General features: G+C 41.2%; 60 protein-coding genes and 2 pseudogenes (1 of these 62 only partly in view). 55 read left to right on the top strand and 7 right to left on the bottom strand.

Annotated elements, in window-relative coordinates; all coding sequences use genetic code 11:
- The 12 genes and pseudogenes from H7T99_RS03735 to H7T99_RS03685 form a co-directional block, all read left to right on the top strand.
- On the top strand, nt 1–490 hold the 3' portion of the coding sequence (locus tag H7T99_RS03735; RefSeq protein WP_002891743.1) for a YutD family protein. It extends 239 nt beyond the left edge of the window; the window shows 490 of its 729 coding nt (coding positions 240–729); the start codon falls outside the window, past its left edge; its stop codon occupies nt 488–490.
- Nucleotides 491–553: 63 nt separating this feature from the next.
- Nucleotides 554–1,663 carry a 23S rRNA (adenine(2503)-C(2))-methyltransferase RlmN gene (gene rlmN / locus H7T99_RS03730; RefSeq protein WP_096832658.1) on the top strand — a complete coding sequence of 370 codons (1,110 nt, stop codon included), beginning with the start codon at nt 554–556 and terminating at the stop codon, nt 1,661–1,663.
- Nucleotide 1,664: 1 nt separating this feature from the next.
- Entirely contained in the window at nt 1,665–2,192 is a 528-nt protein-coding gene (locus H7T99_RS03725) for a VanZ family protein (RefSeq protein ID WP_037602520.1), read from the top strand.
- A 153-nt stretch (nt 2,193–2,345) separates the two neighbouring features.
- Nucleotides 2,346–2,741, top strand: coding sequence for a hypothetical protein (locus H7T99_RS03720; protein WP_051677071.1), 396 nt, complete (start codon nt 2,346–2,348; stop codon nt 2,739–2,741).
- Between the two features lie 63 nt (nt 2,742–2,804).
- Nucleotides 2,805–4,562 (top strand): ABC transporter ATP-binding protein, encoded by a 1,758-nt coding sequence (locus H7T99_RS03715; protein WP_037602514.1) that lies wholly within the window; start codon nt 2,805–2,807, stop codon nt 4,560–4,562.
- Nucleotides 4,555–6,300, top strand: a complete 1,746-nt coding sequence (locus H7T99_RS03710; RefSeq protein ID WP_022495886.1) for an ABC transporter ATP-binding protein — start codon at nt 4,555–4,557, stop codon at nt 6,298–6,300. The genes H7T99_RS03715 and H7T99_RS03710 overlap by 8 nt, the downstream gene beginning before the upstream one ends.
- 159 nt (nt 6,301–6,459) lie before the next feature.
- Nucleotides 6,460–6,639 carry a Blp family class II bacteriocin gene (locus H7T99_RS03705; protein ID WP_002891738.1) on the top strand — a complete coding sequence of 60 codons (180 nt, stop codon included), beginning with the start codon at nt 6,460–6,462 and terminating at the stop codon, nt 6,637–6,639.
- Between the two features lie 15 nt (nt 6,640–6,654).
- Nucleotides 6,655–6,822, top strand: a complete 168-nt coding sequence (locus tag H7T99_RS03700) for a hypothetical protein (protein ID WP_002891737.1) — start codon at nt 6,655–6,657, stop codon at nt 6,820–6,822.
- A 141-nt stretch (nt 6,823–6,963) separates the two neighbouring features.
- Nucleotides 6,964–7,053 (top strand): ComC/BlpC family leader-containing pheromone/bacteriocin, encoded by a 90-nt coding sequence (locus tag H7T99_RS03695; protein ID WP_022495887.1) that lies wholly within the window; start codon nt 6,964–6,966, stop codon nt 7,051–7,053.
- A gap of 187 nt (nt 7,054–7,240) precedes the next feature.
- On the top strand, nt 7,241–7,408 hold the full coding sequence (locus tag H7T99_RS03690; RefSeq protein ID WP_022495889.1) for a hypothetical protein: 168 nt from the start codon (nt 7,241–7,243) through the stop codon (nt 7,406–7,408).
- 329 nt (nt 7,409–7,737) lie between these two features.
- Nucleotides 7,738–8,138: pseudogene (locus H7T99_RS10655) on the top strand (hypothetical protein).
- Nucleotides 8,139–8,907: 769 nt separating this feature from the next.
- Complete coding sequence (locus tag H7T99_RS03685) at nt 8,908–9,204, top strand: bacteriocin immunity protein (protein ID WP_021152512.1); 297 nt, start codon at nt 8,908–8,910, stop codon at nt 9,202–9,204.
- Between the two features lie 196 nt (nt 9,205–9,400).
- Here H7T99_RS03685 and H7T99_RS03680 read toward each other — a convergent pair whose 3' ends face one another.
- On the bottom strand, nt 9,401–11,668 hold the full coding sequence (locus H7T99_RS03680; RefSeq protein WP_037602507.1) for a Xaa-Pro dipeptidyl-peptidase: 2,268 nt from the start codon (nt 11,666–11,668) through the stop codon (nt 9,401–9,403).
- Between the two features lie 120 nt (nt 11,669–11,788).
- Between H7T99_RS03680 and gla the strand changes: the two genes are divergently transcribed.
- On the top strand, nt 11,789–12,655 hold the full coding sequence (gene gla / locus H7T99_RS03675) for an aquaglyceroporin Gla (RefSeq protein WP_037602504.1): 867 nt from the start codon (nt 11,789–11,791) through the stop codon (nt 12,653–12,655).
- An 89-nt stretch (nt 12,656–12,744) separates the two neighbouring features.
- On the opposite strand, the gene H7T99_RS03670 is transcribed toward gla, so the two are convergent.
- Nucleotides 12,745–13,416: a CPBP family intramembrane glutamic endopeptidase gene (locus H7T99_RS03670; RefSeq protein WP_080702584.1), complete on the bottom strand. Its 672-nt coding sequence runs from the start codon at nt 13,414–13,416 to the stop codon at nt 12,745–12,747.
- Nucleotides 13,417–13,589: 173 nt separating this feature from the next.
- Between H7T99_RS03670 and H7T99_RS03665 the strand changes: the two genes are divergently transcribed.
- From H7T99_RS03665 to H7T99_RS03650, 4 genes are all read left to right on the top strand, one after another.
- On the top strand, nt 13,590–14,345 hold the full coding sequence (locus H7T99_RS03665; protein WP_022495893.1) for a CppA family protein: 756 nt from the start codon (nt 13,590–13,592) through the stop codon (nt 14,343–14,345).
- Complete coding sequence (locus H7T99_RS03660) at nt 14,345–15,289, top strand: serine hydrolase domain-containing protein (RefSeq protein ID WP_037602501.1); 945 nt, start codon at nt 14,345–14,347, stop codon at nt 15,287–15,289. Before H7T99_RS03665 ends, H7T99_RS03660 begins: the two co-directional genes overlap by 1 nt.
- 94 nt (nt 15,290–15,383) lie before the next feature.
- Nucleotides 15,384–15,896, top strand: coding sequence for a hypothetical protein (locus tag H7T99_RS03655; protein ID WP_126405088.1), 513 nt, complete (start codon nt 15,384–15,386; stop codon nt 15,894–15,896).
- Nucleotides 15,897–15,983: 87 nt separating this feature from the next.
- A complete protein-coding gene (locus tag H7T99_RS03650) occupies nt 15,984–16,646 on the top strand; it encodes a hypothetical protein (protein WP_037602500.1) in 663 nt (220 codons plus the stop codon).
- Between the two features lie 16 nt (nt 16,647–16,662).
- On the opposite strand, the gene H7T99_RS03645 is transcribed toward H7T99_RS03650, so the two are convergent.
- The 3 genes from H7T99_RS03645 to pflB form a co-directional block, all read right to left on the bottom strand.
- Nucleotides 16,663–17,115 (bottom strand): GNAT family N-acetyltransferase, encoded by a 453-nt coding sequence (locus H7T99_RS03645; RefSeq protein WP_037602498.1) that lies wholly within the window; start codon nt 17,113–17,115, stop codon nt 16,663–16,665.
- A gap of 85 nt (nt 17,116–17,200) precedes the next feature.
- Nucleotides 17,201–17,983, bottom strand: coding sequence for a carbonic anhydrase (locus H7T99_RS03640; protein ID WP_037602496.1), 783 nt, complete (start codon nt 17,981–17,983; stop codon nt 17,201–17,203).
- Nucleotides 17,984–18,245: 262 nt separating this feature from the next.
- A complete protein-coding gene (pflB, locus tag H7T99_RS03635) occupies nt 18,246–20,558 on the bottom strand; it encodes a formate C-acetyltransferase (RefSeq protein ID WP_002891716.1) in 2,313 nt (770 codons plus the stop codon).
- 267 nt (nt 20,559–20,825) lie between these two features.
- Between pflB and dinB the strand changes: the two genes are divergently transcribed.
- From dinB to H7T99_RS03565, 14 genes are all read left to right on the top strand, one after another.
- Nucleotides 20,826–21,935, top strand: a complete 1,110-nt coding sequence (dinB, locus tag H7T99_RS03630; RefSeq protein ID WP_014634976.1) for a DNA polymerase IV — start codon at nt 20,826–20,828, stop codon at nt 21,933–21,935.
- Between the two features lie 100 nt (nt 21,936–22,035).
- The gene (locus tag H7T99_RS03625) at nt 22,036–22,926 is read left to right on the top strand and encodes a hypothetical protein (protein WP_037602494.1); all 891 of its coding nucleotides are present in this window, start codon (nt 22,036–22,038) and stop codon (nt 22,924–22,926) included.
- A 215-nt stretch (nt 22,927–23,141) separates the two neighbouring features.
- Nucleotides 23,142–23,972 (top strand): transporter substrate-binding domain-containing protein, encoded by an 831-nt coding sequence (locus H7T99_RS03620; protein WP_022495901.1) that lies wholly within the window; start codon nt 23,142–23,144, stop codon nt 23,970–23,972.
- Between the two features lie 597 nt (nt 23,973–24,569).
- A complete protein-coding gene (locus H7T99_RS03615; protein WP_096832659.1) occupies nt 24,570–25,316 on the top strand; it encodes an amino acid ABC transporter permease in 747 nt (248 codons plus the stop codon).
- Nucleotides 25,316–26,059 (top strand): amino acid ABC transporter ATP-binding protein, encoded by a 744-nt coding sequence (locus tag H7T99_RS03610; RefSeq protein WP_037602492.1) that lies wholly within the window; start codon nt 25,316–25,318, stop codon nt 26,057–26,059. Before H7T99_RS03615 ends, H7T99_RS03610 begins: the two co-directional genes overlap by 1 nt.
- Nucleotides 26,060–26,271: 212 nt before the next feature.
- Complete coding sequence (locus H7T99_RS03605) at nt 26,272–26,496, top strand: DUF4059 family protein (RefSeq protein WP_002884393.1); 225 nt, start codon at nt 26,272–26,274, stop codon at nt 26,494–26,496.
- A gap of 32 nt (nt 26,497–26,528) precedes the next feature.
- Nucleotides 26,529–27,482, top strand: coding sequence for a thioredoxin-disulfide reductase (gene trxB / locus H7T99_RS03600; RefSeq protein ID WP_255296714.1), 954 nt, complete (start codon nt 26,529–26,531; stop codon nt 27,480–27,482).
- Between the two features lie 90 nt (nt 27,483–27,572).
- Nucleotides 27,573–28,172, top strand: coding sequence for a 16S rRNA (guanine(966)-N(2))-methyltransferase RsmD (gene rsmD / locus H7T99_RS03595; RefSeq protein ID WP_073686155.1), 600 nt, complete (start codon nt 27,573–27,575; stop codon nt 28,170–28,172).
- 32 nt (nt 28,173–28,204) lie between these two features.
- A complete protein-coding gene (coaD, locus tag H7T99_RS03590) occupies nt 28,205–28,702 on the top strand; it encodes a pantetheine-phosphate adenylyltransferase (RefSeq protein ID WP_037602487.1) in 498 nt (165 codons plus the stop codon).
- A 16-nt stretch (nt 28,703–28,718) separates the two neighbouring features.
- Nucleotides 28,719–29,756, top strand: a complete 1,038-nt coding sequence (locus tag H7T99_RS03585; protein WP_051677074.1) for a SepM family pheromone-processing serine protease — start codon at nt 28,719–28,721, stop codon at nt 29,754–29,756.
- 85 nt (nt 29,757–29,841) lie between these two features.
- A complete protein-coding gene (locus H7T99_RS03580) occupies nt 29,842–30,786 on the top strand; it encodes a TIGR01212 family radical SAM protein (RefSeq protein WP_037602483.1) in 945 nt (314 codons plus the stop codon).
- Nucleotides 30,783–31,331 carry a tRNA (mnm(5)s(2)U34)-methyltransferase gene (locus H7T99_RS03575; RefSeq protein WP_037602480.1) on the top strand — a complete coding sequence of 183 codons (549 nt, stop codon included), beginning with the start codon at nt 30,783–30,785 and terminating at the stop codon, nt 31,329–31,331. The genes H7T99_RS03580 and H7T99_RS03575 overlap by 4 nt, the downstream gene beginning before the upstream one ends.
- Complete coding sequence (locus tag H7T99_RS03570; protein WP_002891697.1) at nt 31,328–31,570, top strand: hypothetical protein; 243 nt, start codon at nt 31,328–31,330, stop codon at nt 31,568–31,570. Before H7T99_RS03575 ends, H7T99_RS03570 begins: the two co-directional genes overlap by 4 nt.
- An 8-nt stretch (nt 31,571–31,578) precedes the next feature.
- The gene (locus H7T99_RS03565; RefSeq protein WP_037602478.1) at nt 31,579–33,645 is read left to right on the top strand and encodes a cation:proton antiporter; all 2,067 of its coding nucleotides are present in this window, start codon (nt 31,579–31,581) and stop codon (nt 33,643–33,645) included.
- Nucleotides 33,646–33,828: 183 nt separating this feature from the next.
- Here H7T99_RS03565 and H7T99_RS03560 read toward each other — a convergent pair whose 3' ends face one another.
- Nucleotides 33,829–34,611 (bottom strand): ABC transporter ATP-binding protein, encoded by a 783-nt coding sequence (locus tag H7T99_RS03560; protein WP_014634965.1) that lies wholly within the window; start codon nt 34,609–34,611, stop codon nt 33,829–33,831.
- A 111-nt stretch (nt 34,612–34,722) separates the two neighbouring features.
- On the opposite strand from H7T99_RS03560, the gene H7T99_RS03555 reads away from it, so the two are divergent.
- The 4 genes from H7T99_RS03555 to H7T99_RS03540 all read left to right on the top strand — a co-directional run bounded on the left by H7T99_RS03555 (nt 34,723) and on the right by H7T99_RS03540 (nt 38,957).
- Complete coding sequence (locus H7T99_RS03555; protein ID WP_037602475.1) at nt 34,723–36,054, top strand: hemolysin family protein; 1,332 nt, start codon at nt 34,723–34,725, stop codon at nt 36,052–36,054.
- Nucleotides 36,055–36,407: 353 nt separating this feature from the next.
- On the top strand, nt 36,408–37,148 hold the full coding sequence (locus H7T99_RS03550) for an LPXTG cell wall anchor domain-containing protein (protein ID WP_037602472.1): 741 nt from the start codon (nt 36,408–36,410) through the stop codon (nt 37,146–37,148).
- Nucleotides 37,149–37,334: 186 nt separating this feature from the next.
- Nucleotides 37,335–38,135, top strand: coding sequence for a pyruvate formate-lyase-activating protein (gene pflA / locus H7T99_RS03545; protein WP_021143691.1), 801 nt, complete (start codon nt 37,335–37,337; stop codon nt 38,133–38,135).
- Nucleotides 38,136–38,204: 69 nt separating this feature from the next.
- On the top strand, nt 38,205–38,957 hold the full coding sequence (locus H7T99_RS03540; protein WP_014634961.1) for a hypothetical protein: 753 nt from the start codon (nt 38,205–38,207) through the stop codon (nt 38,955–38,957).
- A gap of 78 nt (nt 38,958–39,035) precedes the next feature.
- On the opposite strand, the gene H7T99_RS03535 is transcribed toward H7T99_RS03540, so the two are convergent.
- A complete protein-coding gene (locus tag H7T99_RS03535) occupies nt 39,036–39,488 on the bottom strand; it encodes a universal stress protein (protein ID WP_002884397.1) in 453 nt (150 codons plus the stop codon).
- 359 nt (nt 39,489–39,847) lie between these two features.
- On the opposite strand from H7T99_RS03535, the gene H7T99_RS03530 reads away from it, so the two are divergent.
- From H7T99_RS03530 to H7T99_RS03435, 20 genes and pseudogenes are all read left to right on the top strand, one after another.
- Complete coding sequence (locus tag H7T99_RS03530; RefSeq protein WP_002884715.1) at nt 39,848–41,062, top strand: pyridoxal phosphate-dependent aminotransferase; 1,215 nt, start codon at nt 39,848–39,850, stop codon at nt 41,060–41,062.
- A gap of 267 nt (nt 41,063–41,329) precedes the next feature.
- Nucleotides 41,330–42,115, top strand: coding sequence for a GTP-sensing pleiotropic transcriptional regulator CodY (codY, locus tag H7T99_RS03525; RefSeq protein ID WP_002884784.1), 786 nt, complete (start codon nt 41,330–41,332; stop codon nt 42,113–42,115).
- A gap of 66 nt (nt 42,116–42,181) precedes the next feature.
- The gene (locus tag H7T99_RS03520; RefSeq protein WP_004183314.1) at nt 42,182–42,733 is read left to right on the top strand and encodes a cysteine hydrolase family protein; all 552 of its coding nucleotides are present in this window, start codon (nt 42,182–42,184) and stop codon (nt 42,731–42,733) included.
- A gap of 155 nt (nt 42,734–42,888) precedes the next feature.
- Nucleotides 42,889–44,328 (top strand): 6-phospho-beta-glucosidase, encoded by a 1,440-nt coding sequence (locus H7T99_RS03515; protein ID WP_037602469.1) that lies wholly within the window; start codon nt 42,889–42,891, stop codon nt 44,326–44,328.
- 20 nt (nt 44,329–44,348) lie between these two features.
- Nucleotides 44,349–44,789, top strand: a pseudogene (locus H7T99_RS03510) (glycosyltransferase); the annotation flags it as partial.
- 139 nt (nt 44,790–44,928) lie between these two features.
- A complete protein-coding gene (gene gatC / locus H7T99_RS03505) occupies nt 44,929–45,231 on the top strand; it encodes an Asp-tRNA(Asn)/Glu-tRNA(Gln) amidotransferase subunit GatC (protein WP_002884769.1) in 303 nt (100 codons plus the stop codon).
- Nucleotides 45,231–46,697 (top strand): Asp-tRNA(Asn)/Glu-tRNA(Gln) amidotransferase subunit GatA, encoded by a 1,467-nt coding sequence (gene gatA / locus H7T99_RS03500; protein WP_201035950.1) that lies wholly within the window; start codon nt 45,231–45,233, stop codon nt 46,695–46,697. Before gatC ends, gatA begins: the two co-directional genes overlap by 1 nt.
- Entirely contained in the window at nt 46,697–48,139 is a 1,443-nt protein-coding gene (gatB, locus tag H7T99_RS03495; RefSeq protein ID WP_037602461.1) for an Asp-tRNA(Asn)/Glu-tRNA(Gln) amidotransferase subunit GatB, read from the top strand. The genes gatA and gatB overlap by 1 nt, the downstream gene beginning before the upstream one ends.
- 97 nt (nt 48,140–48,236) lie before the next feature.
- Nucleotides 48,237–48,620, top strand: coding sequence for a hypothetical protein (locus H7T99_RS03490; protein WP_037602459.1), 384 nt, complete (start codon nt 48,237–48,239; stop codon nt 48,618–48,620).
- 159 nt (nt 48,621–48,779) lie between these two features.
- On the top strand, nt 48,780–49,823 hold the full coding sequence (locus H7T99_RS03485) for a 2,3-butanediol dehydrogenase (RefSeq protein WP_037602457.1): 1,044 nt from the start codon (nt 48,780–48,782) through the stop codon (nt 49,821–49,823).
- 97 nt (nt 49,824–49,920) lie between these two features.
- Complete coding sequence (locus H7T99_RS03480; protein ID WP_037602455.1) at nt 49,921–50,838, top strand: DMT family transporter; 918 nt, start codon at nt 49,921–49,923, stop codon at nt 50,836–50,838.
- A 136-nt stretch (nt 50,839–50,974) separates the two neighbouring features.
- Nucleotides 50,975–51,502 carry a YqeG family HAD IIIA-type phosphatase gene (locus H7T99_RS03475; protein ID WP_037602453.1) on the top strand — a complete coding sequence of 176 codons (528 nt, stop codon included), beginning with the start codon at nt 50,975–50,977 and terminating at the stop codon, nt 51,500–51,502.
- Nucleotides 51,502–52,620 carry a ribosome biogenesis GTPase YqeH gene (gene yqeH, locus H7T99_RS03470; protein WP_037602450.1) on the top strand — a complete coding sequence of 373 codons (1,119 nt, stop codon included), beginning with the start codon at nt 51,502–51,504 and terminating at the stop codon, nt 52,618–52,620. Before H7T99_RS03475 ends, yqeH begins: the two co-directional genes overlap by 1 nt.
- A gap of 29 nt (nt 52,621–52,649) precedes the next feature.
- Nucleotides 52,650–52,967 carry a ribosome assembly RNA-binding protein YhbY gene (gene yhbY / locus H7T99_RS03465; RefSeq protein ID WP_002884193.1) on the top strand — a complete coding sequence of 106 codons (318 nt, stop codon included), beginning with the start codon at nt 52,650–52,652 and terminating at the stop codon, nt 52,965–52,967.
- Nucleotides 52,968–53,072: 105 nt separating this feature from the next.
- On the top strand, nt 53,073–53,705 hold the full coding sequence (locus tag H7T99_RS03460) for a nicotinate-nucleotide adenylyltransferase (protein WP_021143701.1): 633 nt from the start codon (nt 53,073–53,075) through the stop codon (nt 53,703–53,705).
- Nucleotides 53,702–54,295 carry a bis(5'-nucleosyl)-tetraphosphatase (symmetrical) YqeK gene (gene yqeK, locus H7T99_RS03455; protein ID WP_004183288.1) on the top strand — a complete coding sequence of 198 codons (594 nt, stop codon included), beginning with the start codon at nt 53,702–53,704 and terminating at the stop codon, nt 54,293–54,295. Before H7T99_RS03460 ends, yqeK begins: the two co-directional genes overlap by 4 nt.
- Nucleotides 54,296–54,298: 3 nt before the next feature.
- Nucleotides 54,299–54,799, top strand: coding sequence for a cysteine hydrolase family protein (locus H7T99_RS03450; protein ID WP_004183286.1), 501 nt, complete (start codon nt 54,299–54,301; stop codon nt 54,797–54,799).
- Nucleotides 54,800–54,813: 14 nt separating this feature from the next.
- On the top strand, nt 54,814–55,164 hold the full coding sequence (rsfS, locus tag H7T99_RS03445) for a ribosome silencing factor (protein ID WP_002891669.1): 351 nt from the start codon (nt 54,814–54,816) through the stop codon (nt 55,162–55,164).
- A gap of 400 nt (nt 55,165–55,564) precedes the next feature.
- Nucleotides 55,565–56,305: a class I SAM-dependent DNA methyltransferase gene (locus H7T99_RS03440; protein ID WP_004183284.1), complete on the top strand. Its 741-nt coding sequence runs from the start codon at nt 55,565–55,567 to the stop codon at nt 56,303–56,305.
- 6 nt (nt 56,306–56,311) lie between these two features.
- A complete protein-coding gene (locus H7T99_RS03435; RefSeq protein WP_037602447.1) occupies nt 56,312–57,403 on the top strand; it encodes a nucleotidyltransferase in 1,092 nt (363 codons plus the stop codon).
- The last annotated feature ends 125 nt before the right edge of the window (nt 57,404–57,528 follow it).

The following is a 57,528-nucleotide window of genomic DNA, read 5'->3' as shown; positions in this document are numbered from 1 at the left end:
CGAGCGCCCTAATACGCGTAAGACAGACCGCATTAGCCGATTGTCAGAGTATTTACGTGAATACTGTGCCTTTGGTTGTGCCTACTTTATTTTGAAAAATGAAGAGCCACAGTTAATCGTCTTTGAAGAGGAGACTGAGCCTCGTCGCAAGCGCCGTCGTTCTAATAATCGTCGTCATTCTTCTCAGGAATCTAGAGATAGAGAGCACAATGCTTCTCAAAAGAATAAGGGGCAAAAAGCTTCTGCTAAGCAAAAGCCAGACAAGTCCAAACGAAGAGATAGGGATCAAGAGGGCCCAAACTTTGAGAAAATCAAGCGTCGTCCTAAGTTTAAATCTAGATCCGAGGACGGTGGCCGTGAGCGTAAGTCTAACTTCAAGAAGAGTCAGAAGCAAGCTCCAAAATCTAAAGGTCAAAACACCCCATCGAAGAAACAAAGCCAGACCAAGTCAGATGGTCAGCATTTTACAATCAGAAAAAAAGGAAATTAAACTATGTCAGAAGTAACAACACAAGCAAAACCAGAACGCCGTAAACGTCAGAAGTTAGAGGATATGGAAGGCTACAAACCTTCTATTTATGGTCTTACTCGTGATGAGTTGATCGACTGGGCTATGGAACACGGTGAAAAGAAATTCCGTGCGACTCAAATTTGGGATTGGCTCTACAAGAAGCGTGTGCAGTCTTTCGAAGAAATGACCAACATTTCTAAAGATTTCATTGCCAAGTTGAATGAGAATTTCTGCGTAAATCCATTGAAACAACGTATCGTTCAAGAATCTAAAGATGGTACAGTTAAGTATCTTTTTGAATTGCCTGACGGTATGTTGATTGAGACTGTTTTGATGCGTCAACACTACGGTTTGTCTGTCTGTGTGACAACTCAGGTTGGATGTAACATCGGTTGTACTTTCTGTGCCAGTGGTTTGATTAAGAAACAACGTGACTTGACTGCTGGTGAGATTGTGGCACAAATCATGTTGGTACAAAAATATTTTGATGACCGTGGCGATGGTGAACGTGTCAGCCACGTGGTTGTTATGGGTATCGGTGAGCCATTTGATAACTATGACAATGTGCTTCGTTTCTTGCGTACTATTAACAATGACAATGGTCTTGCTATTGGAGCTCGTCACATTACAGTGTCAACATCTGGTTTGGCACCAAAAATTAAGGAATTTGCTAACGAAGGTGTTCAAGTTAACCTTGCCGTATCACTTCACGCGCCTAACAATGACCTTCGTTCAAGCATCATGCGTATTAACCGCTCATTCCCACTTGAAAAACTCTTTGAAGCGATCGAGTATTACATCCAGACAACCAACCGTCGTGTAACTTTTGAGTACATCATGCTTAATGAGGTCAATGACCACCCTGAAAACGCTCAAGAGTTGGCTGATTTGACTAAGAAAATCCGTAAGTTGTCATACATAAACTTGATTCCATATAACCCAGTATCAGAGCACGACCAATATAGTCGTTCAACCAAGGAACGTGTGGCGGCCTTCTACGATGTGCTTAAGAAAAATGGGGTTAACTGTGTGGTTCGTCAAGAGCACGGTACAGATATCGATGCTGCTTGTGGACAATTGCGTTCAAACACTATGAAACGCGACCGTCAAAAAGCAGTGGCAGAAGCTTCTGGTAAATCAGAAGGTAAGTAAGATGTTTCGGCTTAAGACTTGGGTAGATAAGGATGGAGAACTAACACCAAAAGGAAGAAAGCTAAGCCTAGTTTTGGTCTGTGCTTATCTCCTTTGTTTAGTGCTCCTATGTTGGACACCCCAGTACGGGCTAGTTGAAGGTGTTGAAACCCCTGGTATTCAACATTTTGGTCGTGTAGTGGTCCTATTAACCCCATTCAATAGTTTGACCAACTTTTATCAGCTGGATAGTCTTAAAGAGATTGTCTTTGTGCTTGGGCAAAATGTGACCAACATTTTCTTGCTGAGTCCGCTGATTTTAGGGCTTTTAGCCTTGTACCCCAGATTCAGGTCTTGGAAAAAGGTCCTTTTAGCGACCTTTGTCATGTCTTTGACGATTGAGGTTGGACAAGTCATTCTAGATCTTCTCATTGATGCTAATCGTGTCTTTGAGTTAGATGATTTATGGACCAACACTTTGGGAGGTTTGGTGGCACTAGTTGTCTACCGCCTTCTTGTAAAACTGATTCAAACGCATTCTAAAGAGTAAAAAACCTGGGAGCTTACGCGTCTCAGGTTTCACTTATTTTCTATAATACAAATACAACACATTCAAAAGAGGGAAAAATGAATAAACACGTTTGGAGAAACAATGAAACACTTAATGATGACAGTAGTCACCGTATTAACGTTAGGAGTAACAATGACGATGGTTAAGGCAGATGCTTATCAAAGTGGCCGTGATGCCGATATCATGCGAGAAAGAGGCCAGGTTTGGAATTACTCTGAAGCTAAGAAAGAGCCTCAACTTGCTAACTACAATACCGATGGTCGCTATCTCAGTGAGGCAACTAACTTTGAATTGTACAATTTTGTCAGAGAGTATAAGACATCTGATGAAATCAGACGCATTTGGAACCCTAAGAAAGATGAATCCGTTATCCATGATAAGGATAGCTACTCTATGGATGATGGGCACAAGGTCTATAATTTTGATTCCTTTGCTTATCAATTGCCAGAGTCTACTGATTTTGGGAAGTTATCTTATATTGGTCACTTTCAGTTAGAAGATGGCACAATCTATCGCTATTGGAAGTAACCTTATCATACGAGACTTATACGAGGTCTATTATTAACCATTTGTAAGGATAGGAGGAGTAACTTGTCTTTTAAAGAATCAATCATTGCAAAACTTTGGTGGTTTTTCAAGTTAGAAAAACGCCGGTATATTGTTGGGATTTTGGCACTGAGTCTGGTTTCGGTTCTCAATCTGATTCCTCCTATGGTTATGGGGCGGGTCATTGATGCTATCACATCGGGAAAATTGACCAATCAGATCTTGCTTTTGAATCTCGTTTATTTGCTTTTGGCAGCTTTGGGGATGTACTATTTGCGCTATGTTTGGCGCATGTATATCTTAGCGACCTCTTATCGCTTGGGTCAGATTATGAGGTCACGCCTTTTTGAGCATTTTACCAAGATGTCGCCTTCTTTTTATCAAAAGTACCGAACAGGGGACCTCATGGCTCATGCAACTAATGATATCAACTCCTTAACCCGCTTGGCTGGTGGGGGTGTCATGTCAGCCGTAGATGCGTCTATCACAGCCTTGGTAACCTTAATCACCATGTTCTTCAGCATTTCCTGGCAGATGACCCTGTTGGCTGTCTTACCCCTACCCTTCATGGCTTTTGCGACTAGTCGTTTGGGACGCAAGACCCATAAAGCTTTTGGTGAATCCCAGGCAGCCTTTTCAGAACTTAATAATAAGGTTCAGGAGTCGGTATCAGGGATCAAGGTAACCAAGTCTTTTGGCTATCAGGAGGCTGAGCTTCAGTCCTTCCAAGAGACCAATAAGATGACTTTTAAAAAGAATATGCATACCATGAAGTATGACAGCCTTTTTGATCCTTTGGTCTTGCTCTTTGTTGGCTCATCTTATGTTTTAACCCTTCTTGTCGGGGCCTTTATGATTCAGACTAATCAGATAACGGTCGGAAATTTAGTAACCTTCATTACCTATTTGGATATGTTGGTTTGGCCTTTGATGGCCATTGGCTTTCTCTTTAATATCACACAGAGGGGAAATGTATCCTACCAACGTATTGAAAATCTTCTGGAGCAGGAATCAGATGTTCAAGATCCTGCTCATCCTCTCCCAAGCATTGAAAATGGTCGTTTAGAATATGCGATTGACCGCTTTGCTTTTGAGGATGAGGATACTTTGAGAGATATTCATTTCACCTTGGACAAGGGCCAAACCCTTGGTTTGGTTGGGCAGACTGGTTCAGGAAAGACGGCTCTTGTCAAGTTGCTCTTGCGGGAGCACGATGTCAATCAAGGAGCCATCTATTTAAATGGACATGATATCCGAGACTATCGCCTATCAGACTTGCGTAGCTTGATGGGCTATGTTCCTCAAGACCAGTTTCTCTTTGCCAGTTCAATTTTAGACAATGTCCGCTTTGGTAATCCTGAACTCGCCTTTGAAAAGGTGGAAGAAGCGACTAAGTTGGCTCAAGTTTATGAGGATATCAAGGCTATGCCTGAAGGCTTTGAAACAATCATTGGTGAAAAGGGTGTCAGCCTATCAGGTGGTCAAAAACAACGTCTGGCCATGAGTCGTGCCATGATTTTGGATCCAGATATTTTGATTTTGGACGACTCCTTATCTGCGGTTGATGCCAAGACAGAACATGCCATTTTTGATAATCTCAAGCATACCCGCAAGGACAAGACGACGATCATTACCGCCCATCGTCTTAGTGCGGTAGTGCACGCTGACCTCATCTTAGTCATGCAAAATGGTCGTATCATTGAACGGGGCCGTCATGAGGACTTACTAGCTCAGGGTGGTTGGTATGCCAAGACCTATGAGTCTCAACAGTTAGAAATGGAAGGAGGAGAAGTTGATGCCTAATCAAAACCAATGGTCTGTGTTTAAGCGTCTCTTGACTTATCTCAAGCCTTACAAATTCTTGACCTTTCTAGCTTTGGCCTTCCTCTTGTCCACTACGGTTATCAAGAGTATCATTCCCCTTGTGGCCTCTTATTTTATCGACCACTATCTGCATGATATGAATCAGGCGGCAAGCTTGATTCTGATTGGTTACTATGGTCTTTATCTCTTACAGACGCTAGTCCAGTATTTGGGAAATCTCTTTTTTGCGCGTGTGTCCTACAGTATTGTCAGGGATATTCGCCGAGATGCCTTTGCCAATATGGAGAAACTAGGTATGTCTTACTTTGACAAAACTCCAGCAGGCTCTATCGTTTCCCGCTTGACCAATGATACAGAGACTATTAGCGAGATGTTCTCAGGGATTCTGTCTAGCTTTATTTCGGCTATCTTTATCTTTGTTACCACCCTTTACACCATGATGATCTTGGACATTCGTCTGACCGGGCTTATTGTGCTCTTTCTTCCTCTGATTGTTCTTTTGGTTAATCTCTACCGCAAAAAATCAGTGGTCATCATTGAAAAGACCAGAGCCTTGCTTTCAGATATAAATGCCAAACTGTCAGAGAGTATCGAAGGGATTCGCATCATTCAGGCCTTTAACCAAGAGAAACGTCTCAAAAAAGAGTTTGATGCCATTAATGAGGAACACCTGATTTACGCCAGCCGTTCCATGTCACTGGATTCTCTCTTTCTACGCCCAGCCATGAGCTTACTGAAGCTCCTGGGCTATGCTGTTCTCATGGCTTATTTTGGCTATCGTGGCATCTATCTGGGTATCACAGCAGGTACCATGTATGCCTTTATCCAGTACATTAACCGCCTCTTTGATCCTTTGATTGAAGTGACACAAAACTTCTCAACCTTGCAAACCTCGATGGTCTCAGCAGGTCGGGTCTTCGCTTTGATTGACGAGCGCACCTATGAGCCTGAGCAGAGAGACACAGATGCCAAGGTTACTGAGGGGAATATTCGCTTTGAAAATGTCTCTTTCTCCTATGATGGTAAACACCAGATTTTAGATAACATATCCTTCTCTGTCAATAAAGGTGAGACCATCGCCTTTGTCGGTTCTACAGGTTCCGGAAAATCCTCTATTATCAATGTATTCATGCGTTTTTATGAGTTCCAATCAGGACGAGTTCTTCTTGACGGTGTAGATATTCGCGATTATAGTCAGGCAGAGCTGCGTAAGAACATTGGTCTTGTCCTTCAGGAACCCTTTCTCTATCATGGTACAATCAAATCCAATATTGCAATGTATCAGGATTTAACTGATGAAGAGATCAAAGCCGCTGCTGAGTTTGTGGATGCCAACCACTTTATCGACAAACTTCCAGAAGGTTATGATGCTCCAGTTTCCGAACGAGGTTCAAGTTTTTCAACCGGTCAACGTCAGCTTCTAGCCTTTGCTAGGACCGTTGCTAGCCAGCCTAAAATCTTGATTTTGGATGAAGCGACAGCCAATATCGATTCGGAGACAGAGGCTATTGTTCAAAACTCTCTAGCAAAAATGCGTCAAGGACGTACAACCATTGCCATTGCCCACCGCCTATCGACTATCCAAGATGCCAACTGCATCTATGTCTTAGACAAGGGCCGCATCATCGAACACGGTAGCCACGAGGAACTCCTAGCCCTCGGTGGCACCTATCATAAGATGTACAGCCTACAAGCAGGCGCTATGGAAGGAGCGTAAGCTAATCTAGACCATAGATTCTATATTCGAAAAGATTTCTTAAAAATCAAAATCGAGTGGTGACATACATGTCACTACTTTTTTGTTGGCTTGCAACCTATAATAAAACCATAGCTTGAGAGAAAAAGCTAAAAAATAATATTTTAGGAGGTTGTTAGAATGACAACACAAACAATGAACAATTTTGAAACACTCGATCTCGAGGCACTTGCAAACGTTGAAGGTGGTGGATGGGTTAAGTGTTATGCCGGCACAATCGGATCTGCTCTAGTAGGATCAGCAGGAGGCCCAGTAGGTTACTGGGGAGGAGCTTTAGTTGGTTATGCCACATTCTGCTAATATTTAGGTGATTCTATGCTTAAAGATAAAAAAATGTATTTACTAGCCATTTTCCTTTTAGGATTTGGCATTGCTAACCTTTTCAGAAATTTAGATTTTGTTCATCATATCATTAATTTGGTAGGGTTGGCATTAATCACTTATAGTCTGATTTTTAGCAAATGGGAGCGACTCAAAAAATAGAAGTATTCGAAATGTAGAGTTCCTAAAAATCAAAAACGAGTAGTGACATTTATGTCACTACTTTTTTGTCGGCCTACAACCTATAATAAAATTCATAGCTTGAGAGAAAAAAGCTAAAAAATAGTTTAGGAGGTTGTTGCTATGACAAGGCAAACAAATAACAATTTTGAACTCCTTGACCTTGAGGCACTTGCAAACGTTGAAGGTGGTGATGGATTATGTTTGATTTGAAAAGTTATATTTTAGGGATGGTTTTCATGGCTGTGATGAGTTTTTTGGATAAGCCTATTATGTCATTGCTTGAAAAACACAAAGCTACCAATTCCGCTAAAAAGAAATCCTAATTGAGATACCTTGTCAATTGCTAGTCTGTGAATAGCTTTGCACAGAACGCTAAAAACACTTTAAGGAGAAAAGTATGTTTAAAAACTCAAAACCGTATTTACTGGCTACCATTCTCATCGGAATGGGCCTCGCTAATCTATTTAGAAGTTTGGATGCAGTCCACCATACCATTAACTTGTTGGGGCTAACCTTGCTTCTTTATAGTCTCCTTTTTAAAAAATGGTCACAGTTTAAAAAGTAACCTTTTGCCCCTTTGAACGTGAGGTGCTTGCAAATGCTTATTTTTGATGTTCCCGAAGTAAAATTATTCTTGCTAATGATAGCGGAGATTGTATTATATTTGATTGCATATTTTTGTAATAGAAAAAATAAAGATATGTATATTCGCTTATTTAAAATATCAGTGCTAATGACGCTATTGTATTACATCTCCAGTAGAATTTAATCGCTAAGGGATTACTTGAGATCTTACAGCAGTATAAAAAAATACAGAAAGGAATAGAGTTAAATGTAATAGCTTATTCGGTTTACAAGACTGACTGAGGTTATTCATAGCTTAAGTGTTTTATCATGAAGTTAAAGAGTATTAGTTCGAGAGTATTGCGATTTTTAGGACCATCACTGCTGTATTGGCAGTCTTTCTTATAAGTACCAGTATTTCTCTCTACAAAAGTAAGACTTCGCCAGAGATTTGGTTATCAGTCGGAGCACTAGCTTTAGTAGTCATTTTTGTAAATGGACTGCTCTACCGTTTGCTTAAGAAGCGTCCCGATTCAGTAAATCCGTTAACAATATGGCAGTCCTTCATTGTCTTTCTGGTCATCTCATTTCTAGTGCTTTGTGTAGAGTTTTACACATTACTAACATTCAGTGATACCACAGACCGCATAGTACTAGTCGTATTAATGCTTTTGTTAATTCTCTGTGATTTTCTAGCTTACTTGCAAGTCAAAAAATATTTTAAAAGATAGAAAATATAGTAACCATTTGTGACATTATTCAATTTACGTTGCATAAAGTGCATAAAAACGCTATAATAAGAAAGTGATTAATGAAAAATGTGAAAATTAGAGTAGGATTTCTATGGCTTGACGGATATTCTTCTATCGTATAGACAAAACTTGCAAGGTCTGGGTCTTCAAAATATGTCATGAAAGGAGGATTACTATTGGAACAATCTGTTTTTTCTAGAAAATACATAATATTTATCCTACAAGTTATCTTGGCTGTCTGTATTCAATGTGTGATAACATTTTTCTGGCATCAAGAAAGAACATTTTTATTTTATACCTTGTCACTTTATGTTTCTTTATCGTTCTCTGATGATCTTAGTCAGCTGATTTTTAGAAATGAGAAGTGATGTATTTGTTTTAAGCAGCATGGAAAGTGACAGATTCGTGTCTTTAGCCATGCTAGATTCAGAATAATAGCCAATCATTCTTTAGATAACGCCCTAGTAGTTTATGTAAATGACTCAAGTAGAAAAGGAATTACCATGGTGATATTACAAAAAATTAGTTCTGCTGTGTTACGTTCGTTACGTGTCGTATCAGCAATCCTAGGAGTAGTCATTGGGAATATAGATTTAAATGCTCTATCTATTCAGCATCCAATCTGGATTTGGCTACCATTTAGGACATATAGCCACTTTTTGGGACGCTAGCTCTGATAGAAAGACTTGAATGCTATACTAAAGATGTGATTGAAAAATTAGTTGAAAGAAATAAGGAGGTTTTCTTAATGACAGGACTTAAATGGTTTGCAGGAGGCAAAGAGAGACGAGAACAAGCAGTAGCTATCATCGATGAAGTAATTGAAACTATTGGAGATAAGCCAGATTATGCTGATTTGAAGCAGGTCCTGCACTCCTACCGAACGGAACTTGCAGACTCTCGTTCAGCCACTCCCTATATCTTAAGCAGGATGTCACTGGAAATATCCGAAGTGGTCAGAAAAGACCAGCTAACCTTGTCTCCCTTTATCGAGGAGCGAATGGCAGAGTTGCGAAAATTGCTAGCGATTCGTTATGGCTATTGATGTCATTAGGGAGGATTTCTCGGTTTTAAGGTTGAGTTGTCCATTGAGAATTTGTGTTATTCCACTGTCTTGGCTATATCATTTGTTTAAATGATATTAAAATAAATCGTAACAATTGAAGCCTAAATCTTGCTTATTTACACACAAAAAAAGTTCCCATAGGAGTCATCATCCTATGGGAATTTTGTGATAAAGACTAATAAGGCAATGTCATCTGACTTTGGCTTAGGTCCACAGTTAATTCGTAGTCACTATTGTCACGAATGGTGTGTTCAAAGTCTGTGGTATAGAGAACGAGTCGGAGTTTGTCGCCCTTGTTGAGTTTGTAGATGGTTGGTTGTAAGTCCAAACCGATAGTCATCCATTCATTTGGCGTAACATCTTCAATGGTAAGAAGGTCTTTACGATTTTGCAGGTTAAGGTGTCCTTTGGTAATGACACGGTATTTGGCCTGCTTGAATGGCAGTTCACGTAAGGCTTCTTCCTTGAAGAGACGTCCGTTATCTAAACTCATGCGTTTTAATTCAGGTATTGGAGCTAGGTATTTTTTATCTCCCATTTCCAGAACCTGGGCCGAGATAAGACTACGGTTTGTGCTAGACTTAACCTTGAGCTCTAGGTGGACACGGCCATTAATCTGGATGTCTTGGTCCAGTTCAAAGTCCAAGGTAATGGCGTTGGCTTTGTCTGCAAAGAGGTCATCCTTGAAGCTTTGGTAAGCTTTACCGTATTTGGCAAAGGTTTCCTCTTCATAATGGTTAGCGATACTAGCTTCAGTCTCACCAAGCTGAATGTTTTTACCATTGTCGTGTCCAAAGTTATCGAGAACTTCCCAGGTCTGTTCAGACTGGTTGTTTTGCCAGATAACAGTAGGTAGTGTGTAGCCATTCTCCAAACCAAGGAGTTTCTGACAAATCAAGGCGTTCATGCTTTCTCGGAAGTCAATAGACTGCCAAGCATTCATGTAAACGTGTGCACCATTGTGGAAGAAGAGGTGTTTTTCAAGAGAGTCTGGAAGAGCATTGAACATTTGATAGACGTTAATCGGTTTGACATTCCAATCCTGGCTACCGTGTGTAAAGACTACAGTAGCTTTGACACGGTCTGCGAATTGCACATAGTTGCGGTCATGCCAGAACTGGCTATAGTCTCCGTGCGTACGATCAATGGCTTTGCTTAGCTCTTTGAGGTAGGTCTCATAGTCCTTTTGGTGGCGTAGGTATTCTCCAGCTAATAGGGCACGAGAATAGGTAAATTCAGTCAAGGTATCGAGATCTTCACCAGGGTAGCCTCCAGGACTAACGAGGAGTCCATTTTCACGATAGTAGTCGTACCAAGAAGAAATACCTGCTTCAGCGATTACCATCTCCAAACCGTCGACGCCAGTTGTGGCTAGGGCGTTGGACATGGTACCCAAGTATGATAGTCCAGTAGTAGTCACCTTACCAGAAGCCCAATCAGCAGTGATTGTATGCTGTCTGCTACGGCTAGTAAAGGCGCGTGCACGACCATTGAGCCAGTCGATGACAGCTTTATAGGCCAGAACCTGTTGATAGTCTCCAGAGGTCATGAAACCTTCTGAGTTGAAGGTACCAACACCGGATACATAGATAGAGGCCACACCACGAGCTAACATGTAATCGTTAAGTGTGTAGGTATCTGTGTGAGCAAAACGCTCCTGAGCCTTTGTGACAGGATTGATAGGCGTAAGGTCTGCCTCTGGTACCTTGATTTCAGGTTGTCTAAGAGAGATTTCACCTGCTGGTTTGACGAGCAAGTCTCCCTCCATCTTGTGGGTGAGCTTATCTGAAGCAGGCTCATTAGTCCCTTGTTGATAAGGACTTGCGGTCATCATGGCTGGAACTGGGAAGTCCACATTAGGACGTAAGATAGTCACCTTGACCAAGTCTAACTGCCCGTCTTTATCAGTATCTACAGGTGTTTCGACATAAACCACTTCACGGTGAAGCTGATTAGTGTCAAATGTCGCTAAGCTCTTACCATTAAAGAAGACGTAGTCATTACTTACAGGGATTAAATCCTGAGCTACTAACTGATCAATTAAGGTATTGCCAGACTGTGTGCGTGTCGCCAACAATCGATGAAGGTTGTTAAGACTGCCATCAAAAGTGATTGGAAAGGCCATTTTCTCTAGGAAAGCAGCACTGTCTGTAAAGTCCACATTAGGGACAAATCCTAGCAGTTGAAGGGCTACCAAACCAAAGACTTCAGCAGTCAAAGGACGGTCTGATTGGAAAAAGGTCAGGAGGTCAGTCTCTGTATCGGCAATCCAATTTTTCAAAGCTAAGTCGGTGTCTTCAAAGAAGAGGAAGGACTTGCGAACAAAGGCCTCAAAATTGGCTTTGGCACTAGCATCTAGAGAGACTTCAAATCCTAAAGAACGAAGTTCCTGACAAGCTATTTCAGGACTAACTGGGATGTAACTAAACTGATTAAATTTCATATTCAAAAACCTCAAAAATAATACGTAAACATTTCAGAAATATCTTTACATCAGACATTATACTTGATAAAATGATAGATGTCTAAATTATTGTAAAATCGAAAGGAAATAAAGAGACAAATGAATGATTTTCTAAAAGAAGCGTTCACCAGTGAATGGGTTTTGAAATACCTCACTGAGTTTATCGCGACTGCTTTTCTTGTAGCACTTGGTAATGGTGCTGTTGCCAACGTTGAGCTTAAGGGAACAAAAGGTAACAAATCTGGTTGGATTGTAATCGCCTTTGGTTATGGTTTTGGTGTTATGATGCCAGCCCTTATGTTTGGTGATGTTTCTGGTAACCACATCAACCCTGCCTTCACACTTGGACTTGCTGCATCTGGCTTGTTCTCATGGGTAGGTGTTCCTGGATACCTTATTGCACAACTTCTTGGTGCCTTTGTAGGTCAAGCTATCGTGGTTTGGGTTCACCAACCTTACTATGTACAAACTGAGAACCCTAACAATATTCTTGGTACCTTCTCAACGATCTCAGCAGTTGACGATCATGATGATACTCCAGAAAATCGTAATCGTGCATGGGCTAACGGTTTTGCCAATGAGTTTGCGGGTTCATTCCTTCTCTTCTTTGGTGCCCTTGCCTTGACTAACAACTACTTTGGTCACAAATTGGTCTCACAAGCAGTCCAATATGGGTATGATAAAGAAGCTGTAACAGGCCAAATGGCGAATGGATCTCTTGCTGTAGCTCACATCGGTGTTGGTTTCTTGGTTTGTGCCTTGGTTCTATCATTTGGTGGACCTACAGGACCAGCCCTTAACCCAGCCCGTGATTTGATGCCACGTCTTCTTCACCACATCTTGCCAACATCAGTTCTTGGTGAGCACAAAGGTGATTCTAAATGGTGGTATGCTTGGGTTCCAGTTGTAGCTCCAATCCTTGCAGGAATTTTGGCTGTATACTTGTTCAAAGCCCTCTACCTTTAATCAATACAAAAAATCTGAGGTTCAAGCTTCAGATTTTTTTTACGCTAAAAATTTTGAAAGTAGCAAAAAAACTGAGAAAGTTTTCTCAGTTACACAGGAGTAGTTATGACTAGGATTGTAGCACCTAAGGTGAAAAGATTCCATAGGACATGAAGTGAGATAGCCGCTGATAGATTTTCTCTTTTTTGGTAAATCATAGAGAGAGCCAAGCCCATTCCAATATAAAGGAGGAGGTGGGCAAGGTTGGTAGGCATATGGAATAGGCAAAAGAGACCGGTACTCACTAAAACAGCAACTGTCGAATAAGGAGCCAGCCAAGAGAAAATCCACTTGCGAAAGAGTAGCTCTTGTAAGAAGGCTGTGGTCATCATGCCAATGGCTACTGGTAGGATAGGCGTTGTCGTAAGAGTTCTTTGAAGTTCTACATGGTAGTTGGTGTGAGTCAGTAGCATAAGATTGCTCCCAATAACCCCCATCAGAAAAATAAGCACAAAGCCCCAGATAATAGCTTTAGTATCCTTTCGGTCTAGTCTAAAGTGAGTAAGCAAACCTTCATTTTTAGCCCAAAGATAGGTAATATAAAAAATAATGAGATTGACAGCGATAATTCCCCAGCTTTCAAGGCTAGTGAAGGTCAACCCAGTCTGATTGTTATAGGACGTTGTCATACCTAAAGCCAGGTTTGGGATAGCTATCATCAGCAGTAAAAAGAATCCCTGATAGGTATGTCTAAACGCCAAATGATTGACGAGAGTTTTCATAGTCTCTATTATACTCTAAAATGAGGAAATAGCTAGTCCTAAGGTAAATATAATATAATGATTTTCATAATTTATGTGAAAGAATGTGAAAAAATTACAATCCTGTTTTTTCTTAGGAAAATCCTTGTCACACAGGCTCTTTTCGGATAAAATAGAAAAGAATGGAGGTTGTCATGACGCAATCAGGGAATTTTAAGTTTCACACACCAATCTTTCGTGTGAATAACAGACAAGAAAATATTGATTTTTACCAAAATACATTAGGATTTAAGCTTTTGACTGAGGAAAATGCCCTTGCGGTCTTCACAGATTGGACAGACCGTAACTCACTTTTTGTGATTGAGGAGTCACCAGCTTACCGTTGTCGTGCAGTTGAAGGTCCTAAGAAAATTAATAAAGTGGTTATCAAGGTTTCAGATCCACTTGAGATTGAGTACCTTTTGGCGCGTGATGATCACCAAGCCAAGGCTATTTTCCAAGGGGAAAAAGGGTATGCTTTTGAAACAATCTCACCTGAGAATGGTCTTATTTTGATGCATGCCGAAGATGACTTGTCTACTCTTAAGACAGTTGAATACGCAGATGTTGAAGAAAAAGAAGATTTCAAAGGAGTGTCAGACTTTACGGTCGAGTCTTTGACCTTGAACGTTGTTGATACAGCTCAAGCAGCTTTCTTTTACGACAATCTTTTTGGCGAAGAATTGCCTTTGTCTATCCACTTTGAGAAAGCAGAAGGTCCTGACCTCCAAGTGAGTCCAGACCAGACTTGGGATTTGGAAATTCTAGAATTTAAGGTAGCTGAAGACTACGACTTGGTTGCCTTGCATGAGAAACTTGAAAAGGAACAGTTCTCAAGTTATCTAGATACTAAAGAAAGCCTACTTGCACTGACTGATATGAGTAATATTGAGGTTTGGCTAACAAAATAATGACTAATTTTAAACAAACATTGTCAACAATTACAGACTACATCAAGGCTGACATCTTCCCGGGTGCCAGCCTTGCACTTTATGACGGACAAGATTGGCAGGAGCATTATCTAGGAACTCAGGATGGAAATATTCCGGTAGTTCCAGGAGTGACCTATGATCTAGCTAGTGTTTCCAAGGTGGTGGGAGTTGGGACTCTTTGTATCTTCTACTTACAGTCAGGAAAATTGGATTTGGATGAGAAGTTGTCCACCTATTACCCTGAAGTGGTAGACAAGACGCTAACCCTTCGTCAGCTTCTTTCTCACAGTAGCGGCATTGATCCTTTTATTCCAAACCGTGATGAGTTAGACCAAGCTGGCTTGATTGCTGCTATAAATGCCATCAAAGTTAAGTCTGATAAACATTTCTTGTATACCGATATTAACTTTATTCTCCTGGGATTGATGCTTGAGAAATTATCTGGACAAAGACTGGACAGGCTCTTTGACAGCGAAATTTTTCAACCTTTTGGTATGTCTGAAACACAGTTTGGTCCAGTTGAGGTTGCTGTTCCAACTATTGAGGGAATTCCGGGAGGAACTGTTCACGATCCCAAGGCTCGAGTGCTCAAAGAGCATACAGGTTCAGCAGGTCTCTTTTCAACCCTAAAGGACTTGGAAATCTTTATTGACCATTATTTGAGGAATGATTTTGCTAAAAATCTGACGCAGAATATCAGCCAATCCAATAAGGAACGTAGTGTCGCTTGGGACCTCCAAGGCGATTGGATTCTTCATACTGGTTATACAGGTACCTTTGTGCTTATCAATATCCCAGCTCAACGTGCAGCTATTTTCCTCAGTAATCGTACTTACTACAAGGATGAGAGAGCTCAATGGATTAAGGATAGAGACGCTTTGATTGAAATCATGAAGGAGGAGTTGGTACATTCTGACAAATAAAAATAGAAGAGGGGCATCTTTTAATCCTCTAGAAGGTGAGATTAGTGTCGGGGCGACACAATTGTTTATCTTTTTGAAGATATGTTTGATAGTCTTGTCTTATGTTACATTTGTATGGTTGGAGCATCTATTTGGTGTTGGTCAGGTCGGGCAAGAGGTGAATATTCCAAAAGTTATTGCTGTTGTACTTTTGGTTGTGACATTTTATAGGATGGGGAATGGTATCATATTTAAACTTTTTCATTTCTGTGGTTACCATGCCCGCCCCTTTGGAGAAGAGGATTACCGAGGTAGAATGTCATATATAGTATTTTTTGAAAAAACGACAAATGCCTACAAAATACTATATGATAAGCGCTCTCTTAGACATCAATTTCTTTATTTCCTAGCGACTCTTGGTAGACTCTATCTCTTAATCATCTTAGTTATTCTAATCGGTTATAGCTTCACCTTAGGAAAAGTTGGCTATATAATCTTCTTGCTCTTATGTGGTGTTTTGATTTTTTCTGTAAGATGGCTCATACATCTGAAAAGTCACTTTGTCCGTTATTTTAACTTAAAAGTTATCTCAGAGGAGTATTTTTACCCTATTTTTCTAAAGAAATAAAGACTAAAGTGATGCTTATGCGAAGGGCTCACCAAGTTAATCAAAAATTACCATGTTTTGATTGGAATCATGAAGAAGGAGTTCATAATGCAACGGTCGCTTAAGCCACCTAAACAAAGTAGATTTGTCCCTCGGTTTCTGAGTCTGCTCTTTTGCATGCTTAACGGGAGTAGTCTCTTTGTCTGTGGTATGTGTTTTACAGTGGTGATCATTTTTTTGACGACGGATAGAGATGTAGTCTCTTTTGTAGTTTTGGTATTTATTAGCTTGTTATCTAACCTTATTATTTCTTTTTATATTTTGATAAGAGAGCTACTATACAAACTGATTCATTGCCTTGGGTATCGTGCCCAACCCGATTTAAGAGTCCTTCGTATGAGAAGAGGGTTTGACATTCATTTTCCTGTCTTTGAAAAGTATGGTCAAGACTATAAGTTGCTCTACAAGAGGCGTTCCAAGAAGCTTCAAATAGAGTATTTGCTTATATGTTTAGGGTACTTTTGTGGACTCACTCATATTGTGATTGGTTACGCCTTTATACTCAGGAAAATTCTGGAGTCCTTAAAATTGACATTTACCGACTTTGCTAGATATCCTGCTTTTTTAGTTTATATGGTAACGATAATCGTTATCATTATGGGAAATCGTAGCTGGAAAAAAATCACAGAGAGATTAAAAGCTAGAAAAAATGTGACAGTTCTAGCTGTCGAGCATGGTTATCCTATATTTGCGACAAAAGAAGAAGCTTAAGCAGTAGGTCAACTGCTTAAGCTTTTTTGCTTATTAAGGATTTTTCAACAGTAATGTGTTGGATACCAGCTTCTTCAAAGATGTTACCGACTTCTTGATAGCCATTATTGAGGTAGAACTTAAGTGCACCGAGTTGAGCATGGAGAGAAATAGTCTGGAAGCCTTGTTCTTGTGCAAAATCTTCAACTTCTTTTAGGAGAATGCTCCCCAGACCTTGACCTTGGTAGTCAACAAGCACCGCCATACGTTGAAGGGTAACCTGAGTCAAGTCTTTATTCGGTAGTAGGCGTACGGTTGCTGCAGCCTTGCCTTTGTCATCATATAGAACAAAGTGGATGCAGTAGGCTTCATTCGCACCAATCTCGATGGAGCGAGGAACGCCTTGACCCTTTACAAAAACAGTGTTTCGGATGGCTACGGCATCGAGGTAAGTTTCTGAGAGTGTGTCTCTTGTATGTTTGATAATCATAGGGCAAGTGTAACAAAGTCTATAGTTAGTTGTCAATGAAAAAAAGCTCGATGCGAGGAGGTATCATCAAGCTTTTGATCTTGTTTTATTCTTTAATTTTTCGACCGTTTGTATCTTGGATAGGGCGGTTATTTTCAAATCCAAGGGTTTGGGTGAATTTTTCCACTTGTTCTTTGCTAACGGTTTCTTGATTCTTGAAGACAATCCAGTTAACACCCTCAGTACATGGAGGTGTTGTCAAGGAACCTTCGAAGTTGTAGTAGTCCTTGTCTTCAGGATAGAAATCGTCTAGTGATATAGCCTGAGGAAGCTCGGTTTCTGTATTGGCCGCCTGAGGCATTTTATCCCAGATTTGTTTTAAGGCTTGATTTTCATCGCCATAATTATAGAGAACTGAGATAACTGTGATTTTTCCATTATCTGTCTTATAGACGAAGTGCCCCTCTAGAGGATAAGTCTGACCATCAATTTCATTCTCACTAGGTGCGTGAAAATGAAACTGCTGTAATTTATAGATATCATCACCAATCGTTAGGGTATTCTTTGGATTTTTAAAGCTGACTTCAATCGTATGCCCGTTATTTTCAACTTGAGCTTCTGATTCTTGATTATTAAGGTTTAGTTCTGGAAGATCAACGTCCTCAGCTCCGGTGATATTGATCGGAGATTGTTCTTTACCATTTTTGCTGAGTTCATAATCTTTAGAAAGGTCATCCCAATGGTCTGGACCAGTAGCACCAGTATAACCCCATTGAACGTCCTTGGACTTTGAGGATTCGTTTTTTGTATCAGACTGGCAGGCTACGAGTAGGACAGTGCTTGCTACGAGAGAGACTAATCCAATTATCTTAAAACTTTTCTTATTCATTTGTCCTCCTTATACTCTTTAATCTTATAACAATGATAGTCTACGTGTTATTAGAAACCATCCGTTTAACAGTCATTGAGTATCGTTTCTCTAAGGTGCTTCTGAGAAGGAAGCGTTTGGAGATACCAAACGGAAACGCTCTAATTTTATAGCTAATCTGATGAAAAGTCAAATGTAAATGATAGCAGATTTAGAAAAATATAATGAAAACTAGTTTTTGGCAAAAATAAAAGAACCCGCTATTGCGAGCTCTTTAGTTATTTTATCCCAAAGCGTCGTCCATTGAAAGAACTTCGTGGAAGACACGTTGTGTCAATTCAGTTTTTTGTTCTGGAGTGAGGTATTTAGTGTTTACACAGTATCCAGAGATACGTACGATAACATCTTCACCGCTCATAATCTTTTCGTAAACGTCTGACAAGTCCATAACGTTCAAGTTAACGTGTTGTCCACCGTTTTCGAAGTATCCGTCAAGGATAGTTACGAGGTTGTCAACTTGTTCGTCGTGAGTCTTACCAAGGGCACGAGGCGATACTTGAGTAGTAAGTGAGATACCGTCAGCTGCATAACCGAAGTCAAGGCTTGCAAGTGAGTTCAAGTTTTGCAACCATCCACCTTTAGCTTTGTTAGATGGGTTAGCACCTGGTGAGAAGAATTCCAATTTAGACAAGTTCACTGAACCATCTTCGTTGAGGTATACCCCTTTGTGAACTGGAGAGTTACCAGTTTGTTTAGAGTAAGCAACGTTAGAAGTGATTGTAAGAAGTGAAACTGTAGCTTCTGCATCTTTGTAGAGTTTGTGGCTACGAAGACGAGTAGTGTAAGCTTCAATCAACCATTCTGCCAATTCGTTTGAACGTGGGTCATCTTCACCCCAACGTGGGTATTCACCGATTGTTTCGTAGTCGTAGATGTAGCCATCTTCGTCACGGATTGGTTTAACTGTAGCGTATTTGATTGCTGACAATGTATCAACAGTATTTGCGAAACCACAGATACCGAATCCCATGTTAGCACGTTGTTTAGTTGGCAAGAAGGCCATTTGAACAGCTTCATAGTTGTACTTATCAGTCATGTAGTGGATGATGTTAAGGGCATCTACGTAAGTGTCAGTCAACCAGTCAAGAGATTTTTCGAAGTTAGCTTTAACAGTGTCAAAGTCAAGAACTTCATCACGGATTGGATCGATATCAAATACTTTGTAGTCTTTATGAACATCGTCGTAACCACCGTTCAAACCAGTAAGAAGGGCTTTAAGTACGTTAACACGAGCACCGAAGTATTGGATGTTGTGACGTTGTTCTTCGTTTTCTGGGTCAAGTGGTGATACACAACATGAGATACAGCTCATTTCACCGTATCCGTCTTTAGCCATAGTAGTTACACCTTCGTATTGGATAGAAGAGTGTTTGTGGCTCATGTGCATACAGTAGCGACGGAATGAGTAAGGCAATTTGTCAGTCCAAAGAACTGTCAAGTTTGGTTCTGGAGAGTTACCGATGTTATCAAGAGTGTTCAAGAAACGGTAGTCCATCTTAGTAACACGGTGACGTCCGTCAGCACCCATACCAGCCATAGAAGTTGTGATGAATGTTGGGTCACCTGAGTACAATTGGTCGTAAGCTTTTGTACGAGCAAACTTAACTGTACGAAGTTTCATAACGAAATCATCAACGAATTCTTGGATTTCTGATTCAGTGTAAGTACCACGAGCAAGGTCACGTTCTGCGTATACGTCAAGGACGATTGGCACACGACCAAGTGAAGTAGCGGCACCGTTGATTACACGACATACTGCCATGAAAGCAATGTTTGTCCATTGGATAGCTTCTTTAGTATCGAAGGCTGGACGACGAACATCTACACCATAAAGGTCACCAAGGCGAACAACGTCTTGAAGTGCTTGGTATTGAAGGTTAACTTCTTCACGAAGACGGATAGTTTCTTCGTCGATTTCTTTGATAGCATTCCAGTCGTTAACTTTTTCTTGCATCAAGTAGTCAGCACCGTAGAGGGCAAGACGAGCGTAAACCCCGATGATACGTCCACGTGAGTAAGCATCTGGAAGACCAGTAACTGTGTGAGCGTGACGTGCACGACGGATGTTTGAAGTGTAAGCACGGAAGATACCATCGTTAACTGTAGTCACGTATTTTGTGAAAATTTCGTGTACAGCTGGGTCTGGTTCATAACCGTGTTCTTTCAAAGCAGTTTCCGCCATACGGATACCACCTTTAGGCATGAAGTTCAATTTAAAGAGCTCATCATTTTGGATACCATAGATAAGTTCATCTTCTTTTGAAATGTATCCTGCGTCAATGTCAGCGATTGAAGTTGGACGAGTATCCATTGGGAAGCGTCCTTCAGCTTCATAGCCTGCTTTAGTTTCATCTACGATTTTTTTAATTTTTAGAGAGCGTTCAGTTGGTCCTGCAAGGAAGCTTTCGTCACCATCATAAGGTGTGTAGTTTGCTTGAACGAAACGTGAAACGCTAGCTTTTTCTTTCCAGTCAGTTCCTTTAAAGCCTTCCCACGCTTTTTCAAAAACATCTGTGTTGGTTTTAACCGTTGCCATAGTTTGAATCTCCTATAATTCTAGTAACAAAATTATCTGTTACATTCTCTAGAAGTATTCTATCACACAGTAACCGCTTACACAACTTTAAAACTGTGTTTTTAGAGACATTCTTTTATAATACAGTTTTGAAAACGACAAATCTGTATTATAAATTTCTGTTTTTTGGTAGATTTTGGTATCATAAGGGGAGAATGCTTTGTAGTCCCAAAGTTTTATGTGAAAAGCTTTACAATGAGATAAATCTGAGAAAGGAGGCAGGGAGCCATGTTAGAGTTTCCTCTAATAAATGATACCAGTCGGAAAATCATCCATATTGACATGGACGCCTTTTTTGCTCAGGTCGAGATGAGGGATGACCCCAGTCTTAAGGACAAACCGGTTATTATCGGTCACGACCCTAGAAAAACAGGGGGACGTGGTGTGGTATCAACCTGTAATTACGAGGCTAGAAAATATGGTGTCCATTCAGCCATGTCTTCTAAGGAAGCCTATGAACGTTGTCCTAATGCTGTCTTTATCTCAGGAAATTATAGTCATTACCGAGAGGTAGGGATGCAGATTCGTGAGATTTTTAAACGCTATACCGACTTGGTAGAGCCTATGTCTATCGACGAAGCCTATCTTGATGTGACGATAAATAAACTTGGTATCAAATCGGCGGTTAAGGTAGCTAAACTTATCCAGTATGATATCTGGCAGGAACTTCATCTGACTTGTTCAGCAGGCGTTTCCTACAATAAATTTATCGCCAAACTAGCTTCTGATTTTCAAAAGCCTGCTGGTTTGACGGTGGTGCTTCCAGAGGAGGCTCAGGAATTTTTGGAAAAGCTCCCTATTGAAAAGTTTCATGGGGTAGGTAAAAAGTCAGTTGAACGTCTTCATGATATGGAAATATACACCGGTGCCGATCTTCTGAAGATTCCTGAGATGACGCTGATTGATCGTTTTGGACGTTTTGGATTTGATCTCTTTCGAAAGGCCAGAGGGATTTCCAATAGTCCTGTCAGGCCCAATCGCGTCCGTAAATCTATCGGAAGTGAGCGAACCTACGGCAAGCTTCTTTATAATGAAGATGACATCAAGGCTGAGTTGACTAAGAATGCTAGGCGGGTAGCTGAAAGTGCTCAGAAAAATAAAAAAGTTGGTCGAATTATTGTCATCAAGGTCCGTTATTCGGATTTCTCGACCTTAACCAAGCGTATGACCTTGGACAAATCGACTCAGGATTTCGACACCATCGAAAGAATTGCCCATACCATTTTTGATCAATTGGAGGAAAATAGCAGCGGTGTTCGCCTGCTCGGTGTGACGCTGACGGGTCTGGAAGATCAAGAAGGCAGGCAATTGGACCTAGATGATTTAGAGTCATTATAATAGTAGAGTTTTGATTTTTTCTTTTGGAAAGTGACCTTGAAGAATCATCAGACCTATGCTATCTTAAATAGTAACTAAAAGAAATGAGGGAATAATCTTAATGAAAAAAGTTCTTACCTATTTAGGACTGATTCTGGCAGCTTGCTTGGTTCTCGTAGCTTGTGCTTCCAATAAGCCAGCTGAGAAGAAAAAAGCGACACCAACTCCGACAGAACGTGCCAAGGCTGATGCGACAGTTTTAATTGATACTATGCTTGGAAAATCTAGTAACGGTTTTTCAAAACTCTACGGTGAAAATTACGAAGCCTGGACTGAAACGAAAGTCTTTGAAAAACAAGTTGCAGATACTATCGAAGAAAAGGGGTATACACCGGAAGACAAGTATACGTTTAAATACATTGAAGGTTATGATGCTAAGACACCAACCCAAGTGCTTTCTAAGTTCCTCAAGGTCCGTCGTAATATGATTGGTAAGATTCAGGACTATAAGCTGAAAGATGTCAAAGTTAAAGGAAATGAAGCGACAGTTACCTTTACTTCACGCTCTGTTAGTGCCTATGGTGCTGCAGCTGCTGTTCGTACTCTCCTTATGAGTCTCTATGATAACGACATTGACAAGTTGAAACAGTGGAATCAAGCTGATAACAACGATGTAGAAAAAGGTAAAGCCAAAGATCTCACAACGAAATTCCTTTATGGTGAAAACTTTAACGGCGATTTGACACAATTTAAGGATATTGATAAAGAAATGGCCTATACACCTTTGACAGGTGCTGATGATCTAGAAAAGACCTTCAAGCTAACCAAAGATGATGGGGGTAACTGGACTATTTCTGTAGAAGATTATAAAGAGCTTGCCGAAGCCTTGGTTGACCATGATGAATCAGGAAGCAGAGCTGTTTACGCTGAACGCATCCATAAGAATTTATCAGATTATCAACCTGAAGACAGTAGCGATTCAAGCAGTAAGTCATCAAGTAAGGATAAGTAGAGTTTTATTGCATTTGATGTTAAACATGTACGGAAAGCTTTTTTGGACGAGAAGAGTTGTCACACCAGTGGCAGCTCTTTTCTTATTGTTCGTTGTATCCATTCCCCCTATAACCATTTTCTATCACCACTTAGGTTTTTATTATTAGACGAGTTTGGAGGAAGATGGTAAACTGTTATCACTAACTATTAATGAAAGTATCGAGGATTATAGATATGAAAAAATGGCTTGCAGGTTTAGGGATTCTTGGCTTGTCGGTTTTGACTTTGGCTGCTTGTGGGAACAAGAGTGACAGTAAGGCATCTGGTGAAAAGCAGACGATTACTGTTGCGACAGACTCTGATACGGCGCCTTTCACTTTCAAAAAAGGCGACGACTTCAAGGGTTATGATATTGATTTGGTCAAGGCTATTTTCAAGGATTCGGACAAGTATGAGGTCAAGTTTGTGACGACACCTTTTGATTCCATCTTGACAGGGGTGGATTCTGGACGTTATCAGATTGCGGCTAACGACTTCAACTACAATGAAGAACGTGCGCAGAAATATGGTTTCTCAGATCCGATTTCACGTTCTAACTATGCCATCACTAGTGCTGAGGGTACCAAGTATACTAGCCTAGATGATTTGTCTGGTAAGACGACAGAGGTGCTTCCTGGCTCTAACTATGCTCAGTTGCTTGAAAATTGGAACCATGCCAATGCGGACAAGACACCAATTACTATCAACTATGCTTCTAGCTCAACGGGTCTTTCAACACGTATTCAACATATTCAAGAAGGAAAAATTGATTTTATCCTTTACGATGCCATTTCGTCTGAGTACATTGTCAAAGATCAAGGCTATAAGCTAGCTGTAAACAAGATTAAAGACGATATTGGTATGAAGACTGATGGTCTTGAATATCTTCTATTCTCAAATGATAAGCAAGGTAAGGAACTCAAGGCCTTTGTTAATAAGCGTATCAAAGAGCTTAAGAAGGATGGAACCCTTGCCAAACTCAGCAAGGAATACTTCGGTGGCGATTACGTCAGTGATTTGAAATAAGACTGTTAAAAGTTGAGACTGCTGTCTCAGCTTTGAATTGAACACAAAGCTTTCTTTTGAGGCTTTCCTGAGGTGATGACGGACGTCAGCGACCTTCGTCGAAGCTCCATGACTAAGTTTTGAGCCTAAGGTCTCAAAACTTCCGAACACCTGAAACTTTAAAGTTTCAGGTGTTTTTCTCACGTCGGAAAGCCTCGGTTTATGCTCACTTTGTTCGTGAAATAAGGAATTAGTTCAAATCTTCTTAGTCTTAATAAGGTATTGCTATCAGTGATACGATTTTCTTATCACTATGATAAGAAAAGACTATTTCACAGACTTTCTGAGTCGTGCTAAAATGAATACTATAGAATTTATGATAAGATAATTGGACGGTTAGCACTAGGCTAACCTACTTTTTTAGAAAGAAAGGGCGACATTGTGAAAAAGAGTATAGAAGCATTTAATCGGTCACCTTGGTATCTCCAAGTTATCATGGGTTTGGTTGGTTTGGCAGTAGCAGTTACTTTAGCCATTCCCTTGTCTTGGCTAGTAGAAATTCTTTGGGGTTATATTTTGCAACTGGTTACGATTGTCTTCAAGTGGATTTCATCTTGGATGCCAGCTGGTAAACTCTTCTCATGGAAGGCAGTCTTCGATGCTGTTCCTAAGATTGTGGAACGCTTGCCTTTAACTTTGGGCTTGACCATTGCAGGTGCTTTCTTCGGTTTGATTTTGGCCCTTGTCTTTGCGGTCGTTAAGATCAATCGAGTACGTATCCTTTATCCGATTCAAGCAGTTTTTGTAAGCTTCTTACGTGGGACACCAATCCTTGTACAACTCATGTTGACTTACTATGGTATTCCACTCTTCCTTCGTTACTTGAATGGTGAGTTTGGTTTAGATTGGAACATTAATGAGATTCCACCAGCTATCTTTGCCATTACAGCCTTTGCCTTTAACGAAGCAGCCTACATGAGTGAAACCATTCGTGCAGCAATTCAAGCTGTTGATGCGGGGGAAATCGAAGCAGCCCGTTCTCTTGGGATGACATCAGCACAGGTTTACCGTCGTGTCATTATCCCAAATGCGGCAGTTATTGCAACTCCAAGTTTGATTAACAGTTTGATTGGTTTGACTAAGGGAACATCACTTGCCTTTAGTGCTGGTATCGTCGAAATGTATGCACAGGCTCAAATCTTGGGTGGTGCCGACTACCGTTACTTTGAACGTTATATCTCAGTTGCCCTTGTATACTGGGTAATCTCAATCTTGATTGAGTACATTGGTCGTTCAGTTGAAAATCACATGGCCATTAAGGCGCCTGAAGTGACTGACATTTCTGGAATTGGAGGTGACCGCTAATGATTAGTATCAAAAATTTGACCAAGGAATTTTCAGGTCAAAAGGTTCTCGATGGTATTGATATCGACATTGAAAAGGGTGAAGTTGTAGCTCTTGTTGGTGCCTCTGGTGCAGGGAAATCAACAATTCTTCGCAGCTTAAACTATTTGGAACAACCTGATTCTGGTACCATTATCATTGATGATTTCAAGGTAGATTTTGAAACAATTACCAAAGAACAAATCCTTACTCTTCGTCGTAAGTTGGCCATGGTGTTCCAACAGTTCAACCTCTTTGAACGTCGTACAGCCTTGGATAATGTTAAGGAAGGTCTTAAGATTGTTAAGAAACTTTCTGACGAAGAAGCTACCAAGATTGCCAAAGAAGAGCTCGCTAAGGTTGGGCTTTCTAATCGTGAAAATCACTACCCACGTCACTTGTCGGGTGGTCAAAAACAACGTGTGGCCTTGGCCCGTGCCCTTGCAATGAAGCCTGATGTGCTCTTGCTTGACGAACCAACATCTGCTCTTGACCCTGAGTTGGTTGGTGAGGTTGAAAAATCAATCGCTGATGCGGCTAAGTCAGGTCAAACCATGATTTTGGTCAGTCACGACATGAACTTTGTTTATCAAGTGGCTGACAAGGTGCTCTTCCTTGAAAAAGGTCGTATCCTTGAACAGGGAACACCTGATGAAATCTTTAACCATCCAAAAGAAGAACGAACAAAAGAATTTTTCGCTTCTTATTCAAAACAATATCTTTAAGATGGGATTTTTGTTACAATAGAAAAGGTAGTGGGAGTGGACGATACTTTAGTCCATAGTCAAAGTCCCACAAGGATGATTAGGAACTTTTGAATGTTTCAAAGGCGACTAAGTGTCCAATCAGAGACTGCATCGTGCAGTTATTACTAGTCGAATTTAGAGGTTGGAGAATGTTATCTCAGCCTTTTCTATTTCTCACTTTAGGATGATTTATGTTATTAAATATTTTTAAATTTTACCTCTTAGGCCTTGTGATTGCTTTCTTTGTGTGCTTGGTGATTGGTGCCATTTGGCTTGGATGGCGTGCTTTACGTCGTGCGGACAAAACTGTGAAGGAGCGTCAAGGTGCCCTCTATGATGCTATTATGATGTCGATGGTTTCGATTCCCGTTTTGGCATTTGCTTTTATGGCGATTCTTATCGTGCTGAATGCATAATTCTAGCTTTGTTGGCACATTAGGTGTAAGATATCTCTACAAGAAAATCATATAAGGAGTTACTCATGTACGATACAATTGTTATTGGAGCTGGTCCTGCGGGGATGACTGCAGCACTCTATGCAGCACGTGCCAACCTTAAAGTGGCAACTTTGGAGCAAGGTGCTCCTGGTGGACAGATGAATAATACGTCTGATATTGAAAATTACCCTGGTTTTGAAAGTATTTCTGGTCCAGAATTGTCAATGAAGATGTTCGAACCTTTGGAAAAATTGGGCGTTGAAAATCTTTATGGTATCGTGTCTGGTATCGAAGACAAGGGTGACTATAAAGTTGTCAAAACTGGTGATGAAGAGTACCAAACCAAGACAGTTATCATTGCGACTGGTGCCAAACACCGCCACATTGGTGTTGCTGGCGAAGAAGAGTATAACAGCCGTGGGGTGTCTTACTGTGCGGTCTGTGATGGTGCCTTCTTCCGTAATCAAGACCTCTTGGTTGTTGGTGGTGGAGACTCTGCCGTTGAAGAAGGAATTTATTTGACACGCTTTGCTAATAGCGTGACCATTGTTCACCGTCGTGATGAATTGCGTGCCCAAAAGGTTCTTCAAGACCGCGCCTTCGCCAATGAAAAGGTTAAGTTTATCTGGGACTCAGTCGTTGAAGAAATCAAGGGTGATGACATCAAGGTTCGCAGTGTTGATATCAAGAATGTCAAAACTGGTGAGGTGACTAACCACGAATTTGGCGGTGTCTTCGTTTATGTGGGACTTGATCCTGTTTCAGATTACTTGACAGGTCTCGACATCACTGACCAGGACGGTTGGGTAATTACAGATGATAAGATGGCGACACGTATTCCTGGTATCTTTGCCATTGGGGATGTCCGTCAGAAAGACCTTCGCCAAATTACAACAGCCGTAGGTGATGGTGCCACAGCTGGTATCGAAGCTTATAACTACGTGACTGCACTTGGTGATAAGTAAAATGAATGAAAACTCGGGAGCTTCTCGAGTTTTTTGTGTTCTCTTGGGGGGATTTAGCTTGTCTAGTCCCCTTTGGACCAACATCTAAGTGTGATTTTTTGTTATAATAGAAAAGTCTTACTAAAAATCAGTAAAAACGAGGTGACCGACTTGCGTGTTGTAGCAGGTGAATTTGGCGGGCGTCCGCTTAAAACGTTAGAAGGCAAAACGACTCGTCCAACAACGGACAAGGTCAAGGGTGCCATTTTCAATATGATTGGTCCTTTCTTTGATGGAGGACGTGTTTTGGATTTGTTCTCGGGGAGCGGTAGTCTGGCCATTGAGGCAATTAGTCGTGGCATGTCTTTTGCTGTCCTCGTGGAAAAGGATCGTCGGGCACAGGCTGTTATCCAGGAAAATATTAAGATGACAAAGAGTGAGAAACAGTTCCAGCTTTTGAAGATGGATGCAGTACGTGCGCTGACACAATTGACAGGAAAGTTTGACTTGGTGCTTTTAGATCCACCTTATGCCAAAGAGCAGATTGTGGCCAATATTACTCAGTTAGAGGAGCAAGGACTCTTGGCTGAGGAAGTTATGTTGGTTTGTGAAACTGATAAGGCTGTGGACCTGCCTGAAGAAATTTCAAACTTTGGGATTTGGAAACAGAAAACCTATGGTATCAGTAAGGTGACCGTTTACGTGCGTTAGCCTTTTATAGGGAAGTTGTAGAAAGGAATGCTATGACAAAGATTGCTATGTTTACGGGGTCTTTTGATCCGATTACTAATGGGCATATGGATATTATTGCCAGAGCCAGCAAGCTCTTTGATGAGCTTTATATCGGTCTCTTTTATAATAAAAATAAGCAGGGCTTCTGGGATGTGGAGACTCGCAAGCGTATCCTGGAAGAGGTTGTGGCAGATTTTCCCAATGTCAAGGTTATAACGGCTCACGATAGTCTGGCTGTAGATGTCGCCAGAGATCTTGGGGTGACTTATCTGGTTAGAGGCCTTCGTAATGCGACAGATTTTGACTATGAGGCTAATATGGATTATTTCAATAAGGGGCTGGCGCCTGAGCTTGAAACGGTTTATTTGATTGCTAGTCATGAGGTGACACCAGTGTCCTCGAGTCGAGTGCGTGAGTTGATTTATTTTGAGGGGGACATTAGTTCTTATGTTCCTCAAGCAGTTGTTAAGGAAGTGGAGGCCAAGCGTGGCAAACAAGACAAAATCTAAATCGCTATTAGGGAAAATGTGGCGGATTAAGTGGTGGTTATTAAGTATTATTACGGTACTTTTCCTCCTCTTTTCCCTCTTTTTCCCGCTAAATAATTATTATGTTGAGCTTCCGGGTGGTGCTTTTGATACTAAGGAAGTCTTGACTGTAGATAAGAAAGCTGATGATTCAAAAGGATCCTACAATTTTGTGGCGGTGGCTCAAACCAAGGCAACTTTGGCCCTCATGCTCTATGCTCAGCTTAATGATTTTGCAAAGCTTCAAACGGCTGAAGAGGCAACTGGAAATTACTCTGATGAAGATTTCATGCGTATCAATCAATTCTACATGGAGACTTCCCAAAACCAGGCGATTTATCAGGGCTTGACTCAGGCTGGTAAGGAGGCTAGCTTGGAGTATATGGGTGTTTATGTGCTTCAGGTGGCTGATGATTCTAGTTTCAAGGGTGTCCTTAATATTGCGGATACGGTGACAGCTGTCAATGGCAAGACCTTTGATAATTCTACTGACTTGATTAAATACGTCCAAGGACTTAAGTTGGGTTCAAAAGTCAAGGTCACTTATACGACAGAGGACAAAGAAAAGACTGCCACTGGTAAGATCATTAAGATTGCTAATGGTAAAAATGGTATCGGTATTGGTTTGACGGATCATACTGAGGTCAAGAGTCCTGAAAACGTGAAGTTTAAACTTGATGGTGTTGGTGGACCAAGTGCGGGGCTTATGTTTACTTTGGCTATTTACGATCAGGTGTCTGGTCAAGACCTCAAGGCTGGCCGTAAAATTGCTGGAACAGGCACTATTGAAAAGGATGGGGCTGTCGGTGATATCGGCGGGGCCTACCTCAAGGTGAAATCAGCGGCTGATAGTGGCGCAGATATTTTCTTCGTGCCAAATAATCCAGTAACTAAGGAAATGAAAAAGGCTGATCCGGATGCTAAGACTAACTATCAAGAGGCCAAGGAAGCTGCCAAGAAACTGGGGACCAAGATGAAAATCGTCCCTGTTAAAACAGCTCAAGAAGCCATTGATTATTTGAAAAAGACTAAGTAAGAAGAGAGAGTAGGACAGGCAGAAATCCATGATTTTTGTCCTAGTCTTACTCTCTTTTTAAGGTCAAAGTGTTATAATAGTCTTTATGAAAAAACGTTACAGAACAGTCAATGATTACTATCGTGAAATTTTTGGCGAAAAGATTTTCAAACTTCCTATAGATGCGGGCTTTGATTGTCCCAACCGTGATGGCACAGTGGCCCACGGTGGCTGTACCTTTTGTACGGTATCGGGGTCTGGGGACGCCATTGTAGCTCCTGAGGCGCCGATTCGTGAGCAGTTTTACCATGAGATTGACTTTATGCACCGCAAGTGGTCAGAAGTTCAGAAATATCTGGTTTATTTTCAAAATTTTACTAATACCCACGCTCCGCTTGAGGTTATCAAGGAACGCTACGAACAGGCTATCAATGAGCCTGGTGTTGTTGGCATCAATATCGGTACTCGCCCAGACTGTTTGCCAGATGATGTGATTGATTATCTGGCAGAACTCACAGAACGTATGCATGTGACTGTTGAACTTGGTTTGCAGACGACTTATGAAGAAACGTCAGAACTCATTAACCGAGCACACAGCTATGAACTCTACGTAGAGACCGTGAAGCGTGTGCGTGAGCGTGCACCAAAGGCTGAAATTGTATCGCACCTGATTAATGGATTGCCAGGGGAAACCCACGAGATGATGGTGGAAAATGTTCGCCGTTGTGTGACGGACAATGACATTCAGGGCATCAAACTCCACCTCCTCCACCTGATGACCAATACGCGTATGCAAAGAGATTACCACGAGGGGCGTCTTAAATTGCTGAGTCAGGAAGAGTATGTGTCAATCATCTGTGACCAGTTGGAAATCATCCCTAAGGATATCGTCATTCATCGTATTACTGGTGATGCGCCGCGAGATATGTTGATTGGTCCTATGTGGAGTCTCAACAAGTGGGAAGTCCTTAATGCCATCGACAAAGAGATGGAACGTCGTGACTCATGGCAAGGGTGCAAAGTAGCTAGCGAGAAGGAGGAAAAAGCATGATTAAACGACCCATTCATTTATCTCATGACTTTCTAGCAGAAGTGCTGGATGATGAGAGTATAGCTATCGATGCGACCATGGGAAACGGCAATGATACAGCCTTTCTGGCTGGCCTTGCCAAGAAGGTCTATGCCTTTGACGTGCAGGAGCAGGCGCTTGAAAAGACCAGTCAACGCTTGTCAGACCTGGGAATTGAAAATGCGGAACTCATTTTAGATGGTCACGAAAATCTGGACCGTTATGTCACGGAACCTATTCGAGCAGCTATTTTCAATCTGGGCTACCTGCCATCTGCAGACAAAAGTGTCATCACTAAGCCCCATACGACTCTTGAGGCCGTTGAGAAAATTCTTGACCGTCTAGAGGTTGGTGGGCGCTTGGCTATTATGATTTACTACGGTCATGATGGTGGTGATATGGAGAAGGATGCTGTGCTTGAGTACGTTATCGGTTTGGACCAGCGTGTTTTCACAGCTATGCTTTACCAACCCCTTAATCAAATTAATACCCCACCATTTTTGGTGATGTTGGAGAAATTACAATGATTACAGATATTAAAGAAAAACTTGCAGATATGCAGGCCAAATATATTGATAAGCAGAGTGCCGAGGGTACTTTGAAAAAGGTTGATAATCGTAAAACGGCTAAGATCAAGAAAAAGTTAGCTAGTCTTGAGGTCGAACGTTGCCATAAACTTTTAGCCAAGGAAGATGTCACTGCCATTGATAAAAAAATTAGTAAGCAAAAAGAACTATTCTCAAACTGTTGTCATAAGGAAGGGTAGGAGGAGCTATGCATCTATCGTTAGCTTTGCTTGTTCTTCTTTTTAGCTTGATTTTATCGAACGTTATCAATCGTATCTTTCCACGTCTTCCCTTACCCTTGATTCAAATTATTTTTGGAGTGGGTATCGGTTTTCTTTTTAAGGGACGTGCTTTCGAGCTTGAAACGGAACTTTTTCTAGCTTTCATTATTGCTCCCTTGCTGTTTCGTGAGGGTGAAGAAAGTGATATTACCAGTATTTTACGTAACTGGAAGCTCATTCTATTTTTGATTTTTCCAGTCATCTTCGTGTCTACACTGGGAATCGGTTATCTTGCTAAGGCTGTCTTGCCTGCCTCAGTGCCTTTGTCTGCCTGCCTAGCTATTGGGGCGGCTCTTGGGCCAACGGATTTGGTGGCCTATTCAGCTATTTCTAAACGTTTCAGTTTTCCAAAGTGGATTAGCTACATTTTGCAGGGGGAAGGTCTTCTGAACGACGCCTCTGGCTTGGTCGCCTTTCAGGTGGCGGTGACTGCATTGACCACAGGTACCTTCTCTCTCCTTGGGGCGAGCTGGAATTTGGTTATTTCTGTGCTTGGTGGTTTTTTAGTTGGCTTGATTACAGCCTTATTTAATCGTCTCTTTTTAACCATTTTGGACAATATGGATGCTGCTGATGTCACAGGTGCTCTCTTACTAGAGTTGGTACTACCGATTTCCTCTTACTTTGTAGCCGAGGAAATTCATGCTTCTGGAATTATTGCTGTTGTCGTAGCAGGGATTTCGCTTGCCAGTCGTTTCAAAAAAATCACCGTTTTTGATGCTAAGTTGGATAGTGTTTCTCATACGATTTGGGGAACCATTACCTTCATGCTTAATGGCATGGTCTTTTTCCTCTTGGGAACAGAACTTCCAACCCTAGCAGCCCCAGTACTGCGTAGCAGTACTTACGATAATCTCTGGATGCTTCTTGCTATCATCCTTCTAACAGCGACCATGTTTGGTATTCGTTTTGTTATGATTAGTGCAGTATTTGCTCAAAGAGCTTGGAGGGCCAAACGATCACTAAAAAAAATCTGGAAGGGTGCTACTCTGTTAACCTTTTCAGGTGTTAAAGGAACGGTTTCCATTGCAACCATCCTTTTGCTTCCAGTTGCCAATATGACTGCTCTGGAACATAGTCTTTTGCTTTTTACGGTAGCGGGTGTGACCTTGCTGAGCTTCTTAACAGGGATTTTAGTCCTACCTAAGCTAGCGACTGGACCAGCGCACACGACCAACCATTATATGCAGATTGCCATTCTCAATGATGTGGTCGATGAGTTGGAAAAAGATCTAAAACAGTCTACCAATCAAGGGGCTGTCTATGCTACTATTGACAACTACAATCAACGCTTGGAAGATTTAATCTTGGAGCAGGAATCAAATGATGTCAAAGAAGAGTTGGCCAATATCCGAGTAATGATTATGGAAATTGAGAGTGAGGGTCTGGAATATGCCTACAAGAAGGGTAAGATTTCAGAACTCGAATACAATCTCTACCAACGTTATATCAAGGGCTTGGAACGTCGTATCAACCGTGGTTTTGTCTCTAGCCTTTCTTACGCCCTAGCTGTCTTTGTGCGTGGCCTTCGTAGATTGTTACACTTAGCTCTTACTTTCAAGTTTCATATTGATCAGGATGAAACGAGAAGAGGTCCTAGGTTGACGGAAGAAAACCGCGACCATATGACTGAGCTCTATTTGACAAATACTGAGCAGATTTTGGAAGCCCTGAGTAATCTGGAAGGTGTTTATCATTCAGATCTCTTGTCTTATCTGAAACGCAGTCGCCTTCAAGAGGCTGAGATTATTCAATCAGGTGCCTTTGTTGAGCGGGTTATCACCCATCTTCATCCAGACAATATTGATGAAATGTTGCGTGGCTACTATTTGGAACGTAAGGTTATCAACGAGTACGAGCAGGCTGAACTTATTTCTAGCCGTTATGCCAAGCAGCTTCGTAAGGAAGTCAATACTTTGGAGGATTACTCTCTCAAAGAAACTAGCAACACGTTAACCTATGATATGATTAATCTGGCTCGAGGTCGAGCTTAAGCAATGAATGTTATCACAAAAAGAAGCCAAGAAAAATTTTGGCTTCTTGTTCATATATTTTTATAGAACAGCTTGTCGTTCCAGCCTTAATTTTGTATGGCGTATCGAAAATAAAAGAGGAGTAGTGATAAAAGAACAAGTCCCCTAGACATTATCTGGGGGACTTGTTTCTTTGAGTGATTTTTATAGAAGAGGGTTAATGTAAAAACGATGGTCATCAATTGGAATAATTTGAACAGGATTTTGGTAGAAGTCAGCTAAAACTTCCGGTGTGATGATATCATTTTTTGGTCCTTGTGCCACGATTTTTCCTTGACGGAGTAGGAGGATGTGGTCCATTTTTTCAGTGATTTCTTCAGCATGGTGGGTGACGTAAAGGACCAGTGGTGCGTGAGGAAGCGAGGTGATACGGTCAATCTGACGTAAGAGCTTTTCGCGGGCAAACAGATCCAAGCCAACAGTTGCTTCGTCAAGGATGATGATGTCGGGATCTTCCATCAGACTACGAGCAATTAAACAGATTTGCTTTTCTCCCTGAGAGAGACCACGGTATTTACGACCAATCAAATCACCAGCACCAAGTGAAGTCAGCATATCCTTGGCTTCTTGTAGCTCTTTGTCTCCATAGGCTTTGTAGAGGATTGAGCTCTTGTATTTACCTGTAAGGACGATTTTTTCAGCTGTCATATGTTGAGGAAGACGCTCAGTGATGAAGGAGCTGACGATACCGATATGTTGACGAAGACCTGTGATGTCTCCATTCCCAAAGGTGTAGCCTAGTATCTCAGCCTTTCCCTCAGAAGGAAAGAATTCAGCTGTCAACAAACGTAGGAGGGTTGATTTTCCAGCACCGTTAAGTCCCAGAATAGCCCAAGTTTGACCTTTTTCAACTGTCCAGTTAAGGCCAGACAAAAGTGTTTTTCCTTGGCGGGCCAAACTGACATTTTCTAATCGTATAAGTGACATAAGTCTCTCCTTTGATGATAAATTACTCTAATTATAGCATAAAATAGACACCTTTATTGGGAAATTATGGTATAATGAAAGTCAGAATTTTTTTTTAGAGGAGAAGAAAAAATGGAAGACTCGAGTGGTCAGTCCTTATTATTTCAATCTATTTTACTACTAATTTTAACCTTGCTTACAGCCTTTTTCTCAGCATCTGAGATGGCTCTCGTATCACTTAACCGCTCACGTGTAGAGCAAAAGGCAGAAGAAGGTGATAAGAAATTTATTCGCCTACTCAAGGTTCTTGAAAATCCAAACAACTTCCTATCAACTATCCAAGTTGGTATTACCTTTATTAGCCTCTTACAGGGGGCCAGTCTCTCTGCGTCACTAGGTGCAGTGATAGCGACTTGGTTTGGTCATGTGGCTTGGGCTAAGACAGCGGGTAGCATGATTTCTTTGGTTGTCTTGACCTATATCTCTATCGTTTTTGGGGAACTTTATCCAAAACGTATCGCTATGAATCTCAAGGAAAATCTAGCCATCTACTCGGCACCTGTCATTATTGTTACAGGTAAGATTGTTAGTCCCTTTGTTTGGATTCTTTCGGCGTCAACCAATCTTTTGTCTCGTTTGACACCTGCGACCTTTGATGATGCAGATGAACAGATGACACGTGATGAGATTGAGTACATGTTGACAAAGAGTGAGGATACACTTGAGGCTGAAGAAATTGAAATGCTCCAAGGGGTATTCTCTCTTGATGAATTGATGGCGCGTGAGGTTATGGTTCCTCGTACAGATGCCTTCATGATTGATATTGAAGACAACACTCAAGAAAATATCCAAGCTATTCTCAAGGAAAGTTTCTCTCGTATTCCTGTTTACGAAGATGACAAGGATAAGATTATCGGTGTCATTCATACTAAAAACCTTCTAAAAGCAGGTTTTGAACTTGGTTTTGAAAATATCAAACTTCGTCGAATCATGAATGAACCACTCTTTGTTCCTGAGACTATCTTCGTAGATGATCTCTTGGCAGCCTTTCGTAACACCAATAATCAGATGGCTATCTTGCTTGATGAATACGGTGGCGTTGCTGGTCTTGTTACCTTCGAGGACCTTTTGGAAGAAATCGTTGGTGAGATTGACGACGAAACAGATAAATCTAGTGTGGAAGTTCGTGAAATTGGTGAGAATACCTATATTGTCGAGGGAGCTATGACTCTTAACGACTTCAATGAACATTTTGATACAGAACTTGAGAGTGATGACGTTGATACTATCGCAGGTTATTATTTGACTGGTGTGGGAGCCATTCCAACTCAAGAAGTCAAGGAACACTATGCAGTTATCAACAAGGACAAACACCTCGAATTTATCAATGATAAGGTTAAGGATGGTCGTGTAACCAAACTTAAGGTAATCATCACGGCAGCTCCAGAAGAGGCAGAAGAATAGTTTTCTACATGTTTTTATTAGAAAATATTGGAACTTAAAAGCGACTATTTACTAATTAGGCACTTTCTCTCATTATGAGTGAAAGTGCTTTTTCTTATCTATCTTGGAATATCAGCTTATCAAAATAATAAGATTAGAAAACGTCTATAAAACACGTCATAAAGCCTTTTTTACCTATCAAAACTGCCGGACTTTGTCAGGAAAACAACCATAATTTTGAAGATAATCTAACATTTTTCAGCGTATTGATAGATTTAGAATAAAAATAAATAAGATTTTAATTAAAACAGTCTTTTATTACTTTTTTATGGTAGAATATAAATTAACTGATAAATGAAAAAAGGAGAATCTTGATGGCTTCTAAAAAATCTATATATAGTAGCTTGCTTTTACTCACCCTTACCCTAGGAGCTTTTGTACCAGTAACTTCTTTTGCGGACGATGGTATTGCGACAAATGATGCTGTTCTTACACAACCAACGACAGATCGTGCAGTAACTGGTCCTTCAACAGCCCCAAGTGATGGAGACTTGGCTCGTAGCAATGATTCAAACACAGGTGCGGCAACGCCAACAACACCAACACCTACAGTTCCTGAAGTACCAGCTGAACCAACAACACCAGCAACTCCAGAAACACCTGCGACACCGGCTCCAACAGCTGATTCATCTACAAAACCAGCTGATAAACCAACTGAGAAACCAGCCGATAAGCCGGAAGACCCAGCTTCAGCAACTGATAAAGGGACAAGCGAAGCACCTCAAAACCCTGAAACTCCAGCAGTGAATGTTAATGGACAACCTGTTGTTACTGTAACACCGACAGCTCCAGTTATCACTGCAGCTGGCCAAACAATTGTGTCTACACAAAATAGCCAAATTGTTATCGCTAACACTGATGGTACAACAAGTGTTGTTGCTCCTGAAACAGTAGGATTCAAAGTGAACGCTGACGGTACATTGACTGGTAAAGATGCTAAAGGTAAGGAAGTTACACTTCCTAAGACTGGTGAAGCATCAACAGTAATCTTGACAATGGTAGGAACATTCTTCCTTGCTGCTGCAGCCTTTTTGGGGCTTAAGAAACGTGCCTAGTAATATAGATGATAAAAGACTGGATTTTTCCAGTTTTTTTGTTTTTCTTCTGGTATAGTATAGATATTCCTTAATTTCAGATGTATTATAGTATAACCTTTGCCTGAATTCAGGCAGATATGGAGCATGTTTCTGATAAAAGAGGTATAATAAAAACATGTAAAAAGCGTTTTCAAGGAGGCTGCCATGGCAGAAATTGATTACAGTCAGGTGACTGGACTTGTTCATTCAACCGAAAGTTTTGGATCCGTAGATGGTCCTGGTATCCGTTTTATTGTTTTCATGCAAGGCTGTAAGATGCGTTGCCAATATTGTCATAACCCAGATACTTGGGCTATGGAGTCAAATAAGGCTGTTGAACGTACAGTTGAAGATGTCTTAGATGAGGCTCTTCGTTTCCGTCATTTCTGGGGTGAGCATGGTGGTATCACTGTATCAGGTGGTGAGGCCATGCTTCAGATTGATTTTGTCACTGCCCTCTTTACAGAGGCTAAGAAGCTAGGGATTCATTGTACGCTTGATACTTGTGGGTTTGCTTACCGCAATACTCCTGAGTATCATGAAGTTGTTGACAAACTTTTGGCTGTTACTGACTTGGTCCTACTTGACATCAAAGAGATTGATCCTGAACAACACAAGTTTGTGACCCGTCAACCTAATAAAAATATTTTGGAATTTGCTCAATATCTGTCTGATAAACAAGTTCCAGTCTGGATTCGCCATGTTTTGGTACCTGGTTTGACAGACTTTGACGAACACTTGGTTAAGCTTGGTGAGTTTGTAAAAACCTTGAAAAATGTCGATAAATTTGAAATTCTTCCCTATCATACAATGGGTGAGTTCAAATGGCGTGAGCTCGGTATTCCATATCCTTTGGAAGGGGTCAAACCACCAACGGCAGATCGGGTTAAAAATGCCAAAGCTCTCATGCACACTGAAACGTATCAAGAGTATAAAAATCGTATCGGTGTTAAAACCTTGGATTGAAAAAGAAGCTCTTGACAAGAGCTTTTTAACTTTGCTATTATTTAGGGAGCAATAAAGAGTAGGTAAATTATGTTTCGTATTTTAAAATTTGATGATGACTTTGTTTATCTCAGTCATCCTGACGGGCGACTTAAGAAAATAGATCGCACGCTTTTTGATTTTGATATAAAATTAGGAGACCGTATAGATGTCTATCAGGATGGGGACTTGACAGTTGTTACTCCGGCAGAAGTCCAAACGGACTTGAGCCTAGAGGGAGACAAATCTGTTAAATCACACCTCTTGCAGGGGATTTTAGATCTTTTCCTTGAGACCCTTAATATTCACAATAATCATTTGGGTGACTTGAAGAAGATTTTCACACAGTTATTGATTACACTCTTCATGGCTTGGAGCTTGTTGGGAGTTATTCTGGTTGAGATTCTTCTCTTTGCAGAGTCAATTATTGTCTTCCTATGGAGACTCTTGGTTCGTCTTATTAAGTGGATGCATATTAAAGACAACACTAAGGTCTTGATTGATGAAACGCAAAAACGTCATGCTAAGCGTGAGCGTCAAAAAGCCCAAAGACGTGAGCAGGAAAGACGTCGTCAGGAAGAACTTGAAGAACGTGAATATCTTCGTGAAACAGAACGTCAAAAGGAACTCATGATTGTTGAAGCTAGCCTTAGTCAGGAAGCAGAACGTGAGAGCCTTTCAACTAGCCTTGCTTTGGAGCAAGCAGGTGCCTCAAGTCAATCTGCTAGTGAAGACTTGGCCGAAGAAAGCCAGTCAACTTCAGAGTCAGAAGTAATGTCTGAATCAGCAAAGTCAGAAAAATAGAACAGAAAAAAGAACTGAGATTAAGATCTCGGTTCTTTTTCATATGAGAAAAGCACCAGAGGTGCTTGTGAGAGGTGACTAAAGTGTTTTTTCAGAGTCACGAACAATGAGCAAGTCAACTTTTGCGTGACGGAGAATGTATTCAGAAGATGAACCAATAAGCAAGCGTTCAAAAGTATTGAGACCTGTGGCACCAACCATAATAAGGTCAACATTTTCCTTATCAGGGATATCAACAGCCAAGAGGCTCTTAGGATTACCGAACTCAATAACTTTGCGAATCTTGGTTAAACCAGCTTCTCTGGCTTGGCGTTCAAAGTCAGCCAAAACAGCTTTAGCTTCGTCTTCTAGTTTTTCATAGATGTAAGAGTCGAAAGTCGCAACGCTTTGAAGGGCGCGTGTATCGATAACGTGTACCAATAGTAACTGAGCATTATTACGTTTTGCAACGTGCACACCTTTAATAAAGGCCAGTTCTGATTCGTAAGAACCGTCGACAGCTACCATAATACGTTCATATTGTTGAGACATAAGCTCTACCTCCTATCTTTAGCTTTATTATACTCCTTTAATCTAAAAAATGAAAGCGTTGTTATAGATTTTCTGAAATCTTTTTTTGACTGCTTACTTTAGGACGCTCTTAGTAATGTGAAGATTTCAGTATTATCTAAAAATTGAAGATTGCTTGAAAAAGAGGTATAATACAATCTGTTATTAGCTTCGTAAGAAACATGATAATTAAAAAAGAGGAAGACAAGTCTTCAGAAATGATACCAAATGGCCAAGCCTAAAGTTGGTGTCAATAAAAGTGGAAATCCCCATCAGGTGTTGAATTTTCTTATTTTCTGCTAGATGTATCTACTTTTAGTATCTTTTGAAAGGATTAACTTATGAAAACATTTGATAAATCATCAAAGTTGGATCACGTTGCCTATGATATTCGTGGACCAGTTTTGGATGAAGCCAACCGTATGATTGCCAATGGTGAAAAGATTCTTCGTCTTAATACAGGAAATCCTGCGGAATTTGGCTTTACAGCACCGGATGAAGTCATTCGTGATTTAATTATGAATGTTCGTAACAGTGAAGGGTATTCGGATAGTAAGGGGATTTTCTCAGCTCGTAAGGCGATTATGCAGTACTGCCAGCTAAAGGGATTCCCAAATGTAGATATTGATGATATTTATATTGGTAATGGTGTTTCAGAAATGATTTCCATGTCTATGCAGGCCTTGCTTGATGATGGAGATGAGGTCTTGGTCCCAATGCCAGACTATCCTCTTTGGACAGCTTGTGTCAGTCTAGCTGGCGGTAATGCCGTACACTATGTCTGTGATGAAAAATCTAACTGGTATCCAGATATTGATGATATCAAATCAAAGATTACGTCAAATACTAAGGCAATTGTAGTCATCAATCCCAATAATCCTACAGGTTCGCTCTATCCTAAGGATGTTCTTGAACAGATTGTGGATATTGCTCGACAAAATGACTTGATTATCTTTGCGGATGAGATTTATGACCGCTTGGTTATGGATGGTAAAAAGCATACTGCGATTGCTAGTCTTGCACCAGATGTTTTCTGTGTGTCTATGAATGGTCTTTCTAAGTCTCACCGTATCTGTGGTTTCCGTGTAGGTTGGATGGTTCTCTCTGGACCTAAAAAGAATGTCAAAGGCTATATTGAAGGGCTTAATATGTTGGCCAACATGCGTCTTTGTGCTAATGTGCTCTCTCAGCACGTTATTCAAACTTCACTTGGTGGTTACCAATCTGTGGATGAGCTCTTGATTCCTGGCGGTCGTATCTATGAACAACGTGAGTTTATCACGAATACCGTAAACGCTATTCCAGGACTATCAGCTGTTAAGCCAGATGCAGGGCTTTACATCTTCCCTAAGATTGACCGTAACATGTATGATATTGAAGATGATGAAGAATTCTGTCTTCGTCTCTTGAAGAAAGAGAAGGTTCTCCTAGTTCCAGGTAAAGGCTTTAACTGGAATGAACCAGATCACTTCCGTATTGTCTACCTTCCTCGTGTGGAAGAGTTGGCTGATCTCGGTAACAAAATCGAACGAGTCTTGTCATATTACAAGCGCTAATTTCTTGAAAAACTGGACAAAAAGGCTTGTCCAGTTTTTATTGTCTCTAAAAAGGGGATGTATTTGAGCAAAATCCGAACATTTTTCCTAAAAATGCCATAATATACATAATATAATGAATAGTAAAATAATAAATAATTTTCAGACAATTGTTTGCAATTTCTGGGTGAAGTGTGCTATAATGATAGGGCTAGTAGGTCTTGACGCAGAAGATTAGTACAAGGCTTGATATTATTATGATTACAATAGAAAGTGAAGACAATAAATATGGCAAATTTGCTGGCTAAAACACGTAAAATTACATCTATCTTGCAACGCTCAGTAGACAGCTTGGAAGGAGATCTTCCATACAACAATATGGCTGCTCAATTGGCAGATATCATTGATTGTAACGCTGCTATCGTTAATGGTGGTGGTGCTCTCCTTGGTTTTGCCATGAAGTACAAAACCAACAATGATCGTGTAGAAGAGTTTTTTGAAGCCAAACAGCTTCCAGAAGAGTATACACGTGGTATCAGCCGTGTTTATGACACTCAAGAAAACATTGGTATTGACAGTGACTTGACCATTTTCCCTGTGGAATCAAAAGACGACTTCCCAGATGGTTTGACTACAATTGCCCCTATCTATGGTGGTGGTATGCGTCTTGGTTCTTTCATCATTTGGCGTAACGATCATGACTTTGTAGATGAAGATCTTATCTTGGTTGAGATTGCCTCTACAGTAGTTGGGTTGCAGTTGTTGAATCTTCAAACAGAGAACTTGGAAGAAACAATTCGTAAACAGACAGCTATTAACATGGCTATTAATACCTTGTCTTACTCGGAAATCAAGGCAGTTTCAGCTATCTTGAATGAGTTGGACGGTTTGGAAGGCCGCTTGACAGCGTCTGTTATCGCTGACCGTATTGGAATCACACGTTCAGTTATCGTTAATGCCCTTCGTAAGTTGGAATCAGCTGGTATTATTGAGAGCCGTTCACTCGGTATGAAAGGGACTTATCTTAAAGTCCTTAACGAAGGTATCTACGATAAATTGAAAGAATACGAATAAGAAGAATACTGAAGGAAAGTGAGGTAGGAGGAACCTGCCCCACTTTTTTTAAAAGGAGAAAGTAATATGACAAAGGCATTGATATCAATTGATTACTCTTATGATTTTGTGGCAGATGATGGGAAGTTGACGGCTGGAAAGCCTGCCCAAGCCATTGAAGACCGCATTGCCCAGGTAACTCAAGAGGCCTATGATAATGGGGATTATATCTTCGTTGCTATGGACCGACATGATGAAGGAGATACCTTCCATCCTGAAACTAAGCTCTTTCCACCGCACAATATTGCAGGGACATCTGGGCGAGAACTTTATGGAAAGTTAGCTGGTGTATATGATGCCATCAAGGATGATAATCGTGTCTTTTGGATGGACAAGCGACACTATTCAGCCTTTTCGGGAACGGATTTAGATATTCGTTTGCGTGAGCGTCGTGTGACGACAGTTGTTTTGACAGGAGTTTTAACGGATATTTGTGTCCTACATACAGCCATTGATGCCTATAATTTGGGCTATGATATCGAGGTTGTAGCGAGTGCAACAGCTTCCTTGACGCCTGAAGCTCATGACTTTGCTATCGGGCATTTTAAGAATGTTCTTGGAGCAACAATTGTGGAGTAATAAGAATTATAATCGAGAGTGGGAATCTGTCCTACTCTTGTTTTTTGTCAAAAATCATAGGATAGTATCAGTTTTTCGTAGTTTACTATAAGAAAACGATTCCAGATTACTATATACTATTACTGAAATAATCTTGAATCATAAGAGGTAGAAGAATGACTAAAAAAATGACTTTCCCTGACGGATTTTTGTGGGGTGGGGCGACAGCGGCCAACCAATGTGAGGGGGCCTATGATGCTGATGGGCGTGGTCTAGCCAATGTTGACGTGGTGCCAATTGGTGAGGATCGCCTTTCTATTATCACTGGACGTCGTAAGATGTTTGATTTTGAGGATGGCTATTTCTATCCAGCTAAGGAAAGTATCGACATGTACCATCGTTACAAGGAAGATATTGCTCTTTTTGGTGAAATGGGATTTAAGACCTATCGTCTTTCTATTGCTTGGTCACGTATTTTTCCTAAGGGGGATGAGGCTGAGCCAAATGAAGCTGGGCTTGCCTTTTATGAGGACCTCTTCAAGGAATGTCACAAGTATGGTATTGAACCTTTGGTAACGATTACACACTTTGATTGTCCCATGCACTTGATTACCGAGTATGGCGGCTGGCGTAACCGTAAGATGCTTGGCTTCTATGAAAATCTTTGCCGTACCCTTTTCACACGTTATAAAGGTTTGGTTAAGTACTGGCTCACTTTCAATGAAATCAATATGATTCTCCATGCACCATTTATGGGAGCAGGACTCTGCTTTGAAGAGGGTGAGAATGAGGAACAGGTTAAATATCAGGCTGCTCACCATGAGTTGGTAGCCTCAGCTATGGTGACGAAATTGGCTCATGAGATTGACCCTGAAAATAAGGTCGGTTGTATGTTGGCAGCAGGTCAATATTATCCAAATACAGCCCATCCACGTGACTACTGGGCAGCTATTCAAGAAGACCGTAGTAGCTATTTCTTTACTGATGTTCAAGCTCGTGGAGAGTATCCAAATTATGCTAAGAAACAGTGGGAACGTGATGGCATTAAGCTTGAGATGACGGAAGAAGATTTGGCCCTTCTTAAAGAGCATACTGTTGATTTTATTTCCTTCTCTTACTATGCAAGTCGTGTGGCTTCAGGTGATCCAGAAGTTAATGAAGAGACTGCTGGAAATATCTTTGCCTCTATTAAAAATCCATATTTGGAAGCTTCAGAGTGGGGCTGGCAAATTGACCCACTAGGCCTTCGTATTACCCTCAATGCTATTTGGGATCGTTACCAAAAACCGATGTTTATCGTTGAAAATGGGCTTGGTGCTGTGGATACGCCAGATGAAAATGGCTATGTTGAAGACGATTATCGTATCGACTACTTGGCAGCCCACATCAAGGCTATGCGTGATGCTATTAATGAAGATGGTGTAGAGCTTTGGGGCTACACAACCTGGGGCTGTATCGACCTTGTTTCTGCTGGAACTGGTGAAATGAAGAAACGTTATGGCTTCATCTATGTGGACCGAGATAACGATGGTAATGGTAGTCTTAAACGCTCTAAGAAGAAATCATTTAACTGGTACAAAGAAGTTATCGCAAGTAACGGTGCCTCTGTAGAATAGGGTGTGAGTTCTCGACTAATGACATCTATGGCAAAGGTGGCGAGCAAGAGAATCTACAAGATCTGATTGATGCTCTTGGGGCAGGTGACTTCATCCAACTTCGGGGTCATGCGGATTTACGTGAAGTTTACCCACAGTATGAACTTTATGTCACCACCTCTCAGTGGGAGACCTTTGGCTTGACTCTGATGGAAGCGGTGGGAGCAGGTCTAGCCTTGGTTGGCTTTGATGCCCGTTATGGCAATCCAACTTTCATCAAAGATGGTAAAAATGGTTTTCTGGTTCCTTATAGCGAGACTTTGGATGAGGACCTACTCGTTTCTCAGATGGCCGACAAGATTGTATTTGCCTTAGAAAGTGATCTTGAGTCTATGCACCGAGCCTCATATGACCTGGCAAAACAGTATTTGAAACCAGAAATTTTAGAAGTCTGGAGAAAGCTCTTGATAGCCATACGATAAGTGTTTTGAAAAAGCTCTATCTCTGTAAACTGTAGTGACAAAAAAGTTACTACAGTTTTTTTATCCTCCAAGCAAAATAGGCCTAATTATGGTAAAATAGAACGTATTGAAAAATCATCATTTCACGAAAGGAAGCAAGATGAAAATTACGCAAGAAGAGGTAACCCACGTTGCCAATCTTTCAAAATTGAAATTCTCTCCAGAAGAGACAGCTGAGTTTGCGACAACCTTGTCTAAAATTGTCGACATGGTGGAATTGTTGGAAGAAGTGGACACAACAGGTGTTGCCCCAACAACGACTATGGCTGATCGTAAGACCGTATTGCGTCCGGATGTTGCTGAAAAAGGGACAGACCGCGACCGCTTGTTTAAAAATGTACCTGAAAAAGATAACTACTACATCAAGGTACCAGCTATCCTAGAAGATGGAGGAGATGCCTAATGTCATTCAACAATAAAACCATTGAAGAGTTGCACGACCTCCTTGTCTCTAAGGAAATTTCAGCAACCGAATTGACCCAAGCGACACTTGACGATATCAAGGTGCGTGAAGAAGCGGTCAATGCCTTTGTGACGGTGGCTGAAGAAGCAGCACTTTCCCAAGCTAAGGCTATTGACGAAAAAGGAATTGATAAAGATAACCTCTTGTCAGGGATTCTACTCGCTGTCAAAGACAATATCTCAACAGATGGTATCTTGACGACTGCGGCTTCAAAAATGCTCTACAACTACGAGCCTATCTTTGATGCGACAGCTGTTGCCAATGCAAAAGCCAAAGATATGATTGTCATCGGGAAGACCAACATGGATGAATTTGCTATGGGTGGATCTGGTGAAACATCTTACTATGGGGCGACTAAAAATGCTTGGGACCACAGCAAGGTGCCTGGTGGATCTTCTAGTGGTTCAGCAGCTTCTGTCGCTTCAGGGCAAGTTCGTTTGTCTCTTGGTTCTGATACTGGTGGTTCTATCCGCCAACCAGCTGCCTTCAACGGGATTGTTGGTCTCAAACCAACTTATGGAACTGTTTCACGTTTCGGTCTTATTGCCTTTGGTAGCTCACTTGACCAAATCGGTACTTTCTCACCAACCGTTAAGGAAAATGCCCAATTGCTCAATGTCATTGCCAGTGAAGATGCCAAAGATTCAACTTCAGCGCCAGTATGCGTAGCAGACTTTACTTCTAAGATTGGTCAAGACATCAAGGGTATGAAGATTGCCCTTCCTAAGGAATACCTCGGTGAAGGAATTGACCCAGAAGTCAAAGAAACTATCCTTAATGCGGCTAAACACTTTGAGAAATTGGGAGCAACTGTCGAAGAAGTCAGCCTGCCACATTCTAAATACGGGGTTGCCGTTTACTACATCATTGCTTCATCTGAAGCTTCATCAAACTTGCAACGTTTTGATGGGATTCGTTATGGTTTCCGTGCGGAAGATGCCAAGAACTTGGATGACATCTACGTGAACACTCGTAGCCAAGGCTTTGGTGATGAAGTCAAACGCCGTATCATGCTTGGTACCTTTAGTTTGTCATCTGGTTACTACGATGCTTACTACAAGAAAGCTGGTCAAGTCCGTACCCTCATTATCCAAGATTTTGAAAAAGTCTTTGCGGATTACGACCTCATCCTTGGTCCAACAGCTCCAAGCGTGGCCTTTGATTTGGATTCGCTTAACCATGATCCGGTTGCCATGTACTTGGCTGACCTCTTGACTATTCCAGTCAACTTGGCAGGTCTTCCAGGGATTTCGATTCCTGCAGGTTTTGCGCAAGGTCTTCCAGTTGGTTTGCAGTTGATTGGTCCTAAGTATTCTGAAGAAACCATCTACCAAGCCGCAGCTGCCTTTGAAGCTACGACGGATTACCACAAGCAACAACCCCTTATTTTCGGAGGTGACAATTAATGAACTTTGAAACAGTCATCGGACTTGAAGTCCACGTTGAATTGAATACAAACTCAAAAATTTTCTCACCAACCTCTGCCCACTTTGGAAACGAGCAAAATGCTAATACCAATGTGATTGACTGGTCTTTCCCAGGGGTGCTTCCTGTCTTGAACAAGGGTGTTGTGGACGCTGGTATCAAGGCTGCTTTGGCCCTGAATATGGATATCCATCAGCACATGCACTTTGACCGTAAGAACTATTTCTATCCTGATAATCCAAAGGCCTACCAAATTTCGCAATTTGATGAGCCTATCGGTTATAATGGGTGGATTGAAGTGCAATTGGAAGATGGCTCAACTAAGAAAATCGGGATTGAACGTGCCCACTTGGAAGAAGATGCCGGTAAGAACACCCACGGAACAGACGGTTTCTCTTATGTAGACCTCAACCGTCAAGGGGTTCCATTGATCGAGATTGTATCAGAAGCAGATATGCGTTCTCCAGAAGAAGCCTACGCTTATTTGACAGCCCTTAAAGAAGTCATCCAGTACACTGGCATTTCTGACGTCAAGATGGAAGAAGGATCGATGCGGGTCGATGCCAACATTTCCCTTCGCCCCTATGGTCAAGAGGAATTTGGTACCAAGACGGAGTTGAAGAACTTGAACTCTTTCTCAAACGTGCGTAAAGGTCTTGAATATGAAGTGCAACGCCAAGCGAAAATCTTGCGTTCGGGTGGTGTCATTCGTCAAGAAACACGCCGTTATGATGAGGCCAACAAGAGCACGATTCTTATGCGTGTCAAAGAAGGAGCAGCGGATTACCGTTACTTCCCAGAACCAGACCTTCCCTTGTTTGAAATCTCAGATGAGTGGATTGAGGAAATGCGTACATCATTGCCTGAGTTTCCAAAAGACCGCCGTGCTCGCTATGTGGCAGAGCTTGGCTTGTCTGACTATGATGCCAATCAATTGACAGCTACTAAGGTCACATCTGACTTCTTTGAAGCAGCCGTAGCCCTTGGCGGAGACGCTAAACAAGTGTCTAACTGGCTCCAAGGTGAAGTCGCTCAATTCTTGAACGCAGAAGGTAAAACGCTTGAAGAAATCAAGTTGACACCAGAAAACTTGGTAGAAATGATTGCCATCATTGAAGATGGAACCATCTCTTCTAAGATTGCCAAGAAAGTCTTCGTTCATTTGGCGAAAAATGGTGGCGGTGCGCGTGAATACGTCGAAAAAGCTGGATTGGTACAGATTTCAGACCCTGAAGTCTTGATCCCAATCATCCACCAAGTCTTTGCAGATAATGAAGCAGCCGTAGCCGACTTCAAGTCAGGTAAACGTAACGCTGACAAGGCCTTCACAGGCTTCCTCATGAAAGCAACCAAAGGCCAAGCCAACCCACAAGTAGCCCTCAAGCTACTTGCCCAAGAATTGGCGAAGTTGAAAGAAGAATAATAGATAAAGAACTAGCCGAGAGGTTGGTTTTTTATTTGCAATATTTGTGTTAGACTAGTTGGGAATATTTTTATAGAAGATTTTAGGAGGCAACCCTATGAACAAATTCTTAAGAGTCCTATTTATCCTCGTCATTCTCGCTATGACTGGTGCCATTATTTTTCAGCTATTCTTCCCAACCTATATGGGAAGTCATTCGGGGTACGGTATTTCAGTTGGCTGGCAGAGGGAGATTGGTATTTGGAATGTGGCGGTTCTGGTCATCCTCCTTGCCGTTAATCTCAAATACGATTGGTTTTATCTGAGAGCCGTTCTGCTTGCTTTGATTCTAGGTGGACTGGGTATTGGGACCAATCATTTCCTTAGCTATCTTCAACATCATCACTCAGTGAATGCTATTGGAGCACTTGAAAATTATCTTTTAGTCCTTGGCTGGATTGTGGGTTGGTGGCTAGAGGTGTCTCGAATCAAAAAGAAATAAGGTAACTATTGTTTAGATTAGGGAGGTACTTCATAGGGTACTTCCCTCATTTCTTTTGATCCCTTTTTCCTTGACAAGTAAAAAGAAAACGTTTACAATTTGATGTATAATGTTTCCTGAAAAGAAAACCAAAAATTGTGAAAACAAGGAGATCATCATATGGCTACTATGAAAGCAGCTCGCTGGCATGCAGCGAAAGACGTTCGTATCGAAGAAGTGGAAGTACCTGAAGTACAACCACATCAAGTAAAAGTGGCAGTTAAGTTCACAGGGATCTGTGGGACAGACTTGCATGAATATTTGGATGGACCGATCTTCATCCCAACTGAAGAACATGTGTATTCTGGTCAAAAAGCACCGGTTACTTTGGGACATGAATTCTCTGGTGAGATTGTAGAAGTCGGAAGTAATGTGACTCGTGTCAAAGTTGGCGATCGTGTAACCATCGAACCAATTCTTGCAGAGCACAACTTGATTGGTGATTATAACCTTGATCCAAACTTGAACTTCGTCGGCCTCGCTGCAGATGGTGGTTTTGCGAAATACTGTGTCCTTGATGGTGATCTTGTCCATGTGATTCCAGATAGCTTGAGCTATGAACAAGCTGCTCTTACAGAACCTGCTGCTGTAGCTGTGTATGCAGTCCGTCAATCTGCTTTGAAAGCTGGGGATACAGCTGTTATCTTTGGCTTGGGTCCAATTGGTCTTTTGATTGTTGAAGCCCTTCGTGCAGCAGGCGCATCAAAAATCTATGCGGTTGAATTGTCTCCTGAACGTCAAGCGAAAGCAGAAGAATTGGGAGCAATTGTTGTTCGCCCAGAAGAAGGGGAAACAGTCGTAGAGGCTATCCATCGTTTGACAGGAGGTGGAGCAGATGTTTCTTACGAAGTTACTGGGGTTCCGGTTGTTTTAGGCCAAGCCCTTGCAGCTGTTCATAAAGCTGGGGAATGTATGGTCGTATCTATCTGGGAACGTGAAGCCAGCATCAATCCAAATGAATTCGCCATCCAAGAAAAATCTCTCAAAGGAATTATTGCCTACCGTCACATCTTCCCTAAAGTTTTGGAATTGATGGAACAAGGCTACTTCCCTGCTGATAAATTGGTTACTAAGAAAATTAAATTGGAGAATATCGTTGAAGAAGGTTTTGTTGAATTAACCCAAGATAAATCTCAAATTAAAATCTTGGTTCAACCAGAATAAGTTTATAAAGGTCGAATGAATAGATAAAGGTCGAAACCGTTTTGTTTCGACCTTTTTGTGTTACAATAACAGAAACAAATAGATTTGGGAGGCGACTATGTCAAAGACGCTAAAAGGTAGTCTGATGGTCATAACTGCAGGAATTGCCTGGGGATTTTCAGGAGTTTCTGGTCAATACCTAATGGCTCATGGTGTTAATGTCAATCTTTTGACGAGTTTACGTTTGCTTCTGTCTGGTATTTTACTAACGGCTTCGGTCTTTTTTAGGCAGCGAGACAAATTAGTACAAGCTATTAAAGATAGAAAAACCTTAGTAAGTATCGCCTTATTTGCGCTCTTTGGTCTGGTACTAAATCAGTACGCCTATCTTAGTGCTATTCAATACACTAATGCTGGGACAGCGACGGTCTTGCAGTATGTCACCCCAGTTATCATCCTGGCTTTTGTATGTGCAAAATATCGTAGGTTCCCAACAGCAGCAGAGCTAGTGGCGATTATCATGGCTATTGTGGGAACCTTTACCATCGCAACGCATGGTCAGATAAGGGAGCTGGCGATTACACCTCTGGGCTTGTTCTGGGGTCTCTTTTCGGCGGTGACCTATGCAATTTATATCTTACTGCCTGCTAAGGCTATTGAAAAATGGGGAAGTTTGATTGTCATTGGTTTAGGTCTGTTGATTGGTGGTTTAATCTTTCCGATTGTTATCCAAGCCTGGAAGTACGAGCTACCCTTGACTAGTGGAAATCTTCTAGCACTCTTTGGCTTGGTCTTCATTGGGACAGTCTTTGCTTACACCGTTTTCCTTAAGGGGACAACCATGGTTGGAGCTGTCAAAGGGAGTCTCTTGGCTTCGGTAGAACCTATAGCGTCGGTCATTTTGACCGTATTAATTATGGGGGACCGCTTCTTTGCCATTGATGTGGTTGGAATGTTTTTAATTGTTCTTGCTGTTATCATCATATCGCTTAAGAATTTAGTTGCCCTTAAAAAACAAGAAAAAATTCAAAGATAAGATTGGAGCCTGAGTGATTGTGGCTCTTTTCTTTATTGTTCTGTAAAGGATGTTCTTAAAAAATAGGACTTAAGTCTCACACATAAACCTTAAAAATATGGTAGAATAAGAGGTAAACTAACATTTTGGAGAGAAAATGACTATAGACGATTATAGGCCCCATTTTATGGTGGAGGCTGTTTATGATTTGAAACCTGACCAGCTACGTGAACACGGTATTCGTGCCGTCTTGGTCGATTTGGATAATACCTTGATTGCTTGGAACAACCCTGATGGGACTCCTGAGCTACGTGCTTGGTTAGATGAAATGACAGAGGCTGACATTCCGGTGGTTGTGGTCTCTAACAACAAACATGAACGTGTTGAACGTGCGGTTGCCAATTTCCATGTGGATTTCGTGAGTCGTGCCATGAAACCTTTTACTAAAGGGATTAATGAAGCAATTGAGCGTTACCACTTTAATCGAGACGAGGTTGTTATGGTGGGAGACCAGCTAATGACTGACATCAGAGCTAGCCACAGAGCTGGAATTCGATCGATTTTGGTCAAGCCTTTGGTGAAATCAGATGCTTGGGTAACCAAGTTTAACCGTTGGCGTGAACGTCGCATGTGGAAAAAGATTGAAAAAGCATATGGTCCAATGACCTTCAACAAAGGAATTTAATGGAAGAATTATTTTGTATTGGGTGTGGAGCCCAAATTCAAACAGAAGATAAAGAAAAAGCAGGTTTCACACCTGCTAGCTCTATTAAAAAGGCCGAAGAAACAGGTGAGTTATACTGCCAACGCTGTTTCCGTCTTCGTCATTACAATGAGATTGTGGACGTCCACATCACAGATGATGAATTTTTAAAATTGCTTCATGAAGTTGGTGATAGTGATGCCCTCGTTGTCAATGTCGTTGATATTTTTGATTTTAATGGATCAATCATACCAGGCTTATCACGCTTTGTTTCGGGTAATGATGTGCTCTTGGTTGGAAATAAAAAGGATATCCTGCCTAAATCTGTTAAAGATGGTAAGGTAACCCAATGGTTGACAGAACGTGCCCACGAAGAAGGGATGCGTCCGGTGGATGTCATGTTGACGTCTGCCCAAAATCACCACGCCATTAAAGAGTTGATTCAACGTATTGAAAAACTCCGTAAGGGTCGTGATGTCTATGTTGTTGGTGTTACGAATGTTGGTAAATCAACCTTAATCAATGCCATCATCAAAGAAATTACTGGTGATAAAGATGTTATTACAACCTCTCGTTTTCCAGGAACGACCCTTGATAAGATTGAAATCCCATTGGATGACGGTAGCTATATTTTTGATACACCAGGAATTATTCACCGACACCAGATGGCACACTATCTGTCAGCGAAGGATCTCAAGTACGTTAGTCCTAAGAAGGAAATTAAGCCAAAAACTTACCAGTTAAATGCAGGACAAAGCCTATTCCTAGGCGGTCTTGGACGCTTTGACTTTATTGATGGTGATAAACAAGGATTTACAGCCTTCTTTGACAATAATCTAAAGCTTCATCGTACCAAACTAGAAGGCGCAGATGCCTTCTATGATAAGCATGTTGGAAGTCTCCTCATGCCTCCTGGGCCAAAGGAATTGGCTGATTTTCCAAAACTTGTTCGTCATGAATTTACTGTTAAAGATAAGACAGACATTGTCTTCTCAGGATTAGGATGGATCCGTGTCCAAGGAAAAGCTGACCAACCAACCATCGTTGCTGCTTGGGCACCAGAAGGTGTTGGCGTTGTCGTACGAAAAGCGATTATTTAAACTTAGTTAAGTAGTTAAAAGGAATAAACATGTCATTAACATCAAAACAACGTGCCTTCCTCAAATCGGAAGCACACACACTTAAACCTATTGTACAAATCGGGAAAAACGGTCTTAACGATCATATCAAAACTAGTGTTCGCAACGCCCTTGATGCCCGTGAATTGATCAAAGTAACCCTACTCCAAAACACTATGGAAGATATTCATGAGGTTGCTGAAATCTTGGAAGAAGAAATTGGCTGTGATACAGTTCTTAAGATTGGACGTATCTTGATTCTCTATAAAGAGTCAGCTAAAAAAGAAAATCGTAAGTTGTCACCAAAGGTCAAAGCTATCCAAAAATAGTTGCTGACTTTGCTTGGTGAAGGATAAACTAAGGTATAGGAACACTTTTGAAGCATCAGCTAGCCTTAAGTCAGTTGTATAATGCTTGAAAAAGAGGAGGCGTACATGGCACTGGATCTCGTAACCCCATTTACAAAGGTTCAACTAGAAGAAGAAATCAAAGATACTGGCCGTAAGCAGGTGGGAATTTTAGGTGGAAATTTCAATCCTGTTCACAATGCTCACTTGGTTGTTGCGGACCAGGTGCGTCAGCAGTTAGGTCTTGACGAAGTTCTTCTCATGCCTGAGTTTGAGCCACCTCATGTCGATAAAAAAGAGACTATTGATGAACAACATCGCCTTAATATGCTTATGTTGGCTATTAACGGTATCGAGGGTTTGGATATTGAAACCATCGAGTTGGAACGCAAGGGAATCAGTTATACTTATGACACCATGAAGCTTTTGACAGAGGCTAATCCTGATACGGATTATTACTTTATTATTGGAGCGGATATGGTCGAATACCTACCAAAATGGCATCGTATTGATGAACTAATCGAGATGGTCCAATTTGTTGGTGTTCAGCGTCCTAAGTATAAGGCTGGAACCTCTTACCCAGTTATTTGGGTGGATGTGCCCCTTATGGATATTAGTTCGAGTGCAGTCAGAGCCTACATTAAGAAGGACCGTACACCTAACTTTATGGTGCCCCAGTCTGTACTTGCCTACATCAAGAAAGCGGGGCTCTATAAATGACCTATGAAAAATATCTAGACTATTCTCGTGAAGAACTCCTTGAAAAAGTTCGAGCGGTCATGAGTCCTAAACGCTTCAATCATGTTTTGGGTGTTGAGCGAGCTGCTATTGCTCTTGCTGAAAAGTATGGTTACGACACTGAAAAAGCTGGTTTGGCTGGCCTCCTTCATGATTATGCCAAGGAACTTCCGGATCAGGAATTCTTAGAGCTAATCGATAAGTATGAGCTCGATCCTGAATTGAAAAAATGGGGGAACAATGTCTGGCATGGCATGGTTGGGATTTACAAAATCCAAGAAGATTTGGGTTTGACTGATTCTGAGATTCTACGCAGTATTGAGATCCATACCGTCGGAAGCCATGAAATGTCAACCCTAGATAAGATTGTCTATGTGGCTGATTATATTGAGCATAATCGTAATTTCCCTTTGGTAGAGGAAGCTAGACAAGTAGCAGAGCAATCCTTGGATAAGGCAGTTGCTTTTGAAACAGTCCATACGGTAGAACACTTGGCCCACCAAGCTCTACCGATTTTCCCACAAACCTTGGAAACCTATAATGCTTTTGTGCATTACTTAAAAGAGGATTAGTAAGTGAAAACAGCTTTTATTATTATTGATGTACAAAATATCTTAGTGGAAACAGGTTTTGAAACACAAAAGCTGTTAGAGAAAATCTCTTATTTACAAGATCAGGCTAGAAAACAGCAGATTGAAATTATCTATATTCAGCATATTGAAACGGAAGAGGCTCTAACCTCGGAAGATTGGAAATTATCGCCACTATTAAAGAGACAGTCTGATGAAAAGGTTTTTCAGAAGCGATACAATAGCATGTTTAAAGAGACTGGATTAAAGGAATACTTGGATCAACAAGGAATTGAGAAACTAGTCTTATGCGGTATGCAGACGGAGTATTGTGTTGATACATCCGTTAAAGTTGCTTTCGAACATGGCTACAAGTTAGTCGTTCCCGAAGGTACTGTTACAACCTTTGATGGAGACGACATTCCAGCAGAAACGATTAATGAATTTTACGAGAACATTTGGGATGAACGTTTTGCAGATGTCTTAGATTACAAAACGATTTTTTAATGAAAGAGGATTAAATGAAAGAAGAATTACTTGAATTGGTTGTCAAAGCTGCTGATGAAAAGCGAGCTGAAGACATTGTTGCCCTTGATTTGTACGGCCTTACAAGTCTAACAGATTATTTTGTTATTTTGAGTGCAATGAACAGCCGTCAGTTGGAAGCTATTGCCGACAACATCCGTGAGAAAGTGAAAGAAGCTGGCCTTGATGCTAGTCACATGGAAGGTGACAATAAGGGTGGTTGGATTCTTTTGGATCTTAACGATGTTGTTGTTCACATCTTTACAGAAGATGAACGTGCACACTATAACCTCGAAAAACTCTGGCATGAAGCACCAATGGTGGATGTGTCAGCTTATTTGGCATAAAATCTGAACTCAGTTGGCGACAACTGGGTTTTGTTGCTTAAACTAAAGATTTAATAGGAAGGATAGAGCCTTGTGTTTGGTTGGTTTGTCAACTGAACACGAGCTAAAAGCTGTGAGAAAAAGATAAACTTTCTTTGCTTTTAACGCTCTTTGTATCTTAGAAAGGATTTGAACCCGTCCTGTAATCGTCGGAAAATAGATAGTTCTATGTCAAATAATCAATATTAAAATTTATTATTTGGCGCAGTAGCTGATTGGACTCTTCATTCGCTTTTTAAGCTCGGAAGAGTACCTAATCAGCCTTGCGGGGGTGAGACAACGAACGATTTTAAAAAAAACTCGTTCTGTCTCACTCCCCCTAATTTTCATTCCGATTACGGACGGACTTGGTATCATCATTATGGCTACTTATGAAACTTTTGCGGCGGTCTACGACGCTGTTATGGATGATAGTCTTTACGATTTGTGGACGGATTTTTCGCTTCGTCATTTGCCAAAGACTAAGGATAAAAAGAAATTGCTTGAATTGGCTTGTGGAACTGGGATTCAATCTGTACGTTTTTCTCAAGCTGGTTTTGATGTAACTGGACTCGATTTGAGTGCTGATATGTTGAAGATTGCGGAGAAGCGTGCGGCTTCCGCCAAACAGAAAATTGACTTTATTGAAGGCAACATGTTGAATTTATCGCAAGCTGGTAAGTACGACTTTGTGACTTGTTACTCAGATTCTATCTGCTATATGCAGGACGAAGTAGAGGTTGGGGATGTCTTCAAAGAGGTTTATAATGCACTGAATGAAGATGGCGTCTTTATCTTTGATGTGCACTCAACCTATCAGACGGATGAGGTTTTCCCTGGCTATTCCTACCATGAAAATGCAGAAGACTTTGCTATGCTCTGGGATACCTATGAGGATGCGGCTCCGCATTCTATTGTCCATGAATTAACTTTCTTTGTCCAAGAGGAAGATGGAAGCTTTAGCCGTCATGATGAGGTGCATGAGGAACGCACCTATGAGGTCTTGACTTATGATATCTTGCTGGAGCAGGCTGGCTTCAAATCCTTCAAGCTTTACGCCGATTTTGAGGATAAGGAACCGACAGAAACTAGTGCACGTTGGTTCTTTGTGGCCCAAAAGTAAGAGCCTATGACAGTTACAGGTATTATTGCTGAGTTCAATCCTTTTCATAACGGCCACAAGTATCTCTTGGATCAGGCTGAAGGCGTAAAAATCGTTGCCATGTCCGGGAATTTTGTCCAGCGAGGTGAGCCAGCTATTGTGGATAAGTGGATTAGGACTCAGATGGCTTTGGAAAATGGGGCAGACCTCGTGGTTGAGTTGCCTTTCTTGACGTCAGTCCAGTCTGCCGATTATTTTGCTGCTGGGGCCGTTGATATCTTGTCCCGACTGGGAGTTGATAGCCTTACTTTTGGCACGGAAGAAGTCTTAGACTACCAGGCTATAGCAAATGTCTATACTGAAAAGTCTGAGGAAATGGAAGCTTTTGTGGAAAATTTACCGAGTGACCTATCATATCCACAGAAGACACAAAAAATGTGGGAAAAGTTTGCTGGTGTAGCCTTTACTGGCAATACACCCAATCATATCCTGGGCTTAGCCTATGCCAAAGCTTGTGCTGGTAAGGGCATTAAGTTGAATCCTATTCAGAGACAAGGGGCCGGCTATCATTCCTCAGACAAGGAAGTATCTTTCGCCTCAGCGACCAGCCTACGTCTCCACAAGCAAGATAGTGATTTTGTGGATAAGTTCATGCCCAATAGCAAGCTTTTTCAGACTTCTCCACAGGTCTCTTGGGATAATTATTTCCAATTGCTGGTTTATCAGATTCTTACACACCCTGATTTGACCAGTGTTTTTCAGGTGAATGAAGAGATTGCCAGTCGTTTAAAAGCTGCTATCCGTGAGGCCTCTTCTGTGGAGGAATTGGTGGATAAGGTAGCAACCAAACGCTATACAAAAGCACGGGTACGTCGTATTTTGACCTATATCCTAGTCGGAGCTGTGGATAATCCTTTACCCCAGGCTGTTCATGTCCTTGGATTTTCTCAAAAAGGGCAGTTTCATCTCAAATCTGTGAAAAAGTCTGTAGATATAGTGGCTCGGATTGGAAGGGAACCTTGGGATATGCTTACACAACAAGCGGATAATGTTTATCAATTAGGTAACCCCGAGCTTTGCGAACAAAACTTTGGACGTGTACCGATTAGAGTAAAATAGTTTTATAGAAGGTCTACCTCTGGTATGCTTTTTAAATCTTTTTCGAATGATAAATTGCAAGAATAAGTGCAACATTTACTCGAACTCATCCTCTAGAGCTTCACAAGCAGTTCTGTAAGCTAAAC

The organism is Streptococcus sp. 17.1, from assembly GCF_016648655.1.
GTDB classification, from domain to species: domain Bacteria; phylum Bacillota; class Bacilli; order Lactobacillales; family Streptococcaceae; genus Streptococcus; species Streptococcus salivarius_E.
Note: the sequence above shows the minus strand (reverse complement) of the source record. Positions and strands in the feature narration are given on the sequence as shown.

Bases quoted from the DNA above. Each gene is read 5' to 3' on its own strand.
- gla (WP_037602504.1), top strand. From the start codon at position 11,789: ATGAATGATTTTCTAAAAGAAGCGTTCACCAGTGAATGGGTTTTGAAA.
- H7T99_RS03540 (WP_014634961.1), top strand. From the start codon at position 38,205: ATGTTTCGTATTTTAAAATTTGATGATGACTTTGTTTATCTCAGTCAT.
- H7T99_RS03685 (WP_021152512.1), top strand. From the start codon at position 8,908: ATGACAGGACTTAAATGGTTTGCAGGAGGCAAAGAGAGACGAGAACAA.
- H7T99_RS03615 (WP_096832659.1), top strand. From the start codon at position 24,570: ATGCCAGCTGGTAAACTCTTCTCATGGAAGGCAGTCTTCGATGCTGTT.
- H7T99_RS03485 (WP_037602457.1), top strand. From the start codon at position 48,780: ATGGCTACTATGAAAGCAGCTCGCTGGCATGCAGCGAAAGACGTTCGT.
- H7T99_RS03645 (WP_037602498.1), bottom strand. From the start codon at position 17,115: ATGATTATCAAACATACAAGAGACACACTCTCAGAAACTTACCTCGAT.
- H7T99_RS03460 (WP_021143701.1), top strand. From the start codon at position 53,073: ATGGCACTGGATCTCGTAACCCCATTTACAAAGGTTCAACTAGAAGAA.
- H7T99_RS03535 (WP_002884397.1), bottom strand. From the start codon at position 39,488: ATGTCTCAACAATATGAACGTATTATGGTAGCTGTCGACGGTTCTTAC.
- H7T99_RS03620 (WP_022495901.1), top strand. From the start codon at position 23,142: ATGAAAAAATGGCTTGCAGGTTTAGGGATTCTTGGCTTGTCGGTTTTG.
- H7T99_RS03435 (WP_037602447.1), top strand. From the start codon at position 56,312: ATGACAGTTACAGGTATTATTGCTGAGTTCAATCCTTTTCATAACGGC.
- H7T99_RS03550 (WP_037602472.1), top strand. From the start codon at position 36,408: ATGGCTTCTAAAAAATCTATATATAGTAGCTTGCTTTTACTCACCCTT.
- H7T99_RS03440 (WP_004183284.1), top strand. From the start codon at position 55,565: ATGGCTACTTATGAAACTTTTGCGGCGGTCTACGACGCTGTTATGGAT.
- H7T99_RS03670 (WP_080702584.1), bottom strand. From the start codon at position 13,416: ATGAAAACTCTCGTCAATCATTTGGCGTTTAGACATACCTATCAGGGA.
- H7T99_RS03720 (WP_051677071.1), top strand. From the start codon at position 2,346: ATGACGATGGTTAAGGCAGATGCTTATCAAAGTGGCCGTGATGCCGAT.
- H7T99_RS03625 (WP_037602494.1), top strand. From the start codon at position 22,036: ATGAAAAAAGTTCTTACCTATTTAGGACTGATTCTGGCAGCTTGCTTG.
- H7T99_RS03640 (WP_037602496.1), bottom strand. From the start codon at position 17,983: ATGAATAAGAAAAGTTTTAAGATAATTGGATTAGTCTCTCTCGTAGCA.
- H7T99_RS03580 (WP_037602483.1), top strand. From the start codon at position 29,842: ATGAAAAAACGTTACAGAACAGTCAATGATTACTATCGTGAAATTTTT.
- dinB (WP_014634976.1), top strand. From the start codon at position 20,826: ATGTTAGAGTTTCCTCTAATAAATGATACCAGTCGGAAAATCATCCAT.
- H7T99_RS03570 (WP_002891697.1), top strand. From the start codon at position 31,328: ATGATTACAGATATTAAAGAAAAACTTGCAGATATGCAGGCCAAATAT.
- rlmN (WP_096832658.1), top strand. From the start codon at position 554: ATGGAAGGCTACAAACCTTCTATTTATGGTCTTACTCGTGATGAGTTG.
- H7T99_RS03680 (WP_037602507.1), bottom strand. From the start codon at position 11,668: ATGAAATTTAATCAGTTTAGTTACATCCCAGTTAGTCCTGAAATAGCT.
- H7T99_RS03490 (WP_037602459.1), top strand. From the start codon at position 48,237: ATGAACAAATTCTTAAGAGTCCTATTTATCCTCGTCATTCTCGCTATG.
- H7T99_RS03475 (WP_037602453.1), top strand. From the start codon at position 50,975: ATGACTATAGACGATTATAGGCCCCATTTTATGGTGGAGGCTGTTTAT.
- yqeH (WP_037602450.1), top strand. From the start codon at position 51,502: ATGGAAGAATTATTTTGTATTGGGTGTGGAGCCCAAATTCAAACAGAA.
- H7T99_RS03520 (WP_004183314.1), top strand. From the start codon at position 42,182: ATGACAAAGGCATTGATATCAATTGATTACTCTTATGATTTTGTGGCA.
- gatC (WP_002884769.1), top strand. From the start codon at position 44,929: ATGAAAATTACGCAAGAAGAGGTAACCCACGTTGCCAATCTTTCAAAA.
- H7T99_RS03700 (WP_002891737.1), top strand. From the start codon at position 6,655: ATGCTTAAAGATAAAAAAATGTATTTACTAGCCATTTTCCTTTTAGGA.
- H7T99_RS03605 (WP_002884393.1), top strand. From the start codon at position 26,272: ATGTTATTAAATATTTTTAAATTTTACCTCTTAGGCCTTGTGATTGCT.
- yhbY (WP_002884193.1), top strand. From the start codon at position 52,650: ATGTCATTAACATCAAAACAACGTGCCTTCCTCAAATCGGAAGCACAC.
- H7T99_RS03610 (WP_037602492.1), top strand. From the start codon at position 25,316: ATGATTAGTATCAAAAATTTGACCAAGGAATTTTCAGGTCAAAAGGTT.
- H7T99_RS03705 (WP_002891738.1), top strand. From the start codon at position 6,460: ATGACAACACAAACAATGAACAATTTTGAAACACTCGATCTCGAGGCA.
- H7T99_RS03480 (WP_037602455.1), top strand. From the start codon at position 49,921: ATGTCAAAGACGCTAAAAGGTAGTCTGATGGTCATAACTGCAGGAATT.
- codY (WP_002884784.1), top strand. From the start codon at position 41,330: ATGGCAAATTTGCTGGCTAAAACACGTAAAATTACATCTATCTTGCAA.
- H7T99_RS03690 (WP_022495889.1), top strand. From the start codon at position 7,241: ATGTTTAAAAACTCAAAACCGTATTTACTGGCTACCATTCTCATCGGA.
- gatA (WP_201035950.1), top strand. From the start codon at position 45,231: ATGTCATTCAACAATAAAACCATTGAAGAGTTGCACGACCTCCTTGTC.
- H7T99_RS03660 (WP_037602501.1), top strand. From the start codon at position 14,345: ATGACTAATTTTAAACAAACATTGTCAACAATTACAGACTACATCAAG.
- H7T99_RS03560 (WP_014634965.1), bottom strand. From the start codon at position 34,611: ATGTCACTTATACGATTAGAAAATGTCAGTTTGGCCCGCCAAGGAAAA.
- gatB (WP_037602461.1), top strand. From the start codon at position 46,697: ATGAACTTTGAAACAGTCATCGGACTTGAAGTCCACGTTGAATTGAAT.
- H7T99_RS03555 (WP_037602475.1), top strand. From the start codon at position 34,723: ATGGAAGACTCGAGTGGTCAGTCCTTATTATTTCAATCTATTTTACTA.
- H7T99_RS03530 (WP_002884715.1), top strand. From the start codon at position 39,848: ATGAAAACATTTGATAAATCATCAAAGTTGGATCACGTTGCCTATGAT.
- H7T99_RS03565 (WP_037602478.1), top strand. From the start codon at position 31,579: ATGCATCTATCGTTAGCTTTGCTTGTTCTTCTTTTTAGCTTGATTTTA.
- pflB (WP_002891716.1), bottom strand. From the start codon at position 20,558: ATGGCAACGGTTAAAACCAACACAGATGTTTTTGAAAAAGCGTGGGAA.
- pflA (WP_021143691.1), top strand. From the start codon at position 37,335: ATGGCAGAAATTGATTACAGTCAGGTGACTGGACTTGTTCATTCAACC.
- yqeK (WP_004183288.1), top strand. From the start codon at position 53,702: ATGACCTATGAAAAATATCTAGACTATTCTCGTGAAGAACTCCTTGAA.
- H7T99_RS03515 (WP_037602469.1), top strand. From the start codon at position 42,889: ATGACTAAAAAAATGACTTTCCCTGACGGATTTTTGTGGGGTGGGGCG.
- H7T99_RS03710 (WP_022495886.1), top strand. From the start codon at position 4,555: ATGCCTAATCAAAACCAATGGTCTGTGTTTAAGCGTCTCTTGACTTAT.
- rsfS (WP_002891669.1), top strand. From the start codon at position 54,814: ATGAAAGAAGAATTACTTGAATTGGTTGTCAAAGCTGCTGATGAAAAG.
- H7T99_RS03575 (WP_037602480.1), top strand. From the start codon at position 30,783: ATGATTAAACGACCCATTCATTTATCTCATGACTTTCTAGCAGAAGTG.
- H7T99_RS03650 (WP_037602500.1), top strand. From the start codon at position 15,984: ATGCAACGGTCGCTTAAGCCACCTAAACAAAGTAGATTTGTCCCTCGG.
- H7T99_RS03665 (WP_022495893.1), top strand. From the start codon at position 13,590: ATGACGCAATCAGGGAATTTTAAGTTTCACACACCAATCTTTCGTGTG.
- H7T99_RS03695 (WP_022495887.1), top strand. From the start codon at position 6,964: ATGACAAGGCAAACAAATAACAATTTTGAACTCCTTGACCTTGAGGCA.
- H7T99_RS03725 (WP_037602520.1), top strand. From the start codon at position 1,665: ATGTTTCGGCTTAAGACTTGGGTAGATAAGGATGGAGAACTAACACCA.
- H7T99_RS03585 (WP_051677074.1), top strand. From the start codon at position 28,719: ATGTGGCGGATTAAGTGGTGGTTATTAAGTATTATTACGGTACTTTTC.
- coaD (WP_037602487.1), top strand. From the start codon at position 28,205: ATGACAAAGATTGCTATGTTTACGGGGTCTTTTGATCCGATTACTAAT.